Source organism: Oceanobacillus caeni (assembly GCF_042678465.1).
GTDB lineage: Bacteria > Bacillota > Bacilli > Bacillales > Amphibacillaceae > Oceanobacillus > Oceanobacillus caeni.
On the sequence record NZ_JBHTKV010000023.1, the window covers coordinates 1 to 43,321 of the forward strand.

The following is a 43,321-nucleotide window of genomic DNA, read 5'->3' on the forward strand; positions in this document are numbered from 1 at the left end:
ATTATACCTTAATGAACAATAAAGGCAAAAGAAAAAGCCTTGGGGCTGTCGCCCAACCGAAATTCATCTCCCCCTTATCATTGGGCTACGCCCTTCACACGCTTGAAGAGGGAGACTTCTTTCGGAAGTGCGTTAAACAACAGAACGATTCCAATGACGGTGAGCCGCTATTGCCTCTTTAAATTCCTTTGAAAACTTTCTCATATCATTCCCTACCACGACACCAGGATTTCCAACAAAGTGATTTACCTCAAACCATTTAATACCTTCGTGAGTTGCCCCAATCGGCTTATAATGAGAAAAAGCTTTATCAATAAAATATGCTGCATCTTTATTAAACTTTTTGCTTGTTTTACTTCCATTTATCATATATACCGCATCAAATAATACTGAATTCGTCGTTTCAAACGTATTATCTACTTCAAGTTCGGTACCTTTATTACCTACTACTTTCCCAAAGTTTTCGCTAATGATTTCAGGTTGAATTCCAGATGACTTTAATGCATCTAATACAAACAACACATCCGATTCAGGAAATCCATCTGTCAGAATTACAGCTACTTTTCTTGTTTCTACTGTTTTCTTCGTATTTTCCAAGCTCAAAGCTGGGGATGTTTTTGTTATGTTCGAAATCCCGCTTTTAGGCGGTGTTAACCCCAAATACGTGGCAATTTCCGTAGCTAATTGCAAATTAACATTGCCAAACATATCAACAACCTGCTGCTTCACAGATTCACTATGCACCTTACCTAATTCAAACTGAAACGCGTTTATAATATGTTTTTTCTCCGCATCGCTCATGCTATTCCAAAACAATGTGGCTTGAGAAAAGTGATCGGCAAAACTTTCACTTCTCGCCTGAACTTTTCGTCCTTCTACTTTTTCTTCATAATGTTTAAATCCACCTTCTGCCACACTTGCTTCAGCAGGTGTATTTCCCCACAACGTATTTTTATGATAGCTTACTTTCCCAACATTTATCGTTTGGCGATGATACCCATCACGCTGATTATTATGGAATGGACAAACCGGCCTATTAATCGGGATTTCATGAAAATTAGGACCACCAAGGCGGATTAGTTGTGTATCGGTATAAGAAAAAAGACGTCCCTGTAATAATGGATCATTGGTGAAATCAATTCCTGGAACGACATGACCGGGATGAAAGGCCACTTGCTCTGTTTCAGCAAATACATTATCGACATTACGATTCAATGTCATTTTACCTATGATTTTCACCGGTACATCTTCTTCTGGCCAAAGTTTCGTTGAATCTAAAATGTCAAAATCAAATTTAAATTCATCTTTTTCTTCAATAATTTGAACCCCTAATTCGTATTCAGGATAATTTCCCCTTTCAATATTTTCCCATAAATCACGACGATGGAAATCAGGATCCCTACCCGCTATTTCCTGCGCTTCATCCCAGATTAAAGAATGTGCACCTAATGTAGGCTTCCAATGGAACTTAACAAAGTGTGCTTTCCCTTCATCATTCACAAAACGAAAAGTATGAACGCCGAAACCTTCCATCATCCTGAAACTTCTAGGGATAGCACGATCAGACATAAGCCACATCGTCATATGGGCCGACTCTTGATTCGCGACGACAAAATCCCAATACGTATCATGTGCAGAACTAGCCTGTGGCATTTCATTATGTGGCTCCGGTTTAATGGCGTGGACAATATCAGGAAATTTGATTCCATCTTGAATAAAGAAGACGGGCATATTATTCGCAACTAAATCATAATTTCCTTCTTCCGTATAAAACTTCGTTGCAAACCCACGCACATCCCGAAACGTATCCGACGATCCACGATTTCCAACTACCGTTGAGAAACGGACAAAAACCGGCGTCTTCACAGTTGGATCCTGTAAAAACTTTGCTCTTGTATACTGCTTCATACTCTCATAAACTTGAAACTCTCCGTGCGCTGCATACCCACGTGCATGTACTACTCGTTCAGGAATTCTTTCATGATCAAAATGCGTCATTTTTTCACGAAAATGAAAGTCCTCCATCAAAGTCGGTCCACGTACACCTGCTTTTAACGAAAATTCATCCTCAGACACCTTTAGTCCTTGATTTGTTGTTAATTTTTCCCCTTTATCATGGACACGAAAAATTTCCAATTGTTCATCCTTCTTATTTTTTCGATCATTAGTCATTAATCACAATCCTCCTCCCAGTAAATAGTATGAACGCCTATGATAAAGGGTGATAAAACAACAGTGTAAAAGATTGACAGATTGCTAAAAACAGATTATATTGAATATATTGGTTAACAACGATTCCATAGCTCAGCTGGGAGAGCACTACCTTGACAGGGTAGGGGTCGCTGGTTCGAGTCCAGTTGGAATCATCTGAAACAAAAGCCTGAATCTCTTGTGAATCAAGGGGTACGGGCTTTTTTTATAGTCCAAAAATAGTATTAGTTTTTTGAAATAGAAAAAGACGATCCAGCTTAGATCGCCTTGTTTTACTTGCAGCATATAGTGAATTATGTTTCAACAATTGCACCGATAGTTGAATACCGAGTATTATTTCATTCTTTCCAAAATTAAATAGTCCTTCGTTTTAAATATCATTATATCGTGTTTCTCTGCAAATCCAATTAAATGTTCATACGCTTCTTGAGGTTCAAGTACAGATAATCTAATGTTGATTCCTTTTTTCACCTTTATAATTGCAGACTTTTTAGCCCACCCGACACGTATCAATTTCAGTTGATTTACTTGGCCTGGGTAAATTTCCTTTTGAATGATAGGTTTATTAAATAATAATATTTCATATATTAAATGGTCGGTGTGGATGGTAAATTTAAAACGAAAAGAAGCTAACCCTATTGCGATTAATAAAATGAATAAGAATAGCGATAAAGAGCGTCCGTAATAAGTTGACAATACATCCCACAATATAATAATAAATATAGTACTAAAAATTGATATCCTTTGCGAATTTATATTATACTCCACCGGAATCCCCCTCTCCCAAAGAAAGAATCAATTTACTAAACTATCCCACTGTCTTAGTAAAAATAGAACGCCACAGGAACATTGTTAAATTAAAAAACTATTTTTTCTAACAAGACCCTCTTAAAAATTACTGCAATACTATTAAGTTTTTTCTTCACCTGTTGGAAATCTAAAATCAAGAATATAATAAATAGAATAAGCTGAATAAGTCCATAAAAACCTAAAAATCAAGAGAAAACAGCTACATCTTAAGCTAATATCTTAGAAAGAAACATCGCCAATGAATGTGCCACCATAATATATGTATATAAGTTCTAAATCTATATTTTTCAATAAAGCCATAGACCATTATACAGATTGCTATTTTTTAATAATACTTCGCTATTACTTAAATCCTTCTCTCCAATAATATTTTGTGTTCATTTTAACACCTCTTATCCTATTAACCTGCCATTTAGCACAATAGAAGCTGTCTAATCGATAACTCATTCGTTCTTTAAGGCACCAGTACCGGAACTAAAACAGCAGGCTTTGAAAATGCATAATGATTATAACTAATGTAGATAAAGATCCTGCAAACAATAAAGTTATCATTTTTCGCCAGTTTATCTCTTTTGAAGATTTTACAGATTCTCGAGACACCGTAACCCATATTGCCATAGATACTATAACTAAGATGAAAATAACTTCTTTGGACATCTTTGACACCTCCATCATTTTTATTAATCAACGTACCTTATGTACGAATTAGAAAAATTAAAGTTTCACTATTATGGAATGTTGCCAGTAGATTATTTAAGAAACCAGATTCATTTTATTCAATTAGATCGTGTAATAATAGTGATTGTTGTGTTTTTTATTAGCTTTTCAGTTTTTAATCAGAAACAATAAGAGGTTTCTTGCATTCGGTCAAACGTGGGTAGATTGAAGCGGTGCAATCTTTAGGATATATTTTTCTTCCATACGTTAAGGAAGGTAATTGTACCTCAAGCCCTTGTTGAAGCCCTCCCTGATATAATGAGCCTGTTTTTAGTTATTATAAAAGCTTTATCCTTTGCGAACTTTATTATTAAAGAAAATAATACAAAATGATGATACAGTAACACATACGTCAATGAGTGCCGGAATACAAGGAGAAAATCAATATTCCGCAACTCATACAGCCAATACATACACTATGCCTGAAAAGTAAGTATCAAATTGTTCAATTAAAAAAATTAGATGATCAAATTAGGCATTTACTAGATGCTTTTCTCGTTTAAAGAGTTCATACTGTGATAATGTTTTAAATTAAATAGAAAGTCTAATCAAAATTAAAATGATACATGCTAAAAACAATGAGACTGGGACATAACTAGCCAAAAAAAGTAAAATAAAAAGGTTCCAAGCAATAAAAAATTTACTTGGAACCTTTTTTGTGTTTTTTTCCATCTTCCGCCACTATTTTACCGTCCATGGCGGCGTTTTTTCTCAAGTTAACCGCCACCCATGCAAATGCTAATTCATTTTTCACCATCTGTTTTCCCCTAAAGGAAAAACGGGTAAAACCCAAATTAGCCTTCAGAAAACCAAACACTGGTTCTGCGTCAATTTACGTTTTCCGTAAATTTCACCAGTTTTCTCGTCTGAAAGCTTCGTGCGTACATATTCTTTTTGGAACTCCCACTTTTCATTCATGTAGACCGTTCGGTTGTTCCCTTCTTTTGCTTTCGTGCATAAATCGCGGAGTGGACAGCCCAAATAGTCCTCACATTTTTACACTTTAAATTCACTGGTGAATCCGTACCTGTCTGTTCGTTTGGAATGATGGCTAAACCGTACTTTTTTACGACCAGAAAACGCGGATTGCGTATACCCACACAAAATGATTTTCAACATCATACGAGGATGGTACGCAGGACGCCCGGTTTGTCGTACGAAGTCCTCGAAAGCCTCTTCCGGAATACTCTCGACAAGATCATGGATCGCAAAGGCAATATCGTTTTCTTTCAATTTAATTTCTAAATCTAGTGGCAAAACTACTTGGTTCATGGTATAATGTTTAAACATAAGGACACCTCCAAAATTATTGTTTGCTCACTTTAATTTTATCAAAAGGTGTCCTTTTTGGTTACTAAAATAACGTTAAAAAAAGGCGTGGGGTCTACACTTTTTTAGTGTAAACTCCAACGCCTTAATTTTTATTTACTGGAGTTTTTTCCCAGCTTCTTCTAATACACCTTCCTTAAACGGAGTTCAAATTATTAATAAACAAGGTAAAAATAGACCACATAATCTAATAGACTAAGCCACTCTACTAAACTGCCAATTTATGACTCCTTATCTAAGGATTACACCAAATAATTAAATAAGGAATAACTAGTAATATAAAAAATATGAAAAGGAAAAAAATAAAATTAGGGATATAATAACCCTAATCCAGGTCAATTTTTTACTTATCCCTGCTTTATTTTCCAAGTAATTAATATACCCAATCGTTAATATAAAGCCAAAAATTATAAGTGCGTATCCTGTATTATCATTTTCTTTAATCAGATACCTTATTGCAGCTAAAATAATCAGTATGGTTCCAATTGTCCCCAAAACCATATTGAAATACAAAATTCGTTTATCTTCTTTCAATATCGATACCTCCTTCTTCCAATAAAATTTTCTAGTATTATATTTCAATAATATTGTGAAATAGAAACAAACGGCCCGGTTCGGATTACCTTGCTTTACTTGCACCAATTGTGAATTAGTGTTATTCCCTATTATTTATATTTAGCGACTTATAAAAGGAAAAAACCACAGTAGAAAGTCCAATTCCAAAAAGAATGCTACCAGTCACTAAAAAATTATTTGTCTTCGCCTTTACCTTAAATTCATAATCCATTGTGTCAATGTTATCTAAAGTAGCCAACAAACCATTAGTTAAGGTTGTTCCAAAATCATCACTAAAAAAAATAAGTATCAGTCCAATAACTCCTAGCAACGCACCTAAAATCATTAAACCTTTTATTTTATCCTTCCTCATATTCTTGCTCCTCCTTGATACTTCTTTTTTAACGCCACGCCATTTAGCTAGAATTCTTTGTAATGTAATATTAGCATGATATTTCAATTACTTATTAAAAATATTAGTTACTAATTTGACAGATTACCTTAGCAAGCTGCACAAATTATCTCCGTTAATAACAAAAGTCCGAATCTCTTATACAGAGCTTCAGACTTTGCTTAATACCCCTTCCTCAATCGAAGTTCAAATTTATTAATAAACAAGGTGAAAATAGAACACAAAATCCAATAGACGAAAGCCGCAGCAACAAACGCCTCGATATAGCTAAAATTATAAGCACCTAACAATTTTGCTTGTCCAAAAATATCTACAACCGATATTAAATACGCCAAGGATAAAGCTTTTATAATAACTAAAAACGAGTTCATGATATCAGGGAGCGCCTCAACAAGGGCTTGTGGTATAATTACCTTCCATAGCGTATGGAAGAAACCATATCCTAAAGATTGCGCTGCTTCAATCTGCCCGCGTTCGACCGAATGCAAGGAACCTCTTATTGTTTCTGATTGGAAAACTGAAAAACTAATAGAAAATACGACAATAACTGTTATGACAGGATCTAACTGATGAGGATTAAAATCTATACCCATCAACGATACAATATATTGAACGATAAAAGGTAAAGAGTAATATCCTAAGTATAATAAAACAACATTAGGCGTACCCCTTAAAAAAGATTGGACTACTGTAATAATAGTAAAAAGGATTGGTATTTTCTTTCGTTGGATAAGAGCCAGACATCCCCCCATAAATAGGGATAGTATTAGGATAATAACTGCCAATAGCAACGTTTGAGGTACAACCTTTAAAATGCTGAAAAAGTCTTCAATTAAAACATCTAATTGAAACATTTAATTAGGCTACCTCCTTCGTTGACCCATTATATGGAAGTCTTTGTTTTCTTCTCTCTAAATATTTAATCATTTGTTCGGATAACATGGAAACGATCCAATAAATAATTGCAATTAATAAATAAATTTCAATTTGGTTCATTCCATAATTACTGGAAATTATAATATTAGCAAGCCCCATTATATCCACTACACCGATTGCAAAAATCAAAGAGGTATCATGGATTAAATAAATAATAGCATTACCTAACCCCGGGAGCGCTATTGGGGCTACTTGTGGAATAATAATACGGTATAATTTCTTAAAAGGCGAAAATCCCAAGCTATCTGCTGCCTCATGTTGACCACGCTCTACCGCTAAATAAGCAGGGCGAACAACCTCCGACATATAGGCACCATTATAAATAATTAGAGTAATTATAGAAGCAGTCGTTGGGTTCATATCATTAATATGAATTCCCATTAATGCTAATACTACTGGTAAACCATAATAAATTAAAAATAATTGTAACAAGATTGGGGTACTTCTTGTGAAAGAGATGTACATTCCCATTATGGGGTTAAGCAACCTGACTTTCTTAATTCGAATTGCTACGACCAAAACGCTTAACAGAAAACCACATATGGTTGAAACAACAATAATTAATAATGTTATCGGAAGGACGCTTAAAAATTGGGGGAGTATCTCCAACATAAAGGTAATATCCATTTTAGTAACTCCTCCTCCCTTCCATTAATTCGCATCATTCATATTGAAATACATCTTCCCCATAGTATTTTACGGATAGCTCAGATAGTGTGCCATCTTCTTTCAATTCCGCTAGCGCTTTACTAATTTCCTCATTCAACGCTTCATTCTCTTCGGATTTATGAATCAGAAAATAAGTTGGAAATATTTTTACTGGCTCTGTTGTATGAATTTTTAACCCAGCCTGTTCAATAATTTCATTTTGACCTAAATTGGACGGTAAAACTAAAGCATCATATTTTCCAGATTCAACTTCCTTCAATCGATCCGCATAGGAAATACCACTGTCTGAAGTTTTAAATTCAATTTGGTTATCCGGATTTTCTTCATTATATTCAGTTAAAAAGTTAAAAACCCCTCCAGATGGGTTAGGCGGAGAAATATTCTTTCCAACTAAGTCTTCAAGTGTTTCAATATCTTTATTTTCTTCGTTTGTATAGATCTTCATCAAACTTGCCCCATTACTTTCGGAAGGTATTAAATATTTTTCTTCACGTTCCTCACTTAAGAACAAGCCTTGTGCGATTAAATCATATTTCCCTGTGTCTAATCCTACCTCTGCGGCACTATCCCCAACTCCTACAATATGAAACTCATAATCTTGTAATTTTTCATCTACTTTACGCAATATCTCAACTTCATAACCAGTTAGTTCACCATTCTCCGTATAACTTAACGGCTTTGCTGCAGGTGGTACGGCCACCTCAATTGTTCTAACTCCCGCTTCAGAACCTCCGTCTCCTGAAGCACCATCACTTCCACAAGCACCAAGTAGAAAAATTAAGCTCACCAATCCTATAAAAACAAATACCTTTTTCATAAAACCCACTTCTCCTTCCCTTTTTAGTTCTTTCTAGTATAAAATTGATTTAAAAATTCTCTTGTTCTCTCATTTGATGATTGGTTAAAAATTTCTGTTGGAGTCCCCTCTTCTACTATCTTTCCTTTATCCATAAAAACAACTTTTGTTGATATATTTTGCGCAAAGGACATCTCATGTGTAACTAGCACAATGGTTATTCCTGATTTGGCAACGGCTTCAATTACTTTTAAAACTTCCCCAACTAATTCGGGATCAAGAGCCGATGTTGGTTCATCAAATAGGATGACTTCGGGTTCTACAGCTAATGCCCTTGCAATACTAACTCTTTGCTGCTGGCCACCCGATAGTTGAGAAGGATAAGCATTTATTTTATCTATTAAACCAACCTTCTCCAATTCCTCCATACTTTTCTCATAGGCAGCTTTTTTTGATTTTTTTTGCACGACCATTTGCGCTTCCATCACATTCTCAATCACTGTTTTATGCTTAAAAAGATTGTACTGTTGAAATACCATCGCCGTTTTCCGACGGATTTTTAAAATATCTTTTTTCCGAATGGATTTATAGTCTAGGTGAACATCTCCTAATGTTATTTCTCCATCATCGGGTTTTTCCAAATAATTAATACATCTTAATAATGTTGTTTTACCTGTACCACTAGGACCAATTAATGTAACAACATCACCTTTGTTTACGGTTAAATTAATCCCCTTTAAAACTTGCTCATCATTAAAAGATATTTGCAGATTTTTTAATAATAGCATTTTATGTGTACTCACCTCCATAAACATTTAGTGACCCACTCAAGTTATCTTAATATGTATTCTTTACATATATTTCAATATTGTAATTTATTCTAAACACATAATTACTATCTGTCAACTTGGTTTTGATTTTTGATTAAAATATTCGCTATTATACAATTTATTGTATTAGACAAAAAGTTTGAGATTTCTTCAAAGTGGTGAAATAATAAACTATAATTCCAACTAAATTGATTAATTAACACAAAATGGAGGGATATGATGAATTTATTAAAACTAAGCAGTATGGACGAAAGAATAAATTTATTATCCAAAACAGTGAAACCTTTTAAGGAACGGGCAAAAGAACATGATGAAAATGCCAGTTTCCCTTTTGATAACTTTAATGACCTGAAATCAATTGGTTATCCAGCACTAACATTACCTAAGCAATATGGTGGGTTAGGAATCTCATTATATGAAATGCTAAGATATCAAGAAATAATTGGAAAAGCAGACGGTTCGACAGCCCTTTCCATCGGTTGGCATATGGGCATTATGAAACACCTTGGTGAAACCCAAGCATGGGATGAAAATAAGTATGCTTCGGTAGCTCAAGATGTGCTTAAGTCAGGTGCATTACTTAATAATGCTGCATCTGAACCAGCTACCGGAAGTCCTACACGCGGTGGCCAACCCGAAACGTATGCAACAAAAGATAGTTCAGGATGGACAATTAACGGTCGTAAAACATTCACAACACTATCTCCAATTTTAAGTTATTTTGTTGTTAGTGCTTCAATTGATGGTACGGATGAGGTAGGGAATTTCTTAATCAAACGAGAGAGAAAAGGAGTGAAAGTAGATGAAACCTGGGACTCTATCGCAATGCGTGGTTCAGGAAGTCATGACTTAGTATTAGAGAACGTTCATGTAGACGAAGATGATCTTGTACAAAAGTTAACTCCAGGTAAGAAAAAACCTGCTGGATGGCTATTACATATACCTGCATGCTATCTTGGAATCGCACAAGCTGCACAAGAGTCTGCCATTACATTTGCTACAACATATTCACCGAATAGCATTAAAGGCACCATATCGGAATTGCCAAATATTAAGCAAAAAATAGGTGAGATGGAACTTCTGATTTTAGAATCTAAAAACTTCCTTTATTCGATTGCCAATAAGTGGGATGAAAGTGATGAGGTTACAAGATTAACGATGGGACCCGAATTGGGTGCCGTTAAATTATCAGTTGTTAATAAAGCTTTGGAAGTAGTTGACTTAGCGATGAGAATTGTTGGTGCAAGAAGCTTATCACAAAAAAGTGATCTCCAACGTTATTATCGTGATGTACGTGCTGGTTTACACAATCCACCGATGGACGATATGATTATTATGCAGCTTGCTGGAAAATCTATCTCTGATAAGGTCGAATAAATGCCAAAAACCAATCCCCGGTTTCCAAACCGGGGATTTAACAAAATTTATTTGAGTTGTACCTCTATCTCCATTTCATTTAAAAAGTACCTTTATTTAACCTTCGTTGCAATTCTTTTACTACTAATGAAGATGGTCTGCTTAAGGCGCCGTCAACCGGGGTACCGAGATATCTTTGTAATTTTCGTATGGTCTCTGGTCCTAAATAACCATCTGCATTAGCACCAATTTTCTTCTGTAACGCTTTAATAACTAAACTCCCGCCAGAACCAAATGTGACACCGTCATATAACGCATTTGTCACGCTATTTCTCAACTGCTTACTTATCACACCATCTACGACTGTGCCTAATGCTTTTTGTAATGCTCTCGTAGTTGATGGACCCCATTTACCGTCTACAGTTAAATTAGCTTTAGCTTTAGGGGCAGGAGCAGTAGCTGGTTGAGATTTAGCATTAGCTTTTGTTTTAGGAGCGGGAGCAGTAACTGTTTGAGATTTAGCATTTGACTGTCCTGTTGGTTTAACTGCTGCGGTTCCTTTTTCAACATCCATTTTGAACTGTGCTCTAGAAATGCCAAAGGATGCTAGATAAGCATATGGGTCACTGTGAACTGTACCACCAATATTCCTTCTTATCCAATCGTGTGTTTTAATCCCTTTATCTGTAACCCTTGAACCAGTATCTAACTTTATCGGTATTCCTGCATCATTAGCAAGCTTTCGTAATAACCATACATATGCAGCGTAATCTTTTTTAAACGTTTCTATATTATTTGTTCTCGCTAATTCTACTTGAGCATAAGCATAGGGATTGGCTTTCGGACCAGCTCCATACTGTAATCTACCCACTTCAGCTACTTGAACAATTCTTCCTCCACCGCCAACCCAATGGGAAACAAAAGCGTTTTTCCAATTTCTAGTCATGAAATTAACTTCTCTTTCCAAAGAACCTGGTGTGACATTGCTAGGATTACCAGAATCATGAGCAACTATAAAGTTAGGAGCGATTAAACTTCTTTGGTTTAGCCCCGGGATGATTTTCTTCTGAATATTATAAGGCATTCAAATCCTCCCTCCTTTACTATATATCTATTTTTTCGCAATCCTTTTCGATTGGTCGAATAAACCACTTCTGAGAAATCCAATCATTAGCCCGTACATAATTTTTTTAATAAGTTTCCCTTGAAAAAAAATATCCCTGCTACTAAGCCAAGTAACAGGGACATAACGAATAGGTAAAAAAATAAAAGTCGTTTAACCATCAAAAATGACAGTTAAACGACTTTTTTATAAGTATTTAATTCCGAATCATATAATCAAATGCACCTAAAGCGGCTGTTGCACCTGATCCCATGGAAATGATAATTTGTTTGTATGCACTATCTGTACAGTCACCTGCTGCAAAGATTCCAGGAACATTTGTAGCGCCTGTCTTATCTACAACAATTTGACCGAATTTATTAAGTTCAACTTCACTATCTTTAAGGAATCCTGTACTTGGCACTAAACCAATTTGTACGAATACTCCTTCTAACTCAATATGATGTTCTTCCTCTGTTTCACGGTCTACATAACTAATACCGTTTACTGTTTCATCACCTGTAATTTCTTTTGTTGCTGCGTTTTTGATAACAGTAACATTAGGTAGACTGTAAAGACGATCTTGAAGTACGGAGTCTGCTTTAAGCTCTGGTAAAAATTCTAGTACCGTAACATGTTTGACAATACCCGCTAAGTCAATTGCAGCTTCGATACCAGAATTACCTCCACCAACAACAGCTACATGTTTACCTTCAAATAACGGACCATCACAGTGCGGGCAGTAGGCAACCCCTTTAGTTTCATATTCTTTTTCACCTGGGACACCTATGTTACGCCACTTAGCTCCTGTTGAAAGGATAGCCGTTTTACTTTTCAGAACAGCTCCATTTTCCAATTCTACTTCAACGAAATTATCTTTCTTCTCGATGTTTTTAACCGTTTGTAGATTCATTATATCAACATCGTATTCTTTCACATGTTCTTCAAGGCTAGCAGCGAGTTTCGTTCCTTCTGTATGTTTTACACTAATAAAGTTCTCAATAGCTGCTGTGTCTAGGATTTGGCCACCGAAACGTTCAGCGACAATACCTGTACGAATTCCTTTACGTGCGGCATAAATCGCAGCACTAGCTCCAGCTGGGCCACCACCTATAACAAGCACATCAAATGGATCTTTATTTTCTAACTCTGATGCATCCGGACCACTACCAAGTTTGGCAAGAATCTCTTCAAGTTCCATACGTCCATTACCGAAGGATTCCCCATTTAAGAAGATGGTTGGCACTCCCATGATGTTTTTACTATCTACTTCGTCTTTGAAAGCTCCACCCTCAATCATGGTGTGAGATATGTTAGGGTTTAGAACACTCATAATGTTTAGTGCTTGTACCACAACAGGACATTTTTCACAGCTAAGGCTGACATATGTTTCAAAATGATATTCGTCTTCAATTGCTTTAATTTGGTCAATTACTTTTTGTTCTACTTTTGGTGTACGGCCACTTACTTGAAGTAATGCTAACACAAGTGAAGTAAATTCATGACCTAACGGAACACCAGCAAAAGTAATTCCAGTGTCTTCCCCAATACGATTCACACTGAAGCTTGGCGTTCTTTCTAGTTGTGTATGTTCTATTTTTATTTTAGTAGAGATAGTAGCTAATTCATCTATTAGTTCGAGCATTTCTCTAGATACTTTATCAGAACCAAAGCTAACTTTTAGTAAAATATCATTTTCTAAAAGGCCTAGATACTGCTCTAACTGTTGTTTTATTTCTGCATCTAACATATTATAATCGCTCTCCCCTTAGATTTTACCTACTAAATCAAGACTTGGCTTAAGAGTTTCTTCTCCTTCTTTCCATTTAGCTGGGCAAACTTCACCAGGATTGTTACGTACATATTGAGCGGCTTTGATTTTATCAATAAGAACAGATGCGTCACGACCAATTCCTTCAGCATTGATTTCAACTGCTTGAATAACGCCATCTGGATCGATAATGAATGTTCCACGATCGGCACGGCCTTCTTCTTCTACTAATACTTCAAACATACGAGAGATTTGATGAGAAGGGTCACCAATCATAGCGTAAGTGATTTTACCAATTGCTTCTGAATGGTCATGCCAAGCTTTATGTGTAAAGTGAGTATCAGTTGATACGGAGAATACTTCTACACCTAGCTCTTGTAATTTTGGATATTCGTTTTGAAGGTCTTCTAATTCTGTTGGGCAAACGAAAGTAAAGTCTGCTGGATAGAAACAAACAACACTCCAATGTCCTTTAAAATCTTGTTCAGAAACTTCAATGAAATCTCCGTTTTTATAAGCTTGTGCTTTGAATGGTTCAATTTCTTTTCCAATTAATGCCATAGTTATATCCTCCTAAATATTTATTTATAATAATTTTAATTCAATACTTATTATTGTATATATTTGCCATTTAGTCAACTTATTAGGTTGCAATATTTTTGAACAATATCGTAATAATAACGGAATTTTCTCTCAATAATAATATTATCATTTACATATAAACAGAATAGATGCTATTTTTTTATTCTTTCTTTTTTTGTCTTATCTTTCCTACTATCAGAATAACCAACGGAAGACATAGTCCCATTGTAGCTGCGAAAAACACCCAATAATACGCAATCATTTCTTGATAATAAATAATATTCGGGTAAGATATTAACCCAAGAATAATCAGTATAAAACTTAATGGAGTAGAAAGGGTTGAGACATTTTTCAACTTAAAAAAGTGGCTAAAGCCTAAGGAAAGAACATAAAAGTTTACAGTAATTTTAAAAAAGATTGTGAAGAACCAAGCAATTGCAACCAAAATCTCGATTCGTTCTAAGAAATTGGCAATACTAATTTTTTTACCTAAAATATATGTCGGATAAACTTGTCTGCCGGTAAATTCAGCTCCTAATACAGCTAAACACATAAGAGTAATTAGCAATATCATAAAAGAAGCAACTATCGTGCCAATATAAAATCCCTTTTTAGCTTTTTTAAAGGCATTAACATATGGAATAATAGCGAGAAATACAATGAGTTCGAAATACGGGATTCCTAAAGTTGGAATGACGGTAGCAAATGCTGCACTCGCTCTATCTTCCAGAATTGGTTTAATCTTAGTAAAATCTGCTTCAGGAGATACTAAAACTATTAACAAAATTAACGAAACAATAGCATAAGGAAAAAAGATTTCACAACTTCTACCAATCACTTCTAGACCTAATTTTATTCCATATAAACTAGTTAAGGCAAAAAGTAACATAATAAATTGAATCGGAGTATCTACCATAATTTGAGTCGTCATAAAGTCACCAATTTGTCGTAAATTGGTTGCAGTAAGAAATAACATAAAGAATAAAAACAGTAAAATGACGACTTTACCAATAAATTTTCCCAATGCGAATTCCATTAATTCAAATAAATTCTTCTTTTCATCCATTGATGAAACTCGGATTAATAAAAAAACAATGCCAACCCCAATGATGGATGAGATAATGCATGTAATCCAAGCATCCATACTCGCATAATACGCGGTTAAGGATGGGTTTACAATAATACTTGTCCCTAAAGAATACATAAAAACTAATAACATGAATTGTCTGGCACTAATTCTTCCTTTTTCTAGCAATATTACACCATCCATTCTTAGCTCATTATGTGACCTTTTACAAATAACTTTCCAGTAATTTCCGTAAAGGGGTGGCTAGCGGTTCATAAATCCATTTCCATCCCTCTGTTGGATTTAGAAGAGGGACATCAAGGATATAGAGAAGAGTAAGACTAAAGGCAATAACAGAAAAAACGAGATGAAATATTTTATCTTTCATGGAATTTGAATCTTTTTTTATTAAATATTTATCCAGTTTAAAAATCAATCCAGCTAAAATGATAATGAATATTGCCTTAACCACTTTACTCCTCCTCTTGATCCATATTACCTTCTATTTCTTCAAAAAAGGATTGATTGGTCGTCCCAGTTCTTCTGATTTGAACATCCACATTTATATCCACTTCTAATTGATCTGAAAAGACTTCATCCCATTCATCCTCAACTGTTTTCCAGTATTTAAAATTACTCATTTTAAACTTTTCGCCAAAACCAAATAGATCTACACCCATTTCCTGTATTTCTTTAATACTATCTCTCGTAGTTTTTTCTATATCTTTTTCATGCTTTTTCTCTAACTTGGTAATTTCATTTGGATCGGTTAGGTCTACCGTACAAGATACATCCGCTATATTAGATTCAACTCTTATATTCACTTCCATTTTCGGAGTATCACCTTTAACTTTCGCTTTCTTCTCCACTTTGGTCTTAAACACTTCTAGACTCAAGTCCCCGTTTTTTCCACAAGGAATGGTAGTTACCGTACTTTGAACCTTACCGTTAATGTTGTTTACCGTTCTTGTTTGGGCCTCAGTTAACCAATCCACCAATTTATCATTTCGAAATGCACCTTCGTTATATGTTTCAATCCTCGTATATGGTAAAGATTTCTCTAAGTTAGTTAGTTTGGAACCAACCTCTGGGTCGTCAGTAATACTAAGTCCTGTAATGCTAGCCTCTTTCCCTTTGGAAGTAATAGAAGAAACTAAATCATCAATGTTTACGGAAGTAACCCCCGCCCAAATTTTTTCAGAGGTTTTGATCATCCCCCATATATTATTTCCAGGAATTTGTTCAAGAGGAGTTAAAATTTTCAACACGTCTTCCGCTGCGTAATCCTTGGCTACTGCGAAGAAGAAGTCAGTCCTCATCTCATGATCTCGCGAAAGAAAGTCTAATACTCCTCCAATCCCTTCTCTTGCAAATTCCTCTCCAAAAATAACAATTCGTAAATGACTTAAATATATTTTTCTAGGGGCAATACTAGTTAATCTTCTGATTGCTTCTATTAATGTATTTCCAGTTTCTGTGTACGTATTAACAGCAGGTTGAGTCGTTCCCGTATCCCCAGCAATTTCACCTGGGTTTAATATTTGTACGGTTACTTTATATTTATCATCTTCTTTATCAATACCTAGTATCGTGACAATCGATATATCGGTTAATTCTTTGGAATCCCAACAACCGGATAAAATTATGATCATGAATAGGATGATGCTAATTGGAATCATTCGCTTCAATGTCACTCACCATCACTTTCTATTTGGCGAAGGTTTATCCGTGTTTTCTCGAACAATATTTTTTTGATTCATTAATCTAGGCCTCGTACTTAATCTATATAACGGCAAACGAATAAAAGCATCTTTTTGATCTTGTAAAATCAATGGCCCCATTGGAGATAAGTATGGGATTCCAAAGGAGCGCAAACTCGCCAAATGCATAACCATAATAATCACTCCAATAATGATGCCAAGTAATCCAAACATTGCCGCTAAAGTCATAAAAGGGAATCGCAATAACCGAATAGAACTTGATAAATCAGGACTAGGAAAAACAAAACTACTAATAGCGGTTAATGATACAACAATAACCATCGCTGACGAAACAATACCTGCCTCTACAGCAGCTTGTCCTAACACCAAAGCCCCCACAATTGAAATAGCAGACCCTACCGCTCTGGGCATTCGTGTACCAGCCTCACGTAAAATATCGAACGTAATCTCCATGATTAAGGCCTCTACGAATGCTGGAAATGGGACCCCTTCCCTTTGTGCCGCTAAACTAATTAACAGTTGATTAGGAATCATTTCTTGGTGAAATGTTGTTAAGGCAATATATATAGATGGTGTTAACAGAGCTAAGAAAAATCCCAAATAACGTAATAGTCGTAAGAGCGAGCCAATATCCGCTCGTTGATAATAATCTTCACTAGATTGAAAAAAGTCTACTATGAACGTAGGAACAAGTAATACAAAGGGAGTACCATCCACAATGATTGCTACTTTTCCTTCAAGTAACCCCCCACAAATCGCATCCGGCCTTTCCGTATTGTACACCGTTGGAAACGGGGAATGGGGGTAATCCTGTATGTATTCTTCGATATAACCACTTTCCAAAATAGCATCCGCATCAATTGCATCTAACCGCTTTTTTACTTCTTTAACAATCTTGTCACTGACAATGCCGTTCATATAACAGATAGCGACGTCTGTTTGTGTTTTTTTCCCAATGACTTTACTTTCGATCCAGAGATTCGGATCTTTAATTCTCCTACGAATAAGGGAGGTATTCGTTCTTAACGTTTCAGTGAAACCTTCTTTCGGTCCTCTTATAACCGTTGTAGAGGATGATTCTTCTACTGATCTCGATTCATAGTCTTTTGAACCAATAGCAAAAGCTGTTTCATACCCATCCATTAAAATAATCGAATCCCCAGCAAGAATAAAACTAAATAGCTCTTGATAATCCTTACACTCCTCCACCTCACTATTCGCTAACGTTTGATCTTTCATCACTTTAAAAAGATCACTCTCTTGAGGATTAACTTTTGGCTTTATCCATTTTGCCTTTTTCCGTACATTTCCTTGATTTGGGGATGATCCCTTTCCGGAGCTATCTGCATTATTTCCAGTTGGTAAATCAGTTAGACGTAAATCAATCATCAATGTTTCCGTAATATAATCTGAAATGAACATTTTACTAGCCATGCCATCCATATAAAGTAAAGCAACCTTTACTAGTTGAGTCGAACCGATTTTAAATTCCCTTACTACAAAATCCGAGCTATTCCCAAGTATAGACTTCACATTTTCAATCGTTTGATCAATGTCTTTATGTAAGGGAGTAGCCAAATCTGAAGGTATATTCTCTACTTCCATTGGTTCTTTCTTCTTACTTAACCATTTCCTCATATACCAAAAGCTCCTAATCAAGATAATAATTTGTATATTATCTTTCCAAAATGTTGAATAATTATGTAAAGCACAAGGAAGGAATTGACGTTGGGTAGAAAACGGGTTTCATTTACTGAATATCGGGATTCACGTGATGGGTATCGGGATTTGGACCCGGGATATCAGCACTCATACAAGAGATTTCGGCGTTCGCAATCGGGATATCAGCAGCTCATACAAGAGATTTCGGCGTTCGCACTCGGGATATCAAGATTCATACGAGAGATTTCAGCATTCAAACTCAGAATATCAGCATTCATGTACATAAGAAAAACCCGAATATCAGACACTTTTTATCGGTGTCCATTATTCGGGTTTCATTCTTCACCATATCAATAAAAACTCTTTTTCTAACATCTATAATTTAATTATTATCCTACTAGACTCTCCTTTTGCCAACATATCAAATCCTTCATTTATTTGATCCAGCTCGATCATGTCACTCATTAGCTTATCTACAGGTAAACGCCCTTGTTTCAATAAGTTAATGAATTTCGGAATATCCCTTTTCGGGACACAACTACCTACATAGGAACCTTTCAAAGTTCTCTCTTCCGCAGTTAAACTCACATATGGAAACGAGAAATGGTGTTTTGGATCTGGTAGTCCTGTTGTTACGGTGGTACCGCCACGTTTCGTAATTCCGTAGGCTACTTCCATTGCGGGAACGGCTCCAGCAGTTTCAAAGCTATATTCCACTCCTCCACCCGTTGCTTCACGTACTTTTTCAATTACATCCATATCTGTGGAATTAAATGTATCCGTCGCTCCCAATTCTTTAGCAAATTCCAATTTAGAGTCATTAATATCAATGGCAATGATTCGTTCCGCACCTGCAGCAATAGCACCGATAAGCGCACTTAAACCAACTCCCCCTAAACCGACAACCGCAACTGTACTCCCTAGTTTAATATTTGCAGTATTAATTATCGCTCCTACCCCCGTAATGACAGCGCATCCAAATAAGGCTACTTTTTCAAAAGAAATATCCTTGTCCACCTTAATCAAGGAATTCCTAGATACAACCGCATATTCAGAAAATGCCGAAACACCTAAATGATGATTGATTTTTCCTTCCGCATTATGTAAACGTATATCACCGTTTAACAGTGTACCTTCCATGTTAGATTTTGCTCCTTCTTCACATAAAGCTAGGCGCCCTTCTTGACATGGTAGACAGTGACCACAGCTAGGAACAAATACACATACTATGTGATCGCCAACCTCTAAATCATCAACCCCTTCCCCTACTTGCTCTACAATTCCAGATGCCTCGTGTCCTAAAGCCATTGGCAGTGGTCTAGGTCGACTCCCATTCACAACAGATAAATCGGAATGACAGAGACTAGCAGCTTTTATTTTAATAAGCACTTCCCCATGCCCGGGTGGATCAAGATTAAGCGTTTCTATTTGAATAGGTTTACTTTCTGCATATGGTAATTCCTTCCCCATTTCACGTAATACAGCTGTTCTTACTTTCATATTGGCAATCTCCCCTTATAAAACGTTTTCGTTATTCTTGTATTAAGTGCTCTTCTAGTTGCAGTCTAATGTCATCTGGTATTGGTTCTGTGGCTTGCTTTTTACGATTAAAATTGACATATACAGCTCTTCCTTTTACACAGAGTTCTTCATTTTGAAACATCTCTTCATACAAAGTAAAACTAGAATTCCCAATTTTCTCGACGTGCGTTTTTATAATTACATCTCTTCCGTAATAAATTTGTTTCAAATAGTCCACGTTCATGTTTAAAATAATACAACGCCAATCTTCAAAACTTAAATCACTAGTAAACATTTTGAAAATTTCATTTCTGCCGGCTTCGAACCATATGGGGATGGTTGTATTATTGATATGACCTACACCATCTGTTTCACTGACGCGTGGGGTGATGATAGTTTTTAGCAAGACATCTGCCCCTCTCCCTTTCATTTTGATTCTATTATATTATAACACATTGGAATAGGAATTTTCAGACTATTACTTCAACCTGCTAAGAAATAAATGACTTCCCCATTTTATTCCACCTTAGACGATAATGCTCCGAGTTTATTCATATATGATTAATTCTTATGGAATGGTTTTTTTAATCTTGTTCACAATATATTTAGGCACTTATTAAATACATTATTTAGAAACGGAGGATTTCACATGCATGATGTTTTGGAAGTAATCCTTAGAAGTATCGGCGCCTTCTGCTTATTATTGATAAGGGCTAAAATTTTAGGAAAACAAACCATTTCAAAAATGACCACTTTCGATTTTGTTGCCTCGATATCACTAGGTGCAATTGCAAAAGACATTAATAAAGATGATGCAGCCTTATGTAAAACGTTCTGTAAGGAAAAATGGGGATAGGCAACCTATGCACTATCTCCATCTCACCTACATTTCACCATTTACATGTTCTTTTATCTTTCTTACATTATCCGATCACTTCACCTCAAAACGCTTTTGGAAAAACTCCCCCCTTTTCCACTTTTCTATTAATTAGCAAGCTCCTTTTCACTTGCGTAAACAACTCTTCCATCCATTATTGTCATAGTCACTTCTGTTTCTGGTATCGTTTCGATTGAATTTTCAAATAAATTTTTATTTAAGACAACCATATCTGCTAATTTCCCTTCCTCAATGGTGCCCAGCTCGTTTTCCCTAAATGAGCCATATGCGGGAGTTGTGGTATATGCCTTGATAGCCTGCGCAAGACTTATCTTTTCAGATTCCTCCCATGACTGACCATTTAAATCTATTCTTTTCATTGCATGATAAATTCCTAATAAAGGATTTAAAGGTGCTACTGGGAAATCCGTTCCAAAAGTGATAGTAGCTTCTGTATCCATAATCGTCTTTACAGGAAAATATAAAGGCTGTTGTTGTTCACTTATTCTGCTTGTATATGCTTCCTTAGGCATTAAGGCAACATGGGATGGCTGAAATGATGCAATTACCCCTAGTTCTCGGAAACGTTGAACATCATCTCGATGGAGTACCTCTACATGTTCTATGACGTGTCTAGCATCTCTTTGACCGTTTTCTCTTTTAGCTTCCTCAAAGGCGTCCAATGCTAAGCGGACAGCTCCATTTCCAATCGCATGAAATCTAATTTGAAATCCATGCTTATCTGCCTGTTTAACCAATTGTTTGATTTCCTCAGGCTCCTTCGTAAGATCCCCCGCCGTCTCTGGACGATCTTTATAACTATCAAGTAAATAAGCCGTGTGACTAGTAACGACGCCATCAATAAATTGCTTAAGTCCGGAAAAAGTTAATTTATCTGACTGATATTTTTCTTTTAATCTATTTGCCTCTTCCATATCCTTTTGTAATTCTGGATAAAAATGAATGCGAGTCGTTAGAATTCCCTGTTCTTCAAGTTGGGAGTACACTTTTACATCCTCTTCCTGTTTCGGCCCAATATTTCCACCAAACAAATCATTAACGGATGTAACCCCGTATTTTGCTGCCTCCTTGAGCAGGCCTTTAATCAATGACACTCTTTTTTCTTCTGAAAACCGGTAAGCAAATTCTGTCACATAACCAACCGCATCTTCAAACAAAAGTCCGGTTAACTCACCTTTTTCATCTTTTCCTATTTTACCGTAATCCGGGTCAGGTGTATCTTTCGTTATTCCGCAAACTTCAATTGCTTTGCTATTGATCCAAGCATAATGAACTTCTGCATTAAACAGGATAACTGGGCGGTCCGGAATATATCTATCCAATACCTCCTTATGTGGTAATTCTTTATGTTGCCAACTGGTATGATCCCAGCCAAGGCCGATAATCCACTCCTCATTCGGTCTCGATTCCGCATATGCTGCTGTCATTTTAACAGCTTCTTCTGCCGACTCTGAATCATGTAAATGAACCATATCATTTTGTACTAAACTACCCATCATAAAATGAACATGGAAATCCTGAAATCCGGGAACAATTAGCTCATCCCCGAACTGATGGACAATAGTTTGTTCTCCAATCATTGGCTGTATTTCCTCTAAAGTACCTACAGCAGCAATTTTATTATTAATAATGGCAATGGATGCCTTTTCAGTTGTCTCTTGCAATCCGGTAAATACATGATTACTAGAAAGAACTAAATCCGCTTTCACCATAATATCCCTCCTTGAATTTTAAACTACCTCATCATCGATTTGATCAATCGAAAGCTCTGGTGGCTTCTTGGTAAACATCTTCGTAATAATCAATAGCAACACAACGCCGATAGCAAACCAACCTAGCCCTAATAGAAATGCATGTTGATCCAAACTGGTCCAAATCCACGCTGTAAAGGCCGCACCAATAAGTGGTAATATTAAATATTTCACTGTGTCCATTCCTGTTCGCCGTTTGCCTTTGATATAATAATGAACAACTACAGATAAGTTAACAAACGTAAAGGCGACTAATGCCCCAAAGTTAATAAGAGAAGATGCTTGCACTAAATCAACAAACAGTGCAGATAAGGTGAATACGCTTACAATTAGTAAGTTTAAAGCCGGTGTACGAAACTTTGGATGAATATAACCAAATATTTTCCTCGGTAATACACCATCCCGCCCCATCGCATATAGAAGTCGTGACACACTCGCATGAGAAGATAAACCAGAAGCTATACCACCTGTAATATAACCCGCTAAAAAGATAGACTGAAATAGATTCCCGCCAATATAAAACGCAATTTCTAATGCAGCAGAATCTGCATCTTGGAAAGAACCAAAGTTAGGAAATACAATGTGACTGACATAAGAAACTAATATAAAAAATCCTCCACCAATCATCGCGATTAAGAATATAGCTTTCGGTAGCGTCCTTTTAGGATCCACAGTCTCCTCTGCAAATGTTGTAACGGCATCAAAGCCAAGAAAAGACAAGCATAATATCGAAGCCCCTGCCATTACCAATTCAAATGGAACTTCTCCATTTACAAAAGGGGAACTCATAAATAAAGTACCTGAACCCAGACCATTCATAACACCTCTAACGGATAAGATGGAAAACAGGACAATAATAAGAAACTGACAAGAGATGAGAAGGATATTCACTTTTGTTGCTATTTTGACACCAACAATATTGACTACCGTTATGAGCGAAACAAAAGCAATTAACCAGACAGGAAACGGTACTTGTGGGAAATAGGCGCTTAAATAAATACCTATTAATAACCCATTAATCATAGGAAGGAATAGGTAATCTAAAAGAATAACCCATCCCACTATGAAGCCAACATGCGAATTAAATGCCTTTTGTGAATAAGTATAGGCGGAACCAGAGATTGGAAAAGCCTTTACCATCTGACCATAACTATAAGCGGTAAACAACATCCCAATTAGCGCAACAATATATGCTGCAGGCACCATTCCTCTTGTTATTTCAGCAACAACACCATATGTGGAAAATACAGTGGTTGGTGCCATATACGCTAAACCGAATACAATCAACGGGAAGACAGTTAATGTACGTTTAAGTTTCACATCCATATATCATTCAGCCCTTCTAAAATAAATCATGATTTTACTGTTATTTCCTTTTCTACCGCTTCTTCCGTTTTAATTTGATAAAGATCACTTCTCCTGTCATGTAAAGGAGTGACCGTACCATTTAAACGATTTCGTCGCAATAACTCCAGATCCACTTTTCCAACCACCATTGTTTCCACGTTAGGATCACACTCGCTAACCACACCATTCTCCGATAAATCATAATCAATTGGCGAATAGATTCCCGATTGTGCATTTTGACTATTCATATGATGCACTTGCGTTAGATTTCCTGTAGCACCAGCCGTAACGACAAAAACCTGATTTTCTACAGCTCTTGCTTGTGCACAGAGTTTTATTCTTAATGATTCTTGTTTATCAGAAGCCGTGAATGGTGTAACCAAGATATCTGCTCCACGGTCTACCGCCATTCGAGCTGCTTCAGGAAACAGTACATCGTATCCTAAGAGTATGCTAATTTTCCCACAATCCGTATCAAATACGTTTAATTCATTCCCAGGATGGATGCCCCACCACTTTTTCTCATAAGGAGAAATATGCAGTTTGTACTGTTTATCTACCTTCCCGTTTCGATGAAATAAAAAAGCTGCATGGTAGAGGGAATCATCTTTTTGAACAAAATTAGAACCCGCAACAATGTTAATACTGTAACGAATAGCCAAATCAGAAAAGAGCTCTTTATATTCATCGAGGTACGATGTTAATTGACGTACCTGTTTACTTGGGACCTTTTCATTAAGGTAAGATTGAAGCTGCATGGTAAATGCCTCAGGAAAAACAATGATGTCGGAACGTATTTTCGAACTAGCATTCACATAGTACTCACACTGTGCCGCAAATTCCTCAAAGGATGAAATTGGATTCATATTGTATTGAACCGCCGTAATTCGTACTGGTAAAGATTTTTGATACCTTTGATTCGTATCCGCTATATATTCCGGATTTTTCCATTCCATCAATGTGGCATATTCCAATGATGCCTCATCTTTAGCTAAATAGTTTGGCATTACTTTTATTAGTTCAAAATCATTCATTAACTGAAAGGTTAGTACAGGATCATATAAATTCCGTTTGATCACCTGTTCCACATATTGTTCTGCGGTGAGGCGATTCGCATAGTTATGATAATTCGGTATACGTCCTCCAAACAAAATACTCTTCAAATTAAACTTACGGCAAATTTCCCGGCGCGCCTCATACAAACGGCGGCCGATTTTCATATGTCGGTAATCAGGATGAACAACGACTTCAATTCCGTATAAATTTTCCCCATTTAGATTATGATTGCGGATAAAACCATCATCCGCAATCTGACTAAACGTATGATTCACCCCATAATCATCAAAATTTACAATAATACTGGAACAAGAGCCAATGATCTCGCCTTCATATTCAATACACACTTGACCTTCTGGAAAAATCGACAGTTGACTTTCAAAATGTTCCCGTTTAAATGCTATTTCAGGATTTCCAAAGCCAAGCTGATTCATTTTTATAATACCTTCTATATCTTCATATCTTGTGTTTCGTACAATCAATTTTTTCTCAAATTCTGCAGTGTCTTCATTTGCCATGTGTCCTCTTCACTCCTTTAGAAATGCATTCCTCTTCCTCTGTCTTATTTTGTATTTACTGAAACAAGTTTCTCTTCCAAATAATCATCAAGGCCATACTTTCCGCCTTCTCTCCCCATACCACTTTCCTTCACTCCGCCAAATGGCGCTTGGACAGTAATAGGTGCAGCATCATTAATTCCTACAATCCCGTATTCAAGTTCCTCCATCATACGGAATCCACGACTTAAATCTTTCGTAAAGCAATAACCTGCCAAACCATAGGTAACATGATTCGCCTTTTCAATCACTTCTTCTTCGGTTTTAAATGTAAAGATAGGCGCTACAGGACCAAATGTTTCCTCCTCTGCTATCTTCATCGATTCAGTGGCACCTTGAATTACCGTTGGTTCATAAAAATATCCTTGACCCTCATGAGTCGAATAAACTTTTCCGCCACTTAACACCTTCCCGCCTTGGTTAACAGCATCTTGGACATGGGTTTCTACTTTCTCCAAAGCGTGCTTATTAATGAGTGGACCAACATCTGTACCTTCTTCCATTCCGTTACCAACCTGTAGATGTGCTACTTTTTCAGCAAGTCTTTTGCCGAATTCCTCTGCAATATTTTCTGCAACATAAACCCGATTCGTACTGATACATGTTTGACCAGCATTTCTGAATTTTGATGCCAATACACCATCTACCGCCATTTCAATGTCCGCATCTTCAAATACGATTAAAGGGGCATGACCTCCCAATTCCATGGATACTTTCTTGACTGTGCCAGCACTGTCACGAAGTAGTTTTTTTCCAACAGCTGTTGAGCCTGTAAATGTAATTTTTCGAACATCCGGATTACTGGTCATTTCTGCACCAATCTCTTCTGCTGGCCCGATCACAAGATTCACTACACCTTTTGGTATACCGGCCTCATGAAAGCATTCAAAAACCTTAATTGCTGATAGTGGCGTAGCTGGTGCTGGTTTTAAAACGACAGTACATCCTGCTGCAAGAGCTGGTGCAAGCTTACGCGTAATCATCGAAAACGGAAAATTCCAAGGTGTGATTGCTGCTGCAACCCCGACTGGCTGGCGAAGTACTAAAATACGCTTGTCAGGATGGGAAGCAGGAACTGTGTCTCCATAAACTCTTTTTGCCTCTTCGGCATACCATTCTAAGTACTTGATCCCACTAATTACTTCCCCTGTAGCATCTACTAATGGTTTTCCATTTTCTTTCGTAATGGTTTCTGCTAATTCATCTTGACGTTCTTTCATCAGCTCTACAACCTTCGCGAGATATTCACCTCGTTTTTCACCAGTTTCTTTCTTCCATGATTTAAATGCCTCTTTTGCTGATTGAATGGCTTCCTTTGTTTCCTTTTGTCCTACGGATGCAACTGCTTCTATTACTTCACCTGTTGCAGGGTTGATTACATCTATTGTTTGATTGGACTCTCTCCACGCTCCATTGATATAGACCATTTCTCTTCACCTCACAAAATTTCTTCAAATTGACTTTCTGATGGTTTTCCAACACATAAGAACATTTTTCGTTTTGATAGATTCATAATAATCGAGAAGACCGTTTCCATTTGTCGGTGTTCTGGCGCCATATGATTTGGAAAATGATTGATGGAATTTGGCTTATTGTATGTGTCTGCTAGCCAAGTTTTAAATAATTCCTCATCAAGTGATTGATTTGAAGCTCTCGCTATTTGAATCAGCTGCTCCGCTCGAAACTTACGCAGCATGGAATCGTCCTGCCGAAATTCATTCATATCTTTTAAGTGTTCTTTGACAACGTTCGAACAAATATGATTTGTATGTACCAATGTACCATTATTATCTGTCACATAATCCATTCCAAATGGGGATACTTCTCCATTTACAGCCATTCCATTTCCATTACCGTCATCACTTCCAATTAAAAAACTAGCGGCAGAAGCCATTTGTTCTCCTTTTATTTTTGAAATTGCCTCCGGTAACGAATGAGAATTCAGAACCGCACGTAAACCCAAATGAATTGGAATGGCGTCAGATTTTTTATCGGTTATCAAGGCATTAAAACAAACCCCAACACCTGCAGAGTTAAAGCCAATTTTTCCAATAATGCCGCCTTCCGTTACCATTTTTATGCTAGGTTTATTTTCACTGTGGATGTCCAATAGCAGCAAGCTTTCCTTCTGACGACCTTTCCAATCCCAGTTTTGTCCAATGATGGTCTCGGATGCTGCTGGTGGCATAACTCCAATTGCCGTACAACCATCAGAAAAGGAGGTTCCCTTATATCCAGCAAGAGCGATTTCACTGCGCGCATTGAGAGCAAGAATATCCTCAAAGTCTACCCCCGCACCAATTGCAATCCCTTCCATTTCTTCTATCATTTCTGCATCATAGCTTTCAATCGCCTTTAAATGCGGTAGTGCTCGTTCTCTGGCTTCTTTCCAGCTAATTCCCTGATAACCATGGAACAATTTTTCATAGGTTTCAAGACTTTGAAAGACTTGTTCCTTCCCCTCGCTCCCATGTGCTTTTCCTATTTCTTTTGAAGACCCTCGAAGTTCTAGTCGTTTAATCATGGTTCACTCCTCTTTCTTTCATAATGGGAAGAATGATTCATTCCTCCCATCTATAATCTTTAACCTAATTTTTTCACAAATGCTGTAATCGAATCATCAATAATTCCAATCATCTCTTCTATTTCCTGTTTATTAATAATGAGTGGTGGTGCTATAGCAATGATTTCTCGGTGCGACCCCAAAGTACGTAGAATCAATTTACGGTCGAAACATTCATCCACCACTACCGTTGCTGGTTGAACAGCGTCATCAAATAATTTATTAGTTTCTGGATCCTCATATAGCTCAATAGCTGCTAATAGGCCGAGTGATCTCGTATTTGTCACATGCTTATGCTTATCTTCTAAATAGCGGAATCCATCTTTCAGCACTTTTTCCATTGCCTGAACATGCTCAATGATATGGTCTCGTTCAAGTATTTCAATATTTTTCAAGGCAACTGCACATGCTGTTGGATGCCCGCTATACGTGAATCCATGACTTAATACTCCATCATACTGTACGAGCGTATTGCGAATTTCATCACGTAACATCACGCCGCCTAATTGCGAATAGCCGCTTGAAATCCCTTTAGCCATACTCATTAGGTCTGGAACTACATCCCAATGATCTACTGCAAACATCTTTCCTGTACGGCCAAAGCCACAAATCACTTCATCTGCAATCATCAAAATACCAAATTCGTCACAAAGCTTGCGAACTGCTTGAATGTAACCTTCTGGTGGTATATGAACCCCGCCAGACCCTTGTACTGGTTCCAAGATGACGGCCGCAATTGTATCCGCACCTTCTTTTTCTATAATACCTCGAATGGAACCTTCATAATTCGGATCACTCTTATCCCCTAACTCACAATTAGTCAGATGGGCTTTCGCATGGTACACCTCACCAATATTAGATCCAGCAAAATTATGAAATGCAGGAATTCCCGTAGCAGCTTGCGCTGCAACCGTTACACCGTGATATGCATTATGAAGAGCGATAATCTTTCTCTTAGATGGCTTCCCTTTTAATTCCCAGTAAAATCTGGACAGTTTGAATGCGGTATCATTTGATTCCGATCCACCTGAAGTATAAAAGACTGCATTTAAATCCCCTGGAGCAATTTCTGCCAACTTCTTGGAAAGTTCAATTGCCGGCTCATTGGAATAACCTTTAAATGAGGAAGAATAAGCCATGTTCATCATTTGATCATAAGCTGCTTGGGCAAGTTCTTTATTTCCATGTCCTAAATTCACGTTCCATAACATTGCTAGACCGTCTAAATATCTCTCTCCATCCGTACTGGTAGCATAAACACCATTACCACTCGAAAAAATAAGAGGCGATCCATCTGTAGCTTGGGCTTTTGCCGATGTAGTTGGATGGATATAATGTTTCTTATCCAATTCTACTAATCTAGCCGTTTTATCCGTTGTAGTTTGTACATTTCCAGTTGTCATAATATAAAACCTCCAATTATTATTGATTAATAATATTCATCTCACATTTATACTTGCAAAATTCATGCCAACAGAAGATGACTTTTCTTTAAAACCTTTCCAAATGCCGATTTAATCGGTATAAAAAAATATTTCTTCTTTTAAACACCCCCTTTTTTAACTATTTAAAATACTCTTTATTATGCAAAATCTCATACCGATATGCAATGTAGCATAACATTATGCATTCATTAAACAGGTCTTGTTTGATTCTTCCGTTCCTGAATCTTCTTATATTTACGACTAACTGCAGATTGACTAATTCCTAGTGCCTTTGCCGCTTTAGTTGTTGTTTTATACTGCTGGATTGCCAGTGTAATTAATTGTTCCTCTACATATTCTTGCGCTTTTTGGAGAGGCATTATTCCCGTAATCATTGGTTTAGACTTACCAGAAACATCAAACCGTAAAAACTGACTCACAACATCAGAAGTAATCACATCATCCTCCGCTGTAATAAATAACCGCTCAATTAAATTCTGCAACTCTCTGATATTCCCCGGCCAAGCATATAACTCTAGTAGACTAAGTGCATCTGGTGAAAAATGATATTTCTTCTGATACTTCTTATTTAGCTTTTGAATAAAATGATGAGCAAGTAAAGGAACATCTTCTGGACGCTCCCTTAACGGCGGAATGTTTAGTGGAATAACATTAATCCTATAATACAAATCCTCCCTAAAGGTTCCATCCTCTACCATTTTCTCTAAATTCTTATTCGTTGCTGCAATAATTTGAACATCAATTGGAACCGGATCGGTACTACCAATTGGAACAACCTCATTTTCTTGAAGGACACGCAATAATTTCACTTGCAACTGCTGCGAAATTTCTCCGATCTCATCAAGAAATAAAATCCCACCATTCGCCCTTTGAAAATAACCGATTTTCCCGTTGTTATCCGCACCCGTAAAAGCACCTTTCGTATAGCCAAACAATTCACTTTCCAACAAATTTTCAGGTATAGCCCCACAATTTATCGTAAGGAAAGTATTCTTTGACCGGCTTCCACGTTTATGGACTTCCTTTGCAATCAATTCCTTACCAACGCCGGATTCTCCTTGAATAAGTACAGTGGAGGAGAATTTGGCTAGCTTTTCAATTTGCATGATGATCTTTTCCATTTTTTGACTGCTATAGATAATACGATCGGAAGGACTTTCTTTATTTTTCAAATGATTTAGTTCTTCCTTATATTTATCTGACTTTTCTTTTGTCTTCTCAAGCTCCGACTTTAGCTTCGTATGTTCTGTAATATCCCTTGAAGCAATCACAATCCGAAGAAGTTCTCCATCTTCGTTAAATATTGGATTCCCGATGGATAAGATTTTCAATCCAGAATCCGTCTCTTGAACTACCGAAACTTTTTCCCTTTTCTCCATTACTAGTCTTGTAACGGACGGAGTAAACAAGCCTGCCTGTTCTAAATCAAGTAAACTTTTTCCTATCAATTCCTTTAAGTTGATTCTCCAAAAATCAGAAATATAATTTTCACTATGACGAATAAGCTCTCCTTCACCATTCACAATGAGAATCTCATCATAAATCGTAGCCAGAATAGCATTTAGATCGTGATTTAGGTTTTTGACAAAATCCATTTCCACAGCCATTTCTTCGACCATCGGTAAATCCTGGACAATAATGACCGCCCCGTCCACTTTTTCCTTTTCACCATCTCGGACCATAACAGGGCTGTAGTCGACTAGCACTCCCATTTCATCTGTAATATGAATTTGGTTTAGCATGGTTTTCCCTGTTAAAAAAACACTATTTAAATGCTCCTCCGAAAATATGGACCTAGCATCGGCACCAAGAACATCTTCTTTTTGACTGCGAATCATTTTCAACCCAGAATCATTATAATTTACAATTTTCTTATCCCGATCAACAATGAACATTCCTAGTGGTATCGAAGTTAATAAAAGCTTTATAAAATCTCCATTCTGGTTCTCTCTTTTCAACAATTCAATAAGTATATCTTCTCGATGAATATAGCCAATCAACTTACTATTTCTATCTTTAACCAAAATAATAGGTTGCCCTAACACTTGGAAAATAAAGGGAAAAGAGAGATCTTTCCCTTCATTAAAGATAACTAGTTCTTCTATCGGATTGGCATAGGATTGGATTTCTTCCCAATTCGCGTCATATTGCACCTCTTTGGTATAAACATAAGCATAAAGCTCATGATTCCTTTCCAAGAAGATATAATCGCTTTGATCATCGATGAGTTTTTCTTTTATTCTCTGATTTTCCGATATGACAATTATCGGCTTTAATTTACTTTGAATGGCTTCGAACATTTTGTACAGTCCCCCATTTCTTGCACATAAAATGAAAAGTATCTTAATTTATTCAAAAATGAATAGCTATGCTTTCTTGCATAAATATTAACAGAAAAATCATACTCTTTAAAGTTATGTTTACAAATTTATTATTTGTTATATTTAGTATTTTATCACAACCATTGGAAACCGCTTACAAATAACACTAATAAATTTAAATTTGGCATACTTTTTGCAAGAAAATGGTAAAGGGAATTTTACGAGGAGGAACGAAGATGAATCCAGAAACACAAAAAAAGCCTACGCTTTATGTAGCATTGATTCCGATTATCTTTATGGTTATTGCTCTAATAATCGGGATTGGAATCTATGAAACTGATCCACATATTCCTTTATTCTTAAGTGCCATTGTTGCATCCATTACTGCACTTTCGTTAGGATATTCTTGGAACACGTTAGAAAAAGGAATAATTAAAGGAGTTAGTTTATCATTACAAGCCATTTTAATTTTACTTGTAATCGGTATCATAATCGGAACATGGATTGCAGGCGGTATTGTTCCGACAATGATTTACTACGGGATGGAAATTCTGTCACCAACCTATTTTCTATTTGCAGCCTGCCTAATTTCTTGTATTGTTGCACTTGCATCTGGAAATGCTTGGACTGCCGCGGGTACTATAGGAATTGCACTTATGGGGGTTTCAGAAGGACTAGGGGTTAACCCTGCTATGGCAGCTGGTGCCGTCATTTCTGGTGTCTATTTTGGGGACAAAATATCTCCGCTATCTGAAACAACAAATCTTACGCCAGGAGTTGCTGGTTCAGAACTTTTCGAGCACATTAAACATATGTTATACACCACCATTCCATCATTAATTATCTCATTAATCATATACTTCATTTTAGGGTTCTTTTCATCTGGAGATGGATCAGATATCGAACAAGTTGCACTTCTTCAAGAAAATCTATCACAAATCTATAATCTATCTCCATGGCTTCTCGTTGTACCAGCAATCGTTATCATGATGATGATTCGTAAAATGCCAGCCATGCCAGCACTAGCCATCGGTTCACTAATGGGAGCTGTTTGCGCAATTCTCGTACAAGGGGTATCCATTAAAGAGACCCTTACAACCATGTATTATGGGTACTCTATCGAAACAGATATGGAGGTTTTAAACAATCTACTGAACAATGGTGGTGTAGAAGCCATGCTATGGACGGTGTCATTAATTCTAATCGCCATGAGCTTCGGAGGAATATTGGAAATAGCGGGATTTTTCGCCGTTATTGTAGAAAGCCTAATGAACTTAGTAAAATCTACTGGAAGCCTTATTACAACAACTGTCGGAACATCAATCGCCTCCAATATAGTTGGCTGTGATCAATACCTATCCATCATTATTCCTGCAAGAATGTATGCAGCAGAATATAAAAGAAGAGGGCTCAAGTTAAAAAACCTATCACGAACGGTGGAAGACGCTGGAACCATGACATCTCCACTTGTCCCTTGGAATACCTGTGGTGCCTTTATGTTTGCAACGCTGGGAGTCAGTGCCCTTAGCTATGCACCGTTCGCTTTTTTATGCCTTTTAAGTCCAATCTTCGCTATTATTTATGGATTCACAGGTTTTACGATAGAGTATGAAGAAGGTCATCAGGAACAAGAGGTGAAGGCTTTAAGTAACAGTTAATCATATGTTCAGTAACCATTTACGGAACCAGAATCCGTTCCGTTTCGAGCAAGATTTAAAACAAAATGAACTATTAGTCCTTTGATTGGTGTTATAACGATGTAATGGCGGGGAATTTCGAATATGCTGTGGTCTGAAACTTTAACCTGGACAATTCGTTATTCCCCAATGCATCTTTCCAATGATGCTATATCAAAATCACTTCTTGGACTACTTCTAGCTAGTAAGAGGGAAGATAATAATAGCAATATCCACTGTAATTCCTTGTCTTACTATAACTGGAAATATTCCAATTTCACTTTTACGCAATCTTCCTTCGTATATCCCATTTTTTCATAAGAAATGGTGTTACAGCTGGATTTGTCTAGATCTATAAAAACACATTTCTTTTAATTAAATAAAAGGGGCTGATACGAAATCCCATTGCACCAGCCCATCCGGATAACTAAATTTCGCCATCCAAATTATCTTTTATCTTTACTACTTTATCTATACTTAACCCCGACACTTCTGCAATTAGTTCAAGGGATAGCCCTTTTTTCAGCATGTTGTGAACTACTTGTTCTCTTTCTTTTTCAATTCCTTTTTCAATTCCCTCTTTTATTCCAATTTCAATTCCCTTTTCTATATAAGAATTGGGTAGTTCAAGGATTCGATCCGCTTCTTCTTTTGGTAATTTCGAAACTTCTTTATTCATTTGTTCTTCCTCCTTATCGTTTAACTTCAGATATGTTTCAAAAAAACCGTAGATTAACTCCATTTTTGCCGGATTTAATTCCATTCGACTAACCATACGCAAAAATTCCAGTTTTACTTGTACACGTTCTTCCTCCGTATATCCCATTTTGCTGAGTAGTGCAGCTGCAGCCGGATTGTCCTTATGGATAAATTGACGCCAGTTCTTGTTAATCAAATGAAGTTTAAGGTAACGAAATTCTAATACAGATAGGCTTGGGAACTTCACGGTTAATTGTTCAGGGACTTCTTTACGATCATTATAGCTAAAAATAGCGATTGGTAAAATGGGTTTGCGATGTTTTTCGTAGAGACGGGAATAATAAATAAACATACGTTCATGGAATTCTTGTTGGTAGTAAGACTGTGGTTCGATATGAATAAGAAGTATTTTATCTTCTCCTTTGAAGTTAACTTCGGCTAAGATATCAATTCTTCGCCTCTCACCTTTTATAATATCCGTAAATATTTCTTGTTCTAGGAATCTTGCTGTGGAAAAATTGATGTAGGAATACTCTTCGGGGAAAAACGCCTCGATGAATTCTTGGAAAAAGGTCTGAATTAACTCCTTGAACAAGCGGTCGTGGTCAATGTAAGGGGGTTTTCTTTCGAGGACAAATAATGATGATTCCAATAGATTACAACCTTTCTAAATTTTGATAGTAACTCTATTCGATTATACTAAAAATTACAACATTTATCTATATTTACTCCAGATTTATCAAAGATCGAAAAAAATAAAAAAGGATCCGTTTTACCACTTTCGGTCTATATCCTCCGGTTCAGCTTCCCCTAAACAGAATTGACCCCCACTATCTTCTTCGGGTGCCAAATATTCAGCATCAACACAGTGTGGATACTTGACCCCTTTTTCGGGCTTTATCTTTTTTAGTAAAGTAATTTCATGTCTCCAGTCATCACCAAAATCATATGTATAGATAACAGTATCTTTCGCCATTTTAAACCAATCAGATATTTTTTCTTTCTTTTCATCATATTCATCGTTCATGATGAAAAAATTATCTTCTTTCTCACTATTTGGCGTAATCGACACATCCTCTACCCTAGTCCCATTTGTCTTCGTAACGGAAAAGTCATGTAAATGATAATTATCCCAGTCAAATGCAATTTGTAGTATATGATGTAAATCATAAAAAGTTATCCTTCCGTCAACCTGAATTTTACGAAAAACAGATTCATCTAAAAGACGTAATGTAATTTTTAACTCATAAATCACAGGATCACCTCGCTTTTCTTTTATTTTAATGCATTACAATAAAATATAACAACTTAAGAAAGGGCAACTTTTTCCTAAAAAGGCAATTCGGCCCCAAATTAAAGTGGCTGTAAACCTTTAGACAAAATCCAAAGGGGCAAAGAATTCTATCTCAATATCAAAACCACATTAATAAGACCATTTTCTCTTTAGTACATTTTATAAGCAACATTAATGTGCACTTTACAATAGTGTGCATCATACATTATAATAAATCCAGGAGTTGATTATGTGGCTGACGCAAAGGAACATTTAGATAAATTGTTGCAGGAATTGAGACGAGGTACCATTACGATTGGTGTACTAAGCCAACTTTCTGAAGCCCAATATGGATATTCCCTCGTAACGATGCTAAGCGAAAAGGGGATACCTGTTGAGCCTGGAACATTATACCCATTGCTAAGAAGATTAGAAAAACAGGGTCTTTTAGATAGTCAATGGGATACGAATGAGGCTAGACCGAGGAAATATTATTTACTGAGTAAAACGGGAAAGGAAGTTTTTGATTTGCTGGTTGTAGAATGGAAAAGCATCGTTTCCAGCTTAAATCATGTTATTGAAAATGAAGGGGACGAAAAGAATGGAGACCATTGATCGGTATATCTATGCGGTTACCCAAAAGCTGCCACAAGCTCAACGAAAAGACATTGCTGATGAGCTTCGTGGATTAATTGAAGATATGTTGGAAGAACGAGTTGGTATTGCGAATATAAAAGAAAGTGATGTTGAGGATGTATTATTGGAACTTGGTAGCCCAAATGAATTAGCAGAAAAATATCGGGGTACTAAGAAATATTTAATTGGTCCGGAACTTTTTGATTCCTATATTTTAGTATTAAAGATTGTTCTTATTGTGGTAAGTGCTGGTATTGGTATCGGCTTTTTAATCCAAACTATTTTAGATCCCATTTCTATTCTAGATTATTTTATTGATATGATTGTTTCACTGGTTACTTCCCTTCCGATGGCTTTCGGTTGGACGACATTTAGCTTTGCGATAGGTGAACGATCCGGGGAGGTAAAGCGAAAGGATTTAATCGGCCAGGAATGGAAACCATCCGATTTACCACCAATTCCAGATGAAAAGAGACAAATTAAACGTGGTGAATCCATAGCAGGAATTATTTTTTACGCTATTTTTATTGCATTTCTCGCCTTTTCCAGTGACTATTTTGGAATTTGGGTATTCCAAGACGAATTTACTGGTGTTGTTCCATTCTTGAATGAGCAAACGTATGGTTCGTATTTGATGTTTATCATTCTCCTATTTGGGTTCGGAATTTTAAAAGAATGCCTAAAACTCGTTTCAGGAAAATGGACATATAAGTTAGCAATTGTTACGATCATTGTGAATGCAGTTTCCATGGCCGCGATAGTATTTATAATAAATGGCCCTGATTTTTGGAATCCTGAATTTATGAACGAATTAGCAGAAGCCGGTGTGGTTACAGTTGGATCTGAAGCGTTTGACATTGTAAATAAGGTATGGGATCAGTTAACATTTTGGATTATCATTCTGCTTGTTATCGGTTTAGTGTGGGATGCTGTGGACGGATTTATTAAAGCTCGAAAAAAATAATATCTTCAAATGACGCATGGTTGAGTAGGATTATATTCAATTATGCGTTTTTGGTGATAACGCAGAGTAGCGAATTTTCTTACTCCTGAATTTCAACATACTTCTGTAGAAAATAAATACCCGAATAACGTTCACTACGATGTAAATCATTTGGGTATTATTTCTCATAATATTAAATCAATATTTCCACCAAGATGTGGTTGGGCAGCGCGTTGGATAGCGGAAAAAGTACCCCATGAATGAAAAAGAGATTCGGTTATTGAAGGAAAAATGGGGATAGGCAACATATGCACTATCTCCATCTTACCTAGTTTCCACCACTTAACTTTTCTTTTATCTTAATCACATTTTTTACACTTATTCCCGATAACTCCGCAATTTGTTCAACGGGCAGGCCCTTTTCAGCATGTTTTGCACTACTTTTTCTCGTTCGTTTTCTTTACCTATTTCAATCCCCTTTTCCAAATAAGAATTAGGTAATTCTAGAATGCGATCCGCTTCTTCTTTTGGTAATTTCGCAACTTTCTCATTCATTTGTTTTTCCCCTTTTCGTTTAACTTTAGGTAAGTTTCGAAAAATCCAAAAATTAACTCCATCTTTGCTGGGTTTAATCCCATTTTACATAGGAGTGCTGCTACTACTGGATTTTGCTTATCGATAAAAGTATCGGGCTTACACCTGCAATAGCTAAACCAATGGCAATCATCATGACTGACAAACCAATATTATGCAACCAAAAATGGAGCTTAGCTAGAGTTGTCTTTTCGAGATTAGATCCACTCATAACTTATCCATATCGAGGGAATAATGGTAGTACACAAAATGTTGGAGGAGTCCGATTATGCCAGAATTACCCGAGATGGAAACATACAAATCTTTACTACAACCATTAATTGGCGGCAAAAAGATCACAGAAGTAACGATTAATCGCGAAAAAACCATTAATGTTCCAATTAACCAATTTAAAGCTCAAGTAGAAAACCAGAAACTAGAAACCATTCAAAGACGAGCAAAGTATTTAATATTTAAGCTTCAAAATGGGTCATGTTTACTTTTACATCTTATGCTAGGTGGAAAAATGTTTTACGGAGATGAACATGATAAGCCAGATCGGACGGTACAAGTGCAGTTATCTTTTGGAAATCAGCATCTTTATTTTATAGGTCTTAGGCTTGGTTACTTGCATCTTTTATCACAAGAAATGGTTGACCAGGAATTTCAAGACATTGGATTTGAACCACTTAATCCTAATTTTTCTTTGGATTCATTTAGGGACATGATGAATAAAAAAAGAGGCAAATTAAAATCTACACTGCTAAATCAGGAGTTTATAGCCGGTATCGGAAATCGTTACTCCGATGAAATTCTTTGGCATGCACATTTATTGCCAGATAAAAACATACCAGATTTAGATGTAGCTCAGATTAACAACCTATTCGAGTCAACGCGATATATTCTTCACCTTGGCATCCAGCAAGGTGGGTACATGGATCCCCTTTATAAGGAAGATAATAAAACAGGTGGTTATCAAATGTTCGTTCATAACCGGGAAGGAGAAGCATGCCCACGATGTCATGCACCCATTGTCCAAAAAGAAATCTCGTCACGAAAAACATACTTTTGTAACAACTGCCAGCATTAAACGAGGAGAATAAATATGAAATTTGGTTGTCATCTTTCCATTGGAGACGGATATTTAGGAGCGGCAAAAAAGGCATTCAAAATGGGTGCTGCAGCATTTCAATATTTCCCGAAAAACCCACGAAGTCTGTCCATCAAAGACTTTAATCAAGATGATGCTGCTTTATGTAAAACGTTTTGTGAGGAAAATAATATTTTATCTGTCAGCCATACACCATATCCAACGAGTATAACTCCCCATGACGTGAAAAAGCGTGAGCAGGTTATCCGTTCCCTCTTAAATGATTTGGGAATAACAGAAGCCTGTGGTTCGATAGGTGCAGTTGTTCATTTTGGTAAACACCTTAAAAATAAAACGTTAATCGAAAGCTATCAATTAATGATCGAAGTACTTAATGACGTTTTATCCAAGTGGGATGGACAGGCTAAAATATTGTTAGAAAACAACGCAGGAGTGCCAGGAACCATTGGTACGACATTAGAAGAACTCGTACAAATTCGAAAACTTTGTGATTACCCAGAGAAGATTGGATTTTGTTTGGATACATGTCATGCCTTTTCTTGTAGTTTATGGAATGGAGATAATTGGGCGGAAGTTATTCAAAAAGGAAAGGACTTAGGCTATTTTGATGAACTAAAAGTCATTCATCTCAACAATTCCAAATATCCAAGCGGAGAAGGAAAAGATCGACACGCTCCTATTTTTCAAGGTGGGTACATTAAAGAAGACCAATTTGATCAATTAATGAAAACCCCTAAGTTGAAAGGAATTCCCTTTATTTTGGAAACTCCTAAAGAAGTAGTGCCACATGAGAAGGAGATTAAGCAATTGCAGAAAATATGGGGATAGGAAACATTTAAGCTAGTCCTTCCCCTTATCCAACAACGACATCTCTTACAGTTTTGGTCAATCTTATAGGAGTAACTCTCCATATTGCTTTTCTTCTCTTTTTCTGTCATGATGTATAATCAGAGCAGAAAGAAGGTTAATAGCGGGTTTGATATGATTAAATAGTTAAATAGAAATATAGTGTCCAGCCTTTCAATGAAAATGGTACAGATCAAAGGTAAAGCCATTATAATTAAAACTAATAAAAACTAAGCATAATCTTAGTTTTATAGATTAAAGAAAAGGAAGTGTGTTGTTTGCTACGCCGTTTTTTCTCGTATTACAAGCCGCATAAGCGGTTATTTATTATAGATTTTACAGCTGCAGTCATTGTTGCGATTTTGGAACTGGCATTTCCGATTGCTGTACAGTGGTTTATTGACGAACTGCTACCAGGGAATGACTGGAATCTGATTGTAACGGTTAGTGTTTTATTGTTGCTCGTCTATTTATTAAGTACATTTTTACAATATATTGTAACGTATCTTGGTCATAAACTTGGCGTGAACATCGAAACAGACATGCGAGAGGACTTGTTTCGCCATGTTCAGCGACAGTCATTCCGATTTTTTGATAATACCAAAACTGGACATATTATGAGCCGCATCACCAATGATTTATTTGATATCGGTGAGCTCGCACACCATGGGCCAGAAGACTTTTTCATTGCTATCATGACTTTTGTCGGTACATTTATTATTATGTTTACCGTCAACCCATTACTTGCTTTCATTATATTAATTGCCGTTCCTATTCTTATTTTCCTTATCGCTTTTAGTAATATAAAGATGAACAAAGCATGGAAGAAGATGTATGAGAAGATAGCCGGTGTTAATGCCCGTGTGGAGGATGCGGTGTCTGGCGTGAGAGTTGTCCAATCTTTCACGAATGAAACATTTGAAATGGACCGTTTTATAGAAGATAACAATAGTTTTCGAAAAACAAAAATTGGAGCATATAAAGTGATGGCGCTCGTCCATTCCAATATCTATATGCTGATGCGTCTGATTACACTACTCGTCCTTGTCGTTGGAGCATGGCTAACCTTTAATGGACAACTATCCTACGGGGGACTTGTCAGTTTTGTATTATATGTTAATGTACTATTCAATCCTATCCAAAAAATCACCGCGTTATTGGAATTGTATCCGAAAGGGATGGCTGGCTTTCAGCGTTTTGTTGATTTACTGGACGTTTCCCCGGATGTGAAAGATAAAGAAAACGCGAAAGAAGTTGAAACGTTAAAAGGAGACATTTCCTTTCATCATGTGACATTTGGTTATGAAAAAACGCAAGCTCCCGTGTTGAACGAGCTGAGCTTTGACATTAAAGCAGGACAAACCGTCGCCTTTGTAGGATCTTCCGGAGCTGGAAAAACAACAATATGCTCGCTGATTCCAAGATTCTATGATGTCACAGGAGGTAGCATCACCATTGACGGGATCGATATTCGTGATATAACGAAAAAGTCATTGCGGCAGCAAATTGGTGTTGTCCAGCAGGATGTCTTCTTGTTTACAGGTACCCTTCGTGAAAATATCGCCTATGGAAATCTACATGCGACAGATGAAGAAATTGAAGCCGCAGCAAGACAGGCACATATGGAGGAGTTTATTAGGGAATTACCAGATGGATACGAAACACAGGTCGGTGAGCGTGGTTTGAAACTGTCTGGTGGCCAGAAACAGCGGATTGCCATCGCCCGCATGTTTTTAAAGAAGCCGCCTATTCTAATCCTAGATGAAGCAACATCTGCATTAGATACGGAAACAGAAACAATCATTCAAAAAGCACTAAGTGATTTGGCAAAAGACCGTACAACCTTAGTCATCGCCCACCGGCTGGCAACGATAAAGAATTCCGACCGCATTATGGTGGTAAGCAAAGATGGAATTGAGGAAGAAGGCAGTCATGAAGAACTACTTGCACGTGATGGGATGTTTGCACACTTGCATCATGTACAGATGAGTTGATATAAAAAAAGAGAATTTCCTAGCCTGATAGGAGGTTCTCTTTTACTATTACTCTAATGTCTGTGACAACAATCTTTTTTTAAGCAACTGAAAACTAGTCAATGGCCCTATTCGAGCGGTGGCAAGCACTACTTAGAAGCACGGGGACAGGATCCATATTTCAAAATATTTCTTTAAGGTTTATTTCTAGTCCTCCAAAAAAATAAGATTTTATATCGTCTTCTATCGTAAAGAAGAGTGGCTTACCATATTGATTTTTACTATCCAAATAATAAACTTCTATAAGTTTGTTCAGTATATCTACTATCCAATATTCCTTTACGTTTGCCTTCTCATACAAATTCCTTTTCACTATTTTGTCCATTTTTACACTTGAAGGTGAAAGAATTTCAATAATGAAGTCTGGTGATCCTATACATCCTTGGTCATCAAGCTTATTTGTATCACAAATAACAGAAATATCTGGCTGCACAACATTAAATACCTCGTCATTCTTTTTCCCTTTAGAAAATAATCGTACATCAAATGGGGCAGCAAACACCTGGCAATTTCTCTCTTTAAAGAAATTCATAAGTTGAAAAGACAAATTCATAGAAACCTGTTGATGTTTTGTAGAAGGTGTGGGGGACATGTTGTAAGGGATACCATCAATAATCTCAATACGTTCTTCATCATCCCATAATAAGTAATCAGAATATGATAGTTTTCTATCAAATTGGGGAGTACTCATGAGTTTACCCTCCTTAAAAGATAATAAATCATAAGGATGAAAATAAAACCACTCAAAAGATTAGTTTAGTGAAAAAACAATATTTACTGTTTACCACATCTACCATATACTTTTATTGTAATGCAATACAATAAAAAATGACAACTTAAGAAATGGATGGTCATAATGGATTTTGTGCTTAATGTTAGCGAGAAGTAAATACAATGAATCGCTAAAATACAAGAAGTAGATTGCACTGACACGATTTCTGTGCTTTTCTTTAACAAAACACAGCAATGACAGGGGTTAAGACTATTTAAATATATCTTTTATGGAGAACTTGGAAGAAAGCAAAACTAATACTATTGCAAATGATAATATTGAGTTCTTAATAATTATCCCCCTACTTTTCTTTCCCCTCTGTTTATCCATTCAATCCCTATTCCTTGGCAATCTGCCTCGAACTACAAATTTCTCCGCAGTATCATAAGGAAAAAACTGCTTTCCATCCTTCTCCCATACTGTTTCAATTATAATTGCATAATCATTTACATCTCGTAAAATAACAACTTGCCCTGGCTTTAGTTCTTTATCAGTTTCAATTAATGTACCGTTTTTATCGTCAAAGTGGTATTCATATACCTACTCAAAATCATCAAATGTCTTGTGTATTGCATGATTTAATAACATTAAAACACTCCTTTAAATAGCTAATAGTGATTTAAATTAACATAATATTTAGTATAATATTTTATATAAATTGAATTGATAAGAAATTTATTACTCTGGGCTGGATTAAAGTAAGCGTCAAATAGCCCACACCTAGTATTAAGGTATGGGCTATTTTATACTCTAACTAAGATTTAATTTGAACTTT

Annotated in this window: 36 protein-coding genes, 1 tRNA gene and 2 pseudogenes; 9 read left to right on the top strand and 30 right to left on the bottom strand. The window is 36.5% G+C overall.

The genetic code is table 11. From position 1 onward, the window contains the following. Positions 1-132: 132 nt before the first annotated feature. Positions 133-2,172: a catalase gene (locus ACFQ18_RS14090; RefSeq protein ID WP_047184240.1), complete on the bottom strand. Its 2,040-nt coding sequence runs from the start codon at positions 2,170-2,172 to the stop codon at positions 133-135. Between the two features lie 121 nt (positions 2,173-2,293). Here ACFQ18_RS14090 and ACFQ18_RS14095 point away from each other — a divergent pair. Further along, positions 2,294-2,366, top strand: a tRNA-Val gene (locus ACFQ18_RS14095). A gap of 178 nt (positions 2,367-2,544) precedes the next feature. On the opposite strand, the gene ACFQ18_RS14100 is transcribed toward ACFQ18_RS14095, so the two are convergent. From ACFQ18_RS14100 to ACFQ18_RS14140, 9 genes and pseudogenes are all read right to left on the bottom strand, one after another. Then, a complete protein-coding gene (locus tag ACFQ18_RS14100) occupies positions 2,545-2,979 on the bottom strand; it encodes a hypothetical protein (protein WP_047186222.1) in 435 nt (144 codons plus the stop codon). A gap of 516 nt (positions 2,980-3,495) precedes the next feature. Then, a complete protein-coding gene (locus ACFQ18_RS14105; protein ID WP_047186223.1) occupies positions 3,496-3,678 on the bottom strand; it encodes a hypothetical protein in 183 nt (60 codons plus the stop codon). Between the two features lie 629 nt (positions 3,679-4,307). After that, a pseudogene (locus ACFQ18_RS14110) lies at positions 4,308-5,028 on the bottom strand (transposase). Between the two features lie 309 nt (positions 5,029-5,337). Beyond that, the gene (locus tag ACFQ18_RS14115) at positions 5,338-5,601 is read right to left on the bottom strand and encodes a hypothetical protein (RefSeq protein ID WP_047186225.1); all 264 of its coding nucleotides are present in this window, start codon (positions 5,599-5,601) and stop codon (positions 5,338-5,340) included. 121 nt (positions 5,602-5,722) lie between these two features. Further along, on the bottom strand, positions 5,723-5,995 hold the full coding sequence (locus ACFQ18_RS14120; protein ID WP_047186226.1) for a hypothetical protein: 273 nt from the start codon (positions 5,993-5,995) through the stop codon (positions 5,723-5,725). Between the two features lie 200 nt (positions 5,996-6,195). Beyond that, complete coding sequence (locus tag ACFQ18_RS14125; protein WP_204798578.1) at positions 6,196-6,888, bottom strand: amino acid ABC transporter permease; 693 nt, start codon at positions 6,886-6,888, stop codon at positions 6,196-6,198. 4 nt (positions 6,889-6,892) lie between these two features. Then, a complete protein-coding gene (locus tag ACFQ18_RS14130; protein WP_047186228.1) occupies positions 6,893-7,597 on the bottom strand; it encodes an amino acid ABC transporter permease in 705 nt (234 codons plus the stop codon). Positions 7,598-7,631: 34 nt separating this feature from the next. Then, positions 7,632-8,456 (bottom strand): transporter substrate-binding domain-containing protein, encoded by an 825-nt coding sequence (locus tag ACFQ18_RS14135; protein WP_084824108.1) that lies wholly within the window; start codon positions 8,454-8,456, stop codon positions 7,632-7,634. A gap of 23 nt (positions 8,457-8,479) precedes the next feature. Beyond that, complete coding sequence (locus ACFQ18_RS14140) at positions 8,480-9,223, bottom strand: amino acid ABC transporter ATP-binding protein (protein ID WP_047186229.1); 744 nt, start codon at positions 9,221-9,223, stop codon at positions 8,480-8,482. Between the two features lie 261 nt (positions 9,224-9,484). On the opposite strand from ACFQ18_RS14140, the gene ACFQ18_RS14145 reads away from it, so the two are divergent. After that, positions 9,485-10,642, top strand: a complete 1,158-nt coding sequence (locus tag ACFQ18_RS14145; RefSeq protein WP_204798579.1) for an acyl-CoA dehydrogenase family protein — start codon at positions 9,485-9,487, stop codon at positions 10,640-10,642. Between the two features lie 79 nt (positions 10,643-10,721). On the opposite strand, the gene ACFQ18_RS14150 is transcribed toward ACFQ18_RS14145, so the two are convergent. The 9 genes from ACFQ18_RS14150 to ACFQ18_RS14190 form a co-directional block, all read right to left on the bottom strand. After that, complete coding sequence (locus ACFQ18_RS14150; RefSeq protein ID WP_204798580.1) at positions 10,722-11,705, bottom strand: peptidoglycan-binding domain-containing protein; 984 nt, start codon at positions 11,703-11,705, stop codon at positions 10,722-10,724. 235 nt (positions 11,706-11,940) lie between these two features. Next, a complete protein-coding gene (ahpF, locus tag ACFQ18_RS14155) occupies positions 11,941-13,473 on the bottom strand; it encodes an alkyl hydroperoxide reductase subunit F (RefSeq protein WP_204798581.1) in 1,533 nt (510 codons plus the stop codon). Positions 13,474-13,491: 18 nt separating this feature from the next. Further along, positions 13,492-14,055, bottom strand: a complete 564-nt coding sequence (ahpC, locus tag ACFQ18_RS14160) for an alkyl hydroperoxide reductase subunit C (protein ID WP_047186232.1) — start codon at positions 14,053-14,055, stop codon at positions 13,492-13,494. A gap of 181 nt (positions 14,056-14,236) precedes the next feature. Continuing rightward, positions 14,237-15,331 (bottom strand): GerAB/ArcD/ProY family transporter, encoded by a 1,095-nt coding sequence (locus tag ACFQ18_RS14165; RefSeq protein ID WP_047186254.1) that lies wholly within the window; start codon positions 15,329-15,331, stop codon positions 14,237-14,239. A gap of 37 nt (positions 15,332-15,368) precedes the next feature. Then, the gene (locus tag ACFQ18_RS14170) at positions 15,369-15,614 is read right to left on the bottom strand and encodes a hypothetical protein (protein ID WP_204798582.1); all 246 of its coding nucleotides are present in this window, start codon (positions 15,612-15,614) and stop codon (positions 15,369-15,371) included. Between the two features lies 1 nt (position 15,615). Further along, positions 15,616-16,821 (bottom strand): Ger(x)C family spore germination protein, encoded by a 1,206-nt coding sequence (locus ACFQ18_RS14175; RefSeq protein ID WP_244986957.1) that lies wholly within the window; start codon positions 16,819-16,821, stop codon positions 15,616-15,618. 21 nt (positions 16,822-16,842) lie between these two features. Then, the gene (locus ACFQ18_RS14180) at positions 16,843-18,501 is read right to left on the bottom strand and encodes a spore germination protein (protein ID WP_204798584.1); all 1,659 of its coding nucleotides are present in this window, start codon (positions 18,499-18,501) and stop codon (positions 16,843-16,845) included. A 399-nt stretch (positions 18,502-18,900) separates the two neighbouring features. Continuing rightward, positions 18,901-20,025 carry a zinc-dependent alcohol dehydrogenase family protein gene (locus tag ACFQ18_RS14185; protein ID WP_204798585.1) on the bottom strand — a complete coding sequence of 375 codons (1,125 nt, stop codon included), beginning with the start codon at positions 20,023-20,025 and terminating at the stop codon, positions 18,901-18,903. Between the two features lie 31 nt (positions 20,026-20,056). Continuing rightward, positions 20,057-20,452: an acyl-CoA thioesterase gene (locus ACFQ18_RS14190; RefSeq protein ID WP_204798586.1), complete on the bottom strand. Its 396-nt coding sequence runs from the start codon at positions 20,450-20,452 to the stop codon at positions 20,057-20,059. Between the two features lie 243 nt (positions 20,453-20,695). On the opposite strand from ACFQ18_RS14190, the pseudogene ACFQ18_RS14195 reads away from it, so the two are divergent. Next, positions 20,696-20,839: pseudogene (locus tag ACFQ18_RS14195) on the top strand (DUF421 domain-containing protein); the annotation flags it as partial. Positions 20,840-21,030: 191 nt separating this feature from the next. On the opposite strand, the gene ACFQ18_RS14200 reads toward ACFQ18_RS14195, so the two are convergent. From ACFQ18_RS14200 to ACFQ18_RS14230, 7 genes are all read right to left on the bottom strand, one after another. Next, complete coding sequence (locus ACFQ18_RS14200; protein ID WP_204798587.1) at positions 21,031-22,656, bottom strand: amidohydrolase; 1,626 nt, start codon at positions 22,654-22,656, stop codon at positions 21,031-21,033. Between the two features lie 18 nt (positions 22,657-22,674). Beyond that, positions 22,675-24,021, bottom strand: a complete 1,347-nt coding sequence (locus ACFQ18_RS14205; protein ID WP_204798588.1) for an APC family permease — start codon at positions 24,019-24,021, stop codon at positions 22,675-22,677. A 26-nt stretch (positions 24,022-24,047) separates the two neighbouring features. After that, a complete protein-coding gene (locus ACFQ18_RS14210) occupies positions 24,048-25,616 on the bottom strand; it encodes a GNAT family N-acetyltransferase (protein WP_204798589.1) in 1,569 nt (522 codons plus the stop codon). Positions 25,617-25,660: 44 nt separating this feature from the next. Further along, positions 25,661-27,082, bottom strand: a complete 1,422-nt coding sequence (locus ACFQ18_RS14215; RefSeq protein ID WP_204798590.1) for an NAD-dependent succinate-semialdehyde dehydrogenase — start codon at positions 27,080-27,082, stop codon at positions 25,661-25,663. An 11-nt stretch (positions 27,083-27,093) separates the two neighbouring features. Beyond that, positions 27,094-28,179, bottom strand: a complete 1,086-nt coding sequence (locus tag ACFQ18_RS14220) for a C45 family autoproteolytic acyltransferase/hydolase (RefSeq protein WP_204798591.1) — start codon at positions 28,177-28,179, stop codon at positions 27,094-27,096. A gap of 59 nt (positions 28,180-28,238) precedes the next feature. Continuing rightward, positions 28,239-29,621 carry an aminotransferase family protein gene (locus ACFQ18_RS14225; protein WP_204798592.1) on the bottom strand — a complete coding sequence of 461 codons (1,383 nt, stop codon included), beginning with the start codon at positions 29,619-29,621 and terminating at the stop codon, positions 28,239-28,241. A gap of 230 nt (positions 29,622-29,851) precedes the next feature. Beyond that, positions 29,852-31,963: a sigma 54-interacting transcriptional regulator gene (locus ACFQ18_RS14230; RefSeq protein WP_204798593.1), complete on the bottom strand. Its 2,112-nt coding sequence runs from the start codon at positions 31,961-31,963 to the stop codon at positions 29,852-29,854. Positions 31,964-32,220: 257 nt separating this feature from the next. Between ACFQ18_RS14230 and nhaC the strand changes: the two genes are divergently transcribed. Then, positions 32,221-33,642, top strand: coding sequence for a Na+/H+ antiporter NhaC (gene nhaC, locus ACFQ18_RS14235; RefSeq protein ID WP_204798594.1), 1,422 nt, complete (start codon positions 32,221-32,223; stop codon positions 33,640-33,642). 445 nt (positions 33,643-34,087) lie between these two features. Here nhaC and ACFQ18_RS14240 read toward each other — a convergent pair whose 3' ends face one another. Both ACFQ18_RS14240 and ACFQ18_RS14245 read right to left on the bottom strand, forming a co-directional pair. Further along, positions 34,088-35,011 (bottom strand): Rpn family recombination-promoting nuclease/putative transposase, encoded by a 924-nt coding sequence (locus tag ACFQ18_RS14240; protein ID WP_204798595.1) that lies wholly within the window; start codon positions 35,009-35,011, stop codon positions 34,088-34,090. A gap of 120 nt (positions 35,012-35,131) precedes the next feature. Beyond that, positions 35,132-35,614, bottom strand: coding sequence for an IS1096 element passenger TnpR family protein (locus tag ACFQ18_RS14245; RefSeq protein ID WP_204798821.1), 483 nt, complete (start codon positions 35,612-35,614; stop codon positions 35,132-35,134). A 270-nt stretch (positions 35,615-35,884) separates the two neighbouring features. Here ACFQ18_RS14245 and ACFQ18_RS14250 point away from each other — a divergent pair, with 270 nt between their 5' ends. Next, positions 35,885-36,247: a helix-turn-helix transcriptional regulator gene (locus tag ACFQ18_RS14250; RefSeq protein WP_204798820.1), complete on the top strand. Its 363-nt coding sequence runs from the start codon at positions 35,885-35,887 to the stop codon at positions 36,245-36,247. Continuing rightward, positions 36,234-37,232 carry an HAAS signaling domain-containing protein gene (locus ACFQ18_RS14255; RefSeq protein ID WP_204798819.1) on the top strand — a complete coding sequence of 333 codons (999 nt, stop codon included), beginning with the start codon at positions 36,234-36,236 and terminating at the stop codon, positions 37,230-37,232. Before ACFQ18_RS14250 ends, ACFQ18_RS14255 begins: the two co-directional genes overlap by 14 nt. A 357-nt stretch (positions 37,233-37,589) precedes the next feature. On the opposite strand, the gene ACFQ18_RS14260 is transcribed toward ACFQ18_RS14255, so the two are convergent. Then, positions 37,590-37,766 carry a hypothetical protein gene (locus ACFQ18_RS14260; RefSeq protein WP_204798818.1) on the bottom strand — a complete coding sequence of 59 codons (177 nt, stop codon included), beginning with the start codon at positions 37,764-37,766 and terminating at the stop codon, positions 37,590-37,592. Positions 37,767-38,073: 307 nt separating this feature from the next. Here ACFQ18_RS14260 and ACFQ18_RS14265 point away from each other — a divergent pair, with 307 nt between their 5' ends. The 3 genes from ACFQ18_RS14265 (at position 38,074) to ACFQ18_RS14275 (ending at position 41,735) form a co-directional block, all read left to right on the top strand. Further along, positions 38,074-38,874 (top strand): Fpg/Nei family DNA glycosylase, encoded by an 801-nt coding sequence (locus ACFQ18_RS14265; RefSeq protein WP_204798817.1) that lies wholly within the window; start codon positions 38,074-38,076, stop codon positions 38,872-38,874. Between the two features lie 15 nt (positions 38,875-38,889). Further along, positions 38,890-39,723: a deoxyribonuclease IV gene (locus tag ACFQ18_RS14270; protein WP_204798816.1), complete on the top strand. Its 834-nt coding sequence runs from the start codon at positions 38,890-38,892 to the stop codon at positions 39,721-39,723. Between the two features lie 296 nt (positions 39,724-40,019). Further along, positions 40,020-41,735, top strand: coding sequence for an ABC transporter ATP-binding protein (locus ACFQ18_RS14275; protein WP_204798815.1), 1,716 nt, complete (start codon positions 40,020-40,022; stop codon positions 41,733-41,735). A gap of 160 nt (positions 41,736-41,895) precedes the next feature. On the opposite strand, the gene ACFQ18_RS14280 is transcribed toward ACFQ18_RS14275, so the two are convergent. Beyond that, entirely contained in the window at positions 41,896-42,465 is a 570-nt protein-coding gene (locus ACFQ18_RS14280) for a Uma2 family endonuclease (RefSeq protein ID WP_204798814.1), read from the bottom strand. Positions 42,466-43,321: the final 856 nt, after the last annotated feature.

Coding starts and splice junctions, on each gene's coding strand:
- ACFQ18_RS14105 (WP_047186223.1), bottom strand. CDS start 3,678: ATGTCCAAAGAAGTTATTTTCATCTTAGTTATAGTATCTATGGCAATA.
- ACFQ18_RS14215 (WP_204798590.1), bottom strand. CDS start 27,082: ATGGTCTATATCAATGGAGCGTGGAGAGAGTCCAATCAAACAATAGAT.
- ACFQ18_RS14230 (WP_204798593.1), bottom strand. CDS start 31,963: ATGTTCGAAGCCATTCAAAGTAAATTAAAGCCGATAATTGTCATATCG.
- ACFQ18_RS14150 (WP_204798580.1), bottom strand. CDS start 11,705: ATGCCTTATAATATTCAGAAGAAAATCATCCCGGGGCTAAACCAAAGA.
- ACFQ18_RS14265 (WP_204798817.1), top strand. CDS start 38,074: ATGCCAGAATTACCCGAGATGGAAACATACAAATCTTTACTACAACCA.
- ACFQ18_RS14225 (WP_204798592.1), bottom strand. CDS start 29,621: ATGACAACTGGAAATGTACAAACTACAACGGATAAAACGGCTAGATTA.
- ACFQ18_RS14210 (WP_204798589.1), bottom strand. CDS start 25,616: ATGGCAAATGAAGACACTGCAGAATTTGAGAAAAAATTGATTGTACGA.
- ACFQ18_RS14255 (WP_204798819.1), top strand. CDS start 36,234: ATGGAGACCATTGATCGGTATATCTATGCGGTTACCCAAAAGCTGCCA.
- ACFQ18_RS14120 (WP_047186226.1), bottom strand. CDS start 5,995: ATGAGGAAGGATAAAATAAAAGGTTTAATGATTTTAGGTGCGTTGCTA.
- ACFQ18_RS14140 (WP_047186229.1), bottom strand. CDS start 9,223: ATGCTATTATTAAAAAATCTGCAAATATCTTTTAATGATGAGCAAGTT.
- ACFQ18_RS14125 (WP_204798578.1), bottom strand. CDS start 6,888: ATGTTTCAATTAGATGTTTTAATTGAAGACTTTTTCAGCATTTTAAAG.
- ACFQ18_RS14145 (WP_204798579.1), top strand. CDS start 9,485: ATGAATTTATTAAAACTAAGCAGTATGGACGAAAGAATAAATTTATTA.
- ACFQ18_RS14185 (WP_204798585.1), bottom strand. CDS start 20,025: ATGAAAGTAAGAACAGCTGTATTACGTGAAATGGGGAAGGAATTACCA.
- ACFQ18_RS14175 (WP_244986957.1), bottom strand. CDS start 16,821: ATGATTCCAATTAGCATCATCCTATTCATGATCATAATTTTATCCGGT.
- ahpC (WP_047186232.1), bottom strand. CDS start 14,055: ATGGCATTAATTGGAAAAGAAATTGAACCATTCAAAGCACAAGCTTAT.
- ACFQ18_RS14180 (WP_204798584.1), bottom strand. CDS start 18,501: ATGAGGAAATGGTTAAGTAAGAAGAAAGAACCAATGGAAGTAGAGAAT.
- ACFQ18_RS14090 (WP_047184240.1), bottom strand. CDS start 2,172: ATGACTAATGATCGAAAAAATAAGAAGGATGAACAATTGGAAATTTTT.
- ACFQ18_RS14200 (WP_204798587.1), bottom strand. CDS start 22,656: ATGGTGAAAGCGGATTTAGTTCTTTCTAGTAATCATGTATTTACCGGA.
- ACFQ18_RS14130 (WP_047186228.1), bottom strand. CDS start 7,597: ATGGATATTACCTTTATGTTGGAGATACTCCCCCAATTTTTAAGCGTC.
- ACFQ18_RS14280 (WP_204798814.1), bottom strand. CDS start 42,465: ATGAGTACTCCCCAATTTGATAGAAAACTATCATATTCTGATTACTTA.
- ACFQ18_RS14270 (WP_204798816.1), top strand. CDS start 38,890: ATGAAATTTGGTTGTCATCTTTCCATTGGAGACGGATATTTAGGAGCG.
- nhaC (WP_204798594.1), top strand. CDS start 32,221: ATGAATCCAGAAACACAAAAAAAGCCTACGCTTTATGTAGCATTGATT.
- ACFQ18_RS14260 (WP_204798818.1), bottom strand. CDS start 37,766: ATGAATGAGAAAGTTGCGAAATTACCAAAAGAAGAAGCGGATCGCATT.
- ACFQ18_RS14220 (WP_204798591.1), bottom strand. CDS start 28,179: ATGATTAAACGACTAGAACTTCGAGGGTCTTCAAAAGAAATAGGAAAA.
- ahpF (WP_204798581.1), bottom strand. CDS start 13,473: ATGTTAGATGCAGAAATAAAACAACAGTTAGAGCAGTATCTAGGCCTT.
- ACFQ18_RS14205 (WP_204798588.1), bottom strand. CDS start 24,021: ATGGATGTGAAACTTAAACGTACATTAACTGTCTTCCCGTTGATTGTA.
- ACFQ18_RS14135 (WP_084824108.1), bottom strand. CDS start 8,456: ATGAAAAAGGTATTTGTTTTTATAGGATTGGTGAGCTTAATTTTTCTA.